60 protein-coding genes and 2 tRNA genes (2 of these 62 running past the window's edge) are annotated in these 57,671 nt (G+C 39.2%); 28 read left to right on the top strand and 34 right to left on the bottom strand.

Annotated elements, in window-relative coordinates; genetic code table 11:
- The 9 genes from P0Y49_22175 to P0Y49_22135 all read right to left on the bottom strand — a co-directional run.
- Nucleotides 1-319, bottom strand: the start of a protein-coding gene (locus P0Y49_22175; protein WEK19483.1) for a TonB family protein. Its footprint begins 332 nt before the window's first position; only the first 319 of its 651 coding nucleotides appear in the window; it begins with the start codon at nt 317-319; its stop codon lies off the left edge, out of view.
- Nucleotides 320-370: 51 nt separating this feature from the next.
- The gene (rbfA, locus tag P0Y49_22170; protein WEK19482.1) at nt 371-748 is read right to left on the bottom strand and encodes a 30S ribosome-binding factor RbfA; all 378 of its coding nucleotides are present in this window, start codon (nt 746-748) and stop codon (nt 371-373) included.
- 18 nt (nt 749-766) lie between these two features.
- A complete protein-coding gene (gene hflX / locus P0Y49_22165) occupies nt 767-1,957 on the bottom strand; it encodes a GTPase HflX (protein WEK19481.1) in 1,191 nt (396 codons plus the stop codon).
- 23 nt (nt 1,958-1,980) lie between these two features.
- Nucleotides 1,981-2,772 (bottom strand): indole-3-glycerol phosphate synthase TrpC, encoded by a 792-nt coding sequence (trpC, locus tag P0Y49_22160; protein ID WEK19480.1) that lies wholly within the window; start codon nt 2,770-2,772, stop codon nt 1,981-1,983.
- A gap of 2 nt (nt 2,773-2,774) precedes the next feature.
- Nucleotides 2,775-3,359: an aminodeoxychorismate/anthranilate synthase component II gene (locus P0Y49_22155; GenBank protein ID WEK19479.1), complete on the bottom strand. Its 585-nt coding sequence runs from the start codon at nt 3,357-3,359 to the stop codon at nt 2,775-2,777.
- Nucleotides 3,360-3,363: 4 nt separating this feature from the next.
- On the bottom strand, nt 3,364-4,770 hold the full coding sequence (locus P0Y49_22150) for an anthranilate synthase component I family protein (GenBank protein ID WEK19478.1): 1,407 nt from the start codon (nt 4,768-4,770) through the stop codon (nt 3,364-3,366).
- 299 nt (nt 4,771-5,069) lie between these two features.
- The gene (locus tag P0Y49_22145) at nt 5,070-5,513 is read right to left on the bottom strand and encodes a cytochrome B (protein WEK19477.1); all 444 of its coding nucleotides are present in this window, start codon (nt 5,511-5,513) and stop codon (nt 5,070-5,072) included.
- A 119-nt stretch (nt 5,514-5,632) separates the two neighbouring features.
- Nucleotides 5,633-5,777, bottom strand: a tRNA-Asp gene (locus P0Y49_22140).
- Between the two features lie 75 nt (nt 5,778-5,852).
- Nucleotides 5,853-5,960 (bottom strand) — tRNA-Asp (locus tag P0Y49_22135).
- A gap of 152 nt (nt 5,961-6,112) precedes the next feature.
- Here P0Y49_22135 and P0Y49_22130 point away from each other — a divergent pair.
- Nucleotides 6,113-6,586 (top strand): Lrp/AsnC ligand binding domain-containing protein, encoded by a 474-nt coding sequence (locus tag P0Y49_22130; protein ID WEK19476.1) that lies wholly within the window; start codon nt 6,113-6,115, stop codon nt 6,584-6,586.
- A gap of 251 nt (nt 6,587-6,837) precedes the next feature.
- On the opposite strand, the gene P0Y49_22125 is transcribed toward P0Y49_22130, so the two are convergent.
- The 3 genes from P0Y49_22125 to panC all read right to left on the bottom strand — a co-directional run bounded on the left by P0Y49_22125 (nt 6,838) and on the right by panC (nt 9,307).
- Nucleotides 6,838-7,977 carry an acyl-CoA dehydrogenase gene (locus tag P0Y49_22125; protein ID WEK19475.1) on the bottom strand — a complete coding sequence of 380 codons (1,140 nt, stop codon included), beginning with the start codon at nt 7,975-7,977 and terminating at the stop codon, nt 6,838-6,840.
- Between the two features lie 95 nt (nt 7,978-8,072).
- Nucleotides 8,073-8,423: an aspartate 1-decarboxylase gene (locus P0Y49_22120; GenBank protein WEK19474.1), complete on the bottom strand. Its 351-nt coding sequence runs from the start codon at nt 8,421-8,423 to the stop codon at nt 8,073-8,075.
- Nucleotides 8,424-8,467: 44 nt separating this feature from the next.
- The gene (gene panC, locus P0Y49_22115; GenBank protein ID WEK19473.1) at nt 8,468-9,307 is read right to left on the bottom strand and encodes a pantoate--beta-alanine ligase; all 840 of its coding nucleotides are present in this window, start codon (nt 9,305-9,307) and stop codon (nt 8,468-8,470) included.
- Nucleotides 9,308-9,459: 152 nt separating this feature from the next.
- Between panC and P0Y49_22110 the strand changes: the two genes are divergently transcribed.
- The 3 genes from P0Y49_22110 (at nt 9,460) to glmS (ending at nt 13,683) form a co-directional block, all read left to right on the top strand.
- The gene (locus tag P0Y49_22110; protein ID WEK19472.1) at nt 9,460-10,284 is read left to right on the top strand and encodes a glycogen/starch synthase; all 825 of its coding nucleotides are present in this window, start codon (nt 9,460-9,462) and stop codon (nt 10,282-10,284) included.
- 23 nt (nt 10,285-10,307) lie between these two features.
- Nucleotides 10,308-11,771 carry a DUF4270 domain-containing protein gene (locus tag P0Y49_22105; protein WEK19471.1) on the top strand — a complete coding sequence of 488 codons (1,464 nt, stop codon included), beginning with the start codon at nt 10,308-10,310 and terminating at the stop codon, nt 11,769-11,771.
- A gap of 73 nt (nt 11,772-11,844) precedes the next feature.
- Nucleotides 11,845-13,683 (top strand): glutamine--fructose-6-phosphate transaminase (isomerizing), encoded by a 1,839-nt coding sequence (gene glmS, locus P0Y49_22100; protein ID WEK19470.1) that lies wholly within the window; start codon nt 11,845-11,847, stop codon nt 13,681-13,683.
- A 54-nt stretch (nt 13,684-13,737) separates the two neighbouring features.
- On the opposite strand, the gene P0Y49_22095 is transcribed toward glmS, so the two are convergent.
- Both P0Y49_22095 and mutY read right to left on the bottom strand, forming a co-directional pair.
- A complete protein-coding gene (locus P0Y49_22095) occupies nt 13,738-14,166 on the bottom strand; it encodes a single-stranded DNA-binding protein (GenBank protein ID WEK19469.1) in 429 nt (142 codons plus the stop codon).
- 3 nt (nt 14,167-14,169) lie between these two features.
- Nucleotides 14,170-15,231 (bottom strand): A/G-specific adenine glycosylase, encoded by a 1,062-nt coding sequence (gene mutY / locus P0Y49_22090; GenBank protein ID WEK19468.1) that lies wholly within the window; start codon nt 15,229-15,231, stop codon nt 14,170-14,172.
- A gap of 171 nt (nt 15,232-15,402) precedes the next feature.
- Here mutY and P0Y49_22085 point away from each other — a divergent pair, with 171 nt between their 5' ends.
- The 7 genes from P0Y49_22085 (at nt 15,403) to P0Y49_22055 (ending at nt 21,753) form a co-directional block, all read left to right on the top strand.
- On the top strand, nt 15,403-15,705 hold the full coding sequence (locus tag P0Y49_22085; protein ID WEK19467.1) for an integration host factor subunit beta: 303 nt from the start codon (nt 15,403-15,405) through the stop codon (nt 15,703-15,705).
- Between the two features lie 5 nt (nt 15,706-15,710).
- Nucleotides 15,711-16,580: a hypothetical protein gene (locus P0Y49_22080; GenBank protein ID WEK19466.1), complete on the top strand. Its 870-nt coding sequence runs from the start codon at nt 15,711-15,713 to the stop codon at nt 16,578-16,580.
- Nucleotides 16,581-16,615: 35 nt separating this feature from the next.
- Nucleotides 16,616-16,705, top strand: coding sequence for an AURKAIP1/COX24 domain-containing protein (locus P0Y49_22075; GenBank protein WEK19465.1), 90 nt, complete (start codon nt 16,616-16,618; stop codon nt 16,703-16,705).
- Between the two features lie 126 nt (nt 16,706-16,831).
- Nucleotides 16,832-18,382 (top strand): Rne/Rng family ribonuclease, encoded by a 1,551-nt coding sequence (locus P0Y49_22070; GenBank protein WEK19464.1) that lies wholly within the window; start codon nt 16,832-16,834, stop codon nt 18,380-18,382.
- Nucleotides 18,383-18,533: 151 nt separating this feature from the next.
- Nucleotides 18,534-19,910 carry a DNA repair protein RadA gene (gene radA / locus P0Y49_22065; protein WEK19463.1) on the top strand — a complete coding sequence of 459 codons (1,377 nt, stop codon included), beginning with the start codon at nt 18,534-18,536 and terminating at the stop codon, nt 19,908-19,910.
- A 320-nt stretch (nt 19,911-20,230) separates the two neighbouring features.
- On the top strand, nt 20,231-20,788 hold the full coding sequence (locus tag P0Y49_22060; protein WEK19462.1) for a LemA family protein: 558 nt from the start codon (nt 20,231-20,233) through the stop codon (nt 20,786-20,788).
- On the top strand, nt 20,788-21,753 hold the full coding sequence (locus P0Y49_22055; GenBank protein WEK19461.1) for a DUF3137 domain-containing protein: 966 nt from the start codon (nt 20,788-20,790) through the stop codon (nt 21,751-21,753). Before P0Y49_22060 ends, P0Y49_22055 begins: the two co-directional genes overlap by 1 nt.
- 56 nt (nt 21,754-21,809) lie before the next feature.
- On the opposite strand, the gene carB is transcribed toward P0Y49_22055, so the two are convergent.
- Together carB and P0Y49_22045 are read right to left on the bottom strand one after the other, a co-directional pair.
- Nucleotides 21,810-24,626: a carbamoyl-phosphate synthase large subunit gene (gene carB, locus P0Y49_22050; protein ID WEK19460.1), complete on the bottom strand. Its 2,817-nt coding sequence runs from the start codon at nt 24,624-24,626 to the stop codon at nt 21,810-21,812.
- A 212-nt stretch (nt 24,627-24,838) separates the two neighbouring features.
- The gene (locus P0Y49_22045; GenBank protein ID WEK19459.1) at nt 24,839-25,177 is read right to left on the bottom strand and encodes a carboxypeptidase-like regulatory domain-containing protein; all 339 of its coding nucleotides are present in this window, start codon (nt 25,175-25,177) and stop codon (nt 24,839-24,841) included.
- A gap of 119 nt (nt 25,178-25,296) precedes the next feature.
- On the opposite strand from P0Y49_22045, the gene pnuC reads away from it, so the two are divergent.
- From pnuC to P0Y49_22020, 5 genes are all read left to right on the top strand, one after another.
- Complete coding sequence (gene pnuC, locus P0Y49_22040) at nt 25,297-25,911, top strand: nicotinamide riboside transporter PnuC (GenBank protein ID WEK19458.1); 615 nt, start codon at nt 25,297-25,299, stop codon at nt 25,909-25,911.
- Complete coding sequence (locus P0Y49_22035) at nt 25,895-26,425, top strand: ATP-binding protein (GenBank protein ID WEK19457.1); 531 nt, start codon at nt 25,895-25,897, stop codon at nt 26,423-26,425. Before pnuC ends, P0Y49_22035 begins: the two co-directional genes overlap by 17 nt.
- A 253-nt stretch (nt 26,426-26,678) precedes the next feature.
- On the top strand, nt 26,679-29,129 hold the full coding sequence (locus P0Y49_22030) for a TonB-dependent receptor (GenBank protein ID WEK21824.1): 2,451 nt from the start codon (nt 26,679-26,681) through the stop codon (nt 29,127-29,129).
- 18 nt (nt 29,130-29,147) lie between these two features.
- Nucleotides 29,148-29,780 (top strand): thiamine phosphate synthase, encoded by a 633-nt coding sequence (locus P0Y49_22025; GenBank protein WEK19456.1) that lies wholly within the window; start codon nt 29,148-29,150, stop codon nt 29,778-29,780.
- 67 nt (nt 29,781-29,847) lie between these two features.
- Nucleotides 29,848-31,125: an MFS transporter gene (locus P0Y49_22020; protein ID WEK19455.1), complete on the top strand. Its 1,278-nt coding sequence runs from the start codon at nt 29,848-29,850 to the stop codon at nt 31,123-31,125.
- Here P0Y49_22020 and P0Y49_22015 read toward each other — a convergent pair.
- From P0Y49_22015 to nagA, 4 genes are all read right to left on the bottom strand, one after another.
- The gene (locus tag P0Y49_22015; protein WEK19454.1) at nt 31,122-32,873 is read right to left on the bottom strand and encodes an ABC transporter ATP-binding protein; all 1,752 of its coding nucleotides are present in this window, start codon (nt 32,871-32,873) and stop codon (nt 31,122-31,124) included. The genes P0Y49_22020 and P0Y49_22015 overlap by 4 nt on opposite strands.
- A 94-nt stretch (nt 32,874-32,967) precedes the next feature.
- Complete coding sequence (gene frr / locus P0Y49_22010) at nt 32,968-33,531, bottom strand: ribosome recycling factor (GenBank protein WEK19453.1); 564 nt, start codon at nt 33,529-33,531, stop codon at nt 32,968-32,970.
- A 40-nt stretch (nt 33,532-33,571) separates the two neighbouring features.
- Nucleotides 33,572-34,279 (bottom strand): UMP kinase, encoded by a 708-nt coding sequence (pyrH, locus tag P0Y49_22005; protein ID WEK19452.1) that lies wholly within the window; start codon nt 34,277-34,279, stop codon nt 33,572-33,574.
- Between the two features lie 38 nt (nt 34,280-34,317).
- On the bottom strand, nt 34,318-35,424 hold the full coding sequence (gene nagA / locus P0Y49_22000) for an N-acetylglucosamine-6-phosphate deacetylase (GenBank protein WEK19451.1): 1,107 nt from the start codon (nt 35,422-35,424) through the stop codon (nt 34,318-34,320).
- A 117-nt stretch (nt 35,425-35,541) separates the two neighbouring features.
- Between nagA and P0Y49_21995 the strand changes: the two genes are divergently transcribed.
- Nucleotides 35,542-36,036, top strand: a complete 495-nt coding sequence (locus P0Y49_21995) for an ORF6N domain-containing protein (protein WEK19450.1) — start codon at nt 35,542-35,544, stop codon at nt 36,034-36,036.
- 99 nt (nt 36,037-36,135) lie between these two features.
- Here the strand turns inward: P0Y49_21995 and ltrA are convergent, their stop codons facing one another.
- The 8 genes from ltrA to P0Y49_21955 form a co-directional block, all read right to left on the bottom strand.
- On the bottom strand, nt 36,136-37,410 hold the full coding sequence (ltrA, locus tag P0Y49_21990; GenBank protein WEK19449.1) for a group II intron reverse transcriptase/maturase: 1,275 nt from the start codon (nt 37,408-37,410) through the stop codon (nt 36,136-36,138).
- A gap of 633 nt (nt 37,411-38,043) precedes the next feature.
- On the bottom strand, nt 38,044-38,883 hold the full coding sequence (tsf, locus tag P0Y49_21985; GenBank protein WEK19448.1) for a translation elongation factor Ts: 840 nt from the start codon (nt 38,881-38,883) through the stop codon (nt 38,044-38,046).
- Between the two features lie 98 nt (nt 38,884-38,981).
- On the bottom strand, nt 38,982-39,806 hold the full coding sequence (gene rpsB, locus P0Y49_21980) for a 30S ribosomal protein S2 (GenBank protein ID WEK19447.1): 825 nt from the start codon (nt 39,804-39,806) through the stop codon (nt 38,982-38,984).
- A gap of 18 nt (nt 39,807-39,824) precedes the next feature.
- Nucleotides 39,825-40,211, bottom strand: a complete 387-nt coding sequence (gene rpsI / locus P0Y49_21975; protein ID WEK19446.1) for a 30S ribosomal protein S9 — start codon at nt 40,209-40,211, stop codon at nt 39,825-39,827.
- Between the two features lie 11 nt (nt 40,212-40,222).
- Entirely contained in the window at nt 40,223-40,666 is a 444-nt protein-coding gene (gene rplM / locus P0Y49_21970; protein ID WEK19445.1) for a 50S ribosomal protein L13, read from the bottom strand.
- A gap of 169 nt (nt 40,667-40,835) precedes the next feature.
- Nucleotides 40,836-41,054, bottom strand: a complete 219-nt coding sequence (locus P0Y49_21965; protein WEK19444.1) for a hypothetical protein — start codon at nt 41,052-41,054, stop codon at nt 40,836-40,838.
- A 3-nt stretch (nt 41,055-41,057) separates the two neighbouring features.
- Nucleotides 41,058-42,347: a hypothetical protein gene (locus P0Y49_21960; protein ID WEK19443.1), complete on the bottom strand. Its 1,290-nt coding sequence runs from the start codon at nt 42,345-42,347 to the stop codon at nt 41,058-41,060.
- A gap of 583 nt (nt 42,348-42,930) precedes the next feature.
- On the bottom strand, nt 42,931-43,218 hold the full coding sequence (locus P0Y49_21955) for a hypothetical protein (GenBank protein WEK19442.1): 288 nt from the start codon (nt 43,216-43,218) through the stop codon (nt 42,931-42,933).
- 603 nt (nt 43,219-43,821) lie between these two features.
- Between P0Y49_21955 and P0Y49_21950 the strand changes: the two genes are divergently transcribed.
- The 3 genes from P0Y49_21950 to P0Y49_21940 are packed head-to-tail and all read left to right on the top strand — an operon-like array spanning nt 43,822 to nt 46,163.
- Nucleotides 43,822-44,028 (top strand): YtxH domain-containing protein, encoded by a 207-nt coding sequence (locus P0Y49_21950; GenBank protein ID WEK19441.1) that lies wholly within the window; start codon nt 43,822-43,824, stop codon nt 44,026-44,028.
- 9 nt (nt 44,029-44,037) lie between these two features.
- The gene (locus P0Y49_21945) at nt 44,038-45,435 is read left to right on the top strand and encodes an MBL fold metallo-hydrolase (protein ID WEK19440.1); all 1,398 of its coding nucleotides are present in this window, start codon (nt 44,038-44,040) and stop codon (nt 45,433-45,435) included.
- A 26-nt stretch (nt 45,436-45,461) separates the two neighbouring features.
- Entirely contained in the window at nt 45,462-46,163 is a 702-nt protein-coding gene (locus P0Y49_21940; GenBank protein ID WEK19439.1) for a class I SAM-dependent methyltransferase, read from the top strand.
- Nucleotides 46,164-46,175: 12 nt separating this feature from the next.
- Here P0Y49_21940 and pepT read toward each other — a convergent pair whose 3' ends face one another.
- On the bottom strand, nt 46,176-47,429 hold the full coding sequence (gene pepT / locus P0Y49_21935) for a peptidase T (GenBank protein ID WEK19438.1): 1,254 nt from the start codon (nt 47,427-47,429) through the stop codon (nt 46,176-46,178).
- 67 nt (nt 47,430-47,496) lie between these two features.
- Between pepT and P0Y49_21930 the strand changes: the two genes are divergently transcribed.
- Nucleotides 47,497-48,201 carry an outer membrane beta-barrel protein gene (locus P0Y49_21930; GenBank protein WEK19437.1) on the top strand — a complete coding sequence of 235 codons (705 nt, stop codon included), beginning with the start codon at nt 47,497-47,499 and terminating at the stop codon, nt 48,199-48,201.
- A 7-nt stretch (nt 48,202-48,208) separates the two neighbouring features.
- Nucleotides 48,209-48,826 (top strand): rhomboid family intramembrane serine protease, encoded by a 618-nt coding sequence (locus tag P0Y49_21925; GenBank protein ID WEK19436.1) that lies wholly within the window; start codon nt 48,209-48,211, stop codon nt 48,824-48,826.
- Here P0Y49_21925 and P0Y49_21920 read toward each other — a convergent pair.
- Nucleotides 48,823-49,791, bottom strand: coding sequence for a hypothetical protein (locus tag P0Y49_21920; protein WEK19435.1), 969 nt, complete (start codon nt 49,789-49,791; stop codon nt 48,823-48,825). The genes P0Y49_21925 and P0Y49_21920 overlap by 4 nt on opposite strands.
- An 88-nt stretch (nt 49,792-49,879) precedes the next feature.
- On the opposite strand from P0Y49_21920, the gene P0Y49_21915 reads away from it, so the two are divergent.
- Nucleotides 49,880-50,920 carry a dipeptide epimerase gene (locus tag P0Y49_21915; GenBank protein ID WEK19434.1) on the top strand — a complete coding sequence of 347 codons (1,041 nt, stop codon included), beginning with the start codon at nt 49,880-49,882 and terminating at the stop codon, nt 50,918-50,920.
- Here the strand turns inward: P0Y49_21915 and P0Y49_21910 are convergent.
- Complete coding sequence (locus P0Y49_21910; protein ID WEK19433.1) at nt 50,904-51,095, bottom strand: DUF6358 family protein; 192 nt, start codon at nt 51,093-51,095, stop codon at nt 50,904-50,906. The two genes, P0Y49_21915 and P0Y49_21910, sit on opposite strands and share 17 nt — an antisense overlap.
- A 2-nt stretch (nt 51,096-51,097) precedes the next feature.
- Nucleotides 51,098-51,415: a rhodanese-like domain-containing protein gene (locus tag P0Y49_21905; protein WEK21823.1), complete on the bottom strand. Its 318-nt coding sequence runs from the start codon at nt 51,413-51,415 to the stop codon at nt 51,098-51,100.
- Between the two features lie 171 nt (nt 51,416-51,586).
- Between P0Y49_21905 and P0Y49_21900 the strand changes: the two genes are divergently transcribed.
- Nucleotides 51,587-52,708 carry a DUF4407 domain-containing protein gene (locus tag P0Y49_21900; GenBank protein WEK19432.1) on the top strand — a complete coding sequence of 374 codons (1,122 nt, stop codon included), beginning with the start codon at nt 51,587-51,589 and terminating at the stop codon, nt 52,706-52,708.
- A 39-nt stretch (nt 52,709-52,747) separates the two neighbouring features.
- Complete coding sequence (locus tag P0Y49_21895) at nt 52,748-53,704, top strand: M20/M25/M40 family metallo-hydrolase (GenBank protein ID WEK19431.1); 957 nt, start codon at nt 52,748-52,750, stop codon at nt 53,702-53,704.
- Here P0Y49_21895 and P0Y49_21890 read toward each other — a convergent pair.
- Together P0Y49_21890 and P0Y49_21885 are read right to left on the bottom strand one after the other, a co-directional pair.
- Nucleotides 53,701-54,195 carry a GNAT family N-acetyltransferase gene (locus tag P0Y49_21890; protein ID WEK19430.1) on the bottom strand — a complete coding sequence of 165 codons (495 nt, stop codon included), beginning with the start codon at nt 54,193-54,195 and terminating at the stop codon, nt 53,701-53,703. The genes P0Y49_21895 and P0Y49_21890 overlap by 4 nt on opposite strands.
- Complete coding sequence (locus tag P0Y49_21885) at nt 54,192-54,755, bottom strand: thiamine pyrophosphokinase (GenBank protein ID WEK19429.1); 564 nt, start codon at nt 54,753-54,755, stop codon at nt 54,192-54,194. Before P0Y49_21885 ends, P0Y49_21890 begins: the two co-directional genes overlap by 4 nt.
- A gap of 120 nt (nt 54,756-54,875) precedes the next feature.
- Here P0Y49_21885 and P0Y49_21880 point away from each other — a divergent pair, with 120 nt between their 5' ends.
- The 3 genes from P0Y49_21880 to P0Y49_21870 form a co-directional block, all read left to right on the top strand.
- Nucleotides 54,876-55,529, top strand: a complete 654-nt coding sequence (locus P0Y49_21880) for an MgtC/SapB family protein (protein ID WEK19428.1) — start codon at nt 54,876-54,878, stop codon at nt 55,527-55,529.
- 15 nt (nt 55,530-55,544) lie between these two features.
- A complete protein-coding gene (locus tag P0Y49_21875) occupies nt 55,545-56,756 on the top strand; it encodes a DUF2252 family protein (protein WEK19427.1) in 1,212 nt (403 codons plus the stop codon).
- Between the two features lie 131 nt (nt 56,757-56,887).
- Nucleotides 56,888-57,671 carry the 5' end (the start) of a TonB-dependent receptor gene (locus tag P0Y49_21870; GenBank protein ID WEK19426.1) on the top strand. 1,994 nt of this gene lie beyond the right edge of the window, so the window shows 784 of its 2,778 coding nt (coding positions 1-784); the start codon lies at nt 56,888-56,890; its stop codon lies beyond the right edge, outside the window.

Below are 57,671 nucleotides of genomic sequence, written 5' to 3'. Positions count from 1 at the left end.
ACTTTATTGGTGCAATAAGAGATACTGTTGTATCATGATCTGCAGGCACAATCCATTTGCCACTGCTCATTCTGATCAGCCGCAATGCTTCATCATCCAGATCCGTACCTATGCCTGAACTAATTTTCGAATAATAGACCTCACCACGCTTATTTAGCTTGAAGCTAATGATTACTGTACCTTGAATGCAATGATGAAGGGAATAGCGAGGGTAGATGTTATTGGCCGTAACAAAGTTTTCAAGCCCGCCTTTTATTACAGGCTGGGCTTTTAAGGTAAATGCCGATAGCATAAAAAATGCTAAAAGAATCTTTGTCATACACTAATTTACGCTTTTTAAATCAAAGCAATTTAAAAGAGTGCGATTAAATTATTCCTCCTCTTTTCCGCTTTCTTTACGATCTTTAGAGATTTTATCGAACAGCTTATCCATGTGCTCCACATACTCATTGGTATCATCTACAAAAAAAGTAAGCGTTGGAATAACACGGGCCTGATGGCGAATCCTTGCGCCTAGCTTATACCTGATCTCTCCGGCGTGCGAATTGACTTCGGCTACGGATAAGCTGGTATTATTTGTATTCAAAAAACTCAAATAAACCTTCGCAACAGCAAGATCCGGAGACACCCGTACCTTAGTTATTGTAACCAATGTATTTGGCAAATATGCCGCTCCTTCATGCTGAAAAATTGCAGCTAACTCTTCTTGTATAATCCCGGCAAATTTCTGTTGACGTTTACTTTCCATAACGGTTCCTTTCTTCAATTAATATAACAACTTATCATAAGGATAACGTTGTGTATGCAATACAACAACCTTATCATATAATAACTGTTTAAACTCCTCTAAATTCTCTTTGTGCAGGGCAGAAATAAATATCGAAGGTGAATTCTCTGCCCCCATCCAGCTCTTTTTAAAATCTTCAAGCGTAAGTACAATCGGCTCCTCATGCTCATGATCAGGCTTAGGGCTTACATAGGCATCAATTTTATTAAACACCATGATAGTCTCCTTATCCCTTGCACCCAGATCTTTCAATGTTTCATTTACGACATTGATCTGATCTTCGAAGTTGGCGTGCGAAACATCTACCACATGAATTAAAATATCTGCTTCCCGTACCTCATCCAGAGTTGATTTGAAACACTCCACAAGGTGGTGTGGCAACTTCCTGATAAATCCAACGGTATCAGACAATAAGAAAGGCAGGTTTTCAATCACCACTTTGCGCACTGTGGTATCCAGCGTAGCAAAAAGCTTATTCTCGGCAAACACCTCTGATTTGGAAAGCATGTTCATGATGGTCGATTTACCCACATTGGTATAACCTACCAAAGCAACACGAATCAATTCTGTGCGATTTTTACGCTGTGTTTCGTTTTGTTTATCGATTGACTTTAAGCGACTTTTTAAAAGTGCAATCTTTTCAAGAATCATCCTTCTATCACTCTCAATCTGCGTCTCACCCGGTCCACGCATACCAATACCACCCTTTTGGCGCTCAAGGTGAGTCCATAGCCGGGTTAAACGAGGCAATAAGTATTGCAATTGAGCCAATTCTACCTGAGTCTTCGCTTGCGCGGTTTGTGCCCTCCCCGCAAAAATGTCCAAAATAAGGTTACTACGGTCCAATACTTTAACCTGTAACTCCCTTTCAATATTTCTAAGTTGCGATGGCGAAAGTTCATCATCAAACACAACCATATCAATCTCCTCAGACTTTACATAAGCCTGTATTTCGGCAAGTTTACCGGTACCAACAAAAGTTGCACGGTCTGGCTTCAGCATTTTCTGGGTAAATTCATGCTCCACCAATCCACCTGCTGTATCTACCAAAAAGGCCAGCTCATCCAAGAATTCCCGGGTTTCTTCAGGCCTTTCACCTGGTCTGATCACTCCTACAAGTACTGCTCGTTCCTGCTTAAGTGCTGTATCGTAATATTTCTGTTTTCCCATTGTAAAGTACAAAGATACAAAAGTTATACTGAGATCAGCTGCTGTGTGAAGTCTTGCATAGCCAAGCCGGGATTACTTGTTTTCATAAAATTCTCTCCAATCAGGAAACCATGGAAACCTGCGGCCTTTAACTCCTTAATGGTTTGCGGAGAACTTATGGCACTTTCAGAGATCTTCAAAAACTCATCCGGTATCTGATTTACCAAATCGAAAGAGGTTTGAATATTTACGGTGAAATCTGCAAGATTACGGTTATTCACCCCAATAGCATCCAAATCTTTACAAATACTACGCTGTAACTCCTCTTTATTGTGTACTTCAAGCAACACATTTAAACCAAGACTCTTAGCCAACGCAGATAGATTCTTAATCTCCGCAGGAGTTAAAATCGCGGCAATCAATAAAATCAGATCCGCACCTAAAGCTTTTGCCTCTAAAATCTGGTACTCATCAATCATAAAATCCTTTCTCAGGACCGGAATTTCGTTGACTGCCCTTGCAGCAAGCAGATCATTGGTATGTCCTCCAAAAAAATCCACATCTGTAAGCACGGAAAGCGCTGATGCGCCAGCAGCTGTGTAAGCTTGTGTAACCTCTTCAACAGTTACCCGATCGTTAATGATGCCTTTAGATGGTGAACGTCGCTTGAACTCAGCAATGATACCGGTCCGGTTTTCATCCAGTAAAAAATCCTTAAACACATACGGATTGCGGTTAAAATACAAGCCGGCTTCCAGTTGTTTAACAGAAACAGCCTGCTTAGCCGCAGCTACCTCTTCCTTTTTACGCAATACAATTTTATCTAAAATAGTCATATCTAACTTTCTAACCAGTTTTTCATCATTTGTTTTCCATATTCTGTCAGCACGCTTTCAGGATGGAACTGAACACCGCGCACATCCAAATCCTTGTGACGCAAAGCCATAATCTCAGCATCGGCATCTGTTGCTGTTACAATAAGGCAATCAGGTAAACCTTCATTGCTCACTACCCAGGAGTGGTAACGACCTACATTTATGGTTTCCGGACAATTCTTAAATAGCAACTCTGTTTTATCCAATACCGTGATTGGTGTCGCAATTCCATGCATTGGCCTTCCTAAATTTAACAAACTTCCTCCAAAAGCCTGCGCAATAGCTTGCTGTCCCAGGCAAACGCCAAAAATACTTTTGGTTGCAGCATAAGTCTTGATTACATCAAGCAACAAACCGGCTTCTTCAGGTATACCAGGGCCTGGGGATAGAATAATTTTATCGAACTGATTCACATCAGCCAAATCAAATTTATCATTCCTCCACACTTCCACATCTCTGTCCAATTCATTTACAAGGTGTACTAAATTATAAGTAAAGGAGTCGTAGTTATCAATAACCAATACCTTTTTTTGTATGCTCTTATCCATTTTCTTAAATATCTGTAGCCATTTGTATTGCTTTGCGCAGGGCTGCAATTTTATTATTTACTTCATTCAATTCATTTACGGCAATAGAATCGGCTACAATGCCAGCCCCTGCCCTATAGTGTAATTGATTATTTTTGCTCATAAACGTTCTGATCATAATGGCATGGTTAAACTGGTCGTTAAAGCCCATATAACCAATTGCACCAGCATAAAAGTTACGCCCCAAGCCTTCATACTCATCAATCAGCTGCATAGCCCGATATTTGGGCGCGCCGCTAAGTGTCCCTGCCGGATAAGTATCCGCAACAACCTTAAATGCTGAAACATCAGGCTGAAGATGACCACTTACTTTGGACACCAGGTGGATCAGGTGAGAATAGTACTGTACCTCCTTAAATGATTTCACCTCGACACCACTGCAATGCCTGCTCAGATCATTCCTTGCCAAATCTACCAGCATTACATGCTCAGCACTCTCTTTAGGATCCTGCTCCAGCTTTTTAGCCAACTCTGCATCCTCCTCGTCATTCCCTGTACGTTTAAAGGTACCCGCAATCGGAAAAATATTAGCAGTATTATCTTTTATCGTGATCTGTGCCTCCGGTGAAGAACCAAAGAGCTTAAAACTGCCATAATCAAAATAGAACAGATAAGGCGATGGATTGATAGACCTTAAGCAACGGTAAACATTAAATTCATCTCCCAAAAAACCTTGGTTATAAGCCCTTGAAGGTACAATCTGGAACACATCCCCACGTAAAATGTGTTTCTTCATTTTCTCCACCATCTCCATAAACCCCTCATTGCTCAGGTTTGATCGTTCTTCGCCATCTACCTTAAAGCTATATTCAGGGAAATTCTTATTTTGAATGATGTATTCAATCTTTTCCAGATCGTCATTATCATCCCCGTTAAAAGTATTTTTAAACAAGGTAATCTCATTTTTGAAATGATCAATAGCGATGATATACCTGTAAATATGATACTGCATTACGGGAATTTTCTGATCTGTTGGTGTAGCAGCACTAAACTTAATATCTTCAAAATGTTGCACTGCATTCCAGGTAAAATATCCAAAGAGCCCGCTCGAAATGTATCTTGTATCTTCAACTACCGTCGGTGTAAATTCTGCCTTAAAGGCATCAATTTCTTCGGCCAGTACAAAATCCTTTTTTTCTGCTTTCCGACCGTCCGGAAAATAAGTAGACAATACACCATCTTGTAACAGAATACCAGCTACCGGCTCGGCGCAAACATAACTCACCGAATTGGAACGACTATGATAGTCCGAACTTTCCAGCAAGATGGTATTTGGAAACACATCTCTTAAGCGCAAATATATGCTCACTGGAGTGGTAGTATCTGCCAGTCTTTTCTTGTAAGCTGTGTTAATTATATAATTAGTCTTCATGTTAACTAGTTTCTTAATATTCTTTTAACGTTCAATTTTTTAGCCTCATTGGCTTCTTTTTTAGCTTCTTTTCGTTTTCAGATTCTTTATGGCAAAAAATTTAAAACACAAAAAACCCGACGTGTGGTCTACGTCGGGTTTTTAATGTGGTTTGGTTTAGGTTGATAAACTATAAGGTACACAAAGCTACGACTAGACTCTTTTGGGGAGTGCTACGCCATTGCCATGTATGTATATTGTTAATCATATGTCACAAAAATATAAATAAATCTTACAAAGCAAAATTAAAATTGTAATTTTTATGAAACACCAAAGAATGAACGACTCGGATCTGCCTTAACCATCGCTACAATTGCAGCTATAATAATGATCAATGCAAGGCCAAAATAAAGCGCAACAGAACGATGTTTCACCGCTGCATCTGTGCCTTTCTTAGATCTCGCATTTCCTACCGTGATTAGAACAATGGCAAAAATCATCATTCCTATATGTTCCATTTTCCAATAACGACCTATTGCGACAGAACTATCTACTTTATACCAATCATGCATAAAATAGAGGATTAAGCCCATTAAAAGTTGAATGTGTGCAGATATTAAAGTGAAAAGGTTTACTTTTCTATTTCCTTCAGTATATGGTTTTTTGCCAAGCCACCCAGACAACGCCTGAATAATTGCCACTACCAATAAAATTAAAACCAGGTAACGCCAACCTGAATGTGCGCTTTTTAAAATCTGATACATAATATTTTTTCTTTCAAACTTAACCAATTCCTTCCTGATTAGGATAAAAAGAGCAAAAAAAAAGAGTAATCTCATCCAAGATTACTCGTTTTTAACTAACTTATTATTCATAAAAAAACTGGCTGTTGGGGAAGGAGTCGAACCTTCAAGGGGTAGTTAGCTACAGTTCAAAAATTAATTTGTGGTCAACCCATAAACTGCGTTTATCCATTTATCCCCGCCACCGAGACAAGAAGGTGTGTCTGCCAATTTCACCACCCAACATCATTTTAAAGTACTAAAATTAATTAAGTAGTAAGATTTTGGTTTAGGTTGATTTTTGATCTTACTACTTAATTGCTGTAGGGGAAGGAGTCGAACCTTCAAGGAGTAGTTAGCCCTTACGGGTTTTCCATATTCTCCACCACCGAGACAAGGAGGTGCGTCTGCCAATTTCACCACCCTACAGAGTATAAGCAAATGTTAAAGAACTATTTTTTGTTACTTGCTTGATACAAATGTAACAACAACCCAAATACGTTGCAAATATTTTAATCATCTAATTTTATTTTTATCATATTTATAATTATGTTTGATTATCGTTAACAAATATCAAAATCATGCTTAAAAAAGAAAGCCAAAATTTAGAAATTGATAACCTGGATATCGACATCTTAAAACAATTGATGCACGATGCAACTAAGCCCTATACAGAAATTGCGAAAGACCTGATCGTTTCGGGTGGCACCATACATGTGAGAATGAAAAAACTGCAGGAAATGGGTATCATTAAAGGCTCGCATTTAATTATAGATCCGCAAAAAGCAGGTTATGACGTTACGGCATTTTTAGGTATCTACTTAGAAAAAGGGATTCAGTATAAGGATGCCGTAGCGCAGTTGAGCAAAATCAAAGAAGTAGTTGAACTACATTATACAACCGGAGCGTATAGCATGTTTGCCAAGATCATATGTAGGGACACAAGCCATCTTAGGCATGTACTGAATGAAGAAATACAGGCCGTACCTGGGATTCAACGCACAGAGACACTGATTTCACTGGAAGAGAGCATTAGAAGACAGATTGAACTTTAGTACCTAACAGCCATTTATTTTTACGCTATACTTCAATGCCATATTAACCAATAATTAACGGATACTGAACGACTTAATCCGTTCAGTATCCGTCCAGTATCCGTTCAATACCCATCCATATACCGTTAAAGTTACGTTACCTATAAGGAGACTGACTTTTCCTTATTGTATATAAACCCAACTTTTGGCAATAAATCGGTATAACAAAAAAGGCCCATTAGGGCCTTCTAAACAATCTCATGTATATAATATTACCTGATGATCTCCCTGGAGATTACCATCTTTTGAATCTCTGAAGTTCCTTCGTAAATCTGGGTAATTTTTGCATCGCGCATCAAACGCTCAACATGATATTCTTTTACAAATCCATAGCCACCATGTATTTGCACAGCCTCAACAGTTACATCCATTGCAACTTTAGACGCATATAACTTTGCCATTGAACCTGCCAGTGTATAGGACTGCCCCTGGTCTTTTAACCAGGCCGCCTTATAAACCAATAAACGTGCCGCTTCAATTTGAGTAGCCATATCAGCCAATTTAAAAGCGATCGCCTGATGCTCTGCAATTGGTTTACCGAAGGCTTTACGCTGTTGTGCATAAGCAAGCGCAAGTTCATATGCTCCGGCGGCTATTCCCAATGCCTGTGCAGCGATACCAATCCGACCACCTTCGAGCGTTTTCATGGCAAATTTAAAGCCGAAACCATCCTCTCCAATCCTATTCTCTTTAGGCACTTTAACATCATTAAACATTAATGAATGTGTATCAGAACCACGAATACCCATTTTATTCTCTTTCGGCCCTACTGTAAACCCTTCCATCCCTTTTTCAACGATAAAAGCATTGATACCTTTATGACGTAGTGACTTGTCGGTTTGCGCAATAACTAAATAGGTTGAAGCCGTGTGACCATTGGTAATCCAGTTCTTTGTTCCATTTAAGAGGTAATAGTCGCCCTTATCCTCCGCAGTAGTTTGCTGAGAAGTTGCATCAGACCCAGCTTCCGGCTCCGATAAGCAGAAAGCACCAATCTTTTCTCCGGCAGCTAAAGGCTTTAAATATTTTTCTTTTTGAAAATCAGAACCGTAAGATTCCAGTCCGTAGCACACCAGCGAATTGTTAACAGAAACAACCACTGAAGCAGAAGCGTCTATTTTAGACAGCTCTTCCATAACCAGGACATAAGACAGTGCATCGAGACCACTGCCATTATATTTTTCTGATACCATCATCCCCAGAAAGCCCAGTTCGCCAAGCTTTTTCACCTGTTCTTCAGGAAATTTCTGATGCTCATCTCTTTCGATAACCCCAGGTTTTAATTCAGTCTGCGCAAAATCCCTTGCAGCCTGCTGGATCATCAATTGTTCTTCACTTAATTGAAATAGCATAATAATATTGTAAAATAATAAGTTATGCCAAATTTAAATATTCTATGCCAGATTACTATGGCTGCATAACATTTTTTTACTTTTCTTAATACAAACTACTTCAAAAGGTGATTGTTATCATCCGGGAATACAAGGATTGGGTGGTACTTCTTCGCTTCATCTATCGGCAAAGATCCGTAAGACATAATGATCAGGATGTCGCCAACCTGAACTTTTCTTGCAGTAGCCCCATTTAAACAAATGGTACCACTACCCCGCGCGCCTTTAATCACATAGGTTTCAAAACGCTCGCCATTATTGTTATTTACTATCTGTACTTTCTCATTTGGAATGATATGGGCCGCATCCATCAAGTCTTCGTCAATGGTAATACTACCCACATAGTTTAGTTCCGCCTGTGTTACTCTAACACGGTGAATTTTCGATTTTAATATCTCGATAATCATGATGCAAAGTTAACTAATTTTATGGATGGGAGGTTTTTTCTATTTCAATTCAGTATCATATTATCAATCAGGCGGGTCTCTCCAACCTTGGCAGCAACCAGCGCTACAATATTATGATGCTTTTTGTCTTCTTCAGGTAACAATGTGTCTCCATTGGCAATAGTAAAATAATCAAGTTCCACCCCCGGTGTTTCATTAATCAATTTCTTTGCCTCTTCCAGCAACGCAGGAATGCTTTTGTTGGAAAAATTATCCTGCACATAGAGCAGGGCCTTGCTTAGTACGAGGGCATTTTCCCTATCTGCAAAAGAAAGATGGATATTTCTTGAGCTCATTGCCAAACCATCATCTTCTCTGATAATAGGACAGGAAACAATCTGAACCGGCATATTAAACACAGCTACCATGTTTTTAATCATCAGCACCTGCTGGAAATCTTTCTGCCCAAAGAAGGCAACATCAGGGTTTACCGCATCAAATAGCTTTTTAACAATTTGAGTTACCCCCTGATAATGTCCTTTTCTGAATTCTCCCTCTAAAAGAAACTCCGCCGGTCCAAGATCTATATGCCATGTTTCGGGCTGAGGGTACATTTCGGTAACCGAAGGCATAAACACGACATTACAACCTGCTTCCTGTAGCATTTTCATGTCATGCTCCAGGGGACGTGGGTACTTTTCCAGGTCTTTAGGATCGGTAAATTGGGTGGGATTTACAAAAATACTGCAAACCACGACATCAGCTTGCTGCTGCGCTATTTTTATCAGCGATACGTGTCCTTTATGCAACGCACCCATTGTTGGCACCAATGCAATTTTCTGTTGAGCCAACTTAATTGGTTCAAGCAGCGACTTTAATGCCGCTATAGTATTTATTACTTTCAAACTAGCAGGTAAAATTTCAAGTGGCAAAGTTGGTTATTTATCCATTCCCAACAAAACATCTTGCGTATATTATTGATAAATGTTATTATTTTGCTTACCTTTGCCCCTTGATAATCTTTTCTTTAACATAAATTTTTATTTAGAATATGGAGATGGCAAAAACGAAGCTACTGATTGTTACACACGAGATGTCGCCTTTCCTTGAACTCACAAAGATTTCTGAAATTACCCGTCAATTACCACAGGCAATGCAGGATAAAGGATTTGAAATCCGCATTTTGATGCCGAGGTTTGGGAATATTAATGAAAGAAGGAACAGATTGCATGAGGTGATACGTCTTTCAGGAATGAACATCATTATTGATGACAATGACAATCCCTTAATCATTAAGGTGGCTTCCATCCCAGCTGCACGTATGCAGGTATACTTCCTTGACAACGAGGATTATTTTCAGCGCAAATATGTATTCAGGGATAAAGAAAACAAATTTTATGCTGATAATGACGAAAGAACAATCTTCTTTTGCAAAGGCGCGCTCGAAACAGTTAAAAAATTAGGCTGGGCTCCCGATATTGTTCACTGCCATGGCTGGATGACTTCATTGGTGCCTGCGTATATAAAAACAACTTACAAAAACGATCCTACTTTTAAAAATTCTAAGGTGGTTTACTCTATTTATGAGAACTGCTTTACTGAAACTTTAAATGTAGACATGCATAAAAAAGCGATCATGAATTCGATGACCGCTGATGATACAAAAATGTTTGAGAACGCAGATTGCGATGTTCTGCACATGGGGGCTATAACTTACTCTGATGCAGTGGTATTAGCAGACGACAACATCCATAGCAATGTGTTAAAATTTGTTAAAGATTCTAATAAGCCAACTTTAGCTTATAATTTAACAGAAAATTTTGAAAACTTCTATTCTTTGTATGAGGAGATTTCAAATGAAGAATTGGCTTCACTAGCATAAACTCAGGTATTATTAAATTAAATATGAAATTTACAAAACAAGACTTATTAACCCTGTTGATAGGTCTTTTTCTTTTTGCTTCCTGTAAAAATTCCAATACCATAGGTTTGGACCTGGATTCTAATTCTCAAATTAAAGGTGTACTGATGGATTCTGCTACAGTTACATCGCAAACTTTAAGAGATACTGTAACATCAGGAGTATCATTAGTCAGATACCCTCTGGGTGCCATGGCTGATGCTGTATTTGGTACATCTTCAGCAGGCCTGGCAATGGCCATTGGCTTGCCAAATATGGATTATAGTGGTTATAAGTTTGGCACAAATCCTACGATAGACTCAGCAGTACTGGTTTTACCTTTTACGCAGATTTATGGGGATACAACTACATCAGTATACACCGTAACGGTAAATCAGCTTACAAACGATTTATCAAAAGAGAAGGCATACCCAACTAATGCAAACTGGCCTTTTAACGCCACTGTTCTTGGAACTTTTAGTGGTAAAATCAAACCAACCACAAGGACATCTATTACAGATATTGTCACTGGTGGCCCAGATACTTTAAAGTCTGTTGTTCCACAGATGAGGATTAAGCTGACAAATAGTTTTATTCAACAGCAAATCTTGAATCAAGACTCCGTTACTTTATCCAAACCGAACAATTTCTTTAGTTCTTTTAAAGGCTTGAAGCTTACTGCGACATCAACCAACAAAGGGGGAATCATGTTTTTCAATTTTTCCGGAACAGATGGCAAACTAGAGATTTATTATAAAAGAAAAAATGCAACGACTCCAACTAATATAGATACAGTAGCCGTTAATTTCCCAATAGGAGGTGGTATAAGCCCTGTAACAGCAACTGTTAATCATAATTACACAGGAACAGACATCAACACCCAACTTACTGTAACAAAGCCTACCACTCCTTATACCGTAACGTATTTACAAGCGCTGGCTGGCTTAAGAAATAAAATTTCTTTCCCGTATCTAAAGAATTTCGTTGCCAATACAAAAAAAACAGAGAATGGTGGTAATGCCAATACGAAGGTTATTGTAAACAAAGCCGAGCTGGTAATTGACCTGGCTGACAACCAAACTGACATTATTCCTTTTAGTGCTGCACAGCGTCTTTCTCTTTATAGGTATGACATTGCCGGGCAAAGAGTAAATGTTCCAGATAATGACAATAGTGTACAAGGCTCATACACTGGAGATCCTAGAGCACTTGGAAGTGACATATTGTTTGGTGGCTATTTCGATTCAGTTAGAAAAAGATATGTTTTTTCGATTACCGCATACATTCAAGACCTTCTGGATGGCAAGCCGGATTACGGAACATTTTTGGCGCCAAGTTCGCTTACTGAGTTCAACATCAGTCCTTCGGTAACTTCTGCAGCACGTTCAATTATTAGTAAACACAAAAATACCCCTGTAGCAGGAGACAAAACACTAAAATTAAATATTTACTATACTCAGATAAATTAAATTCAACTGAATTTGTAATCAAATCCCCCGAGAATTAATTATTTTCGGGGGATTTATTTTTTAAACCTAATATATGTGTGGAATAGTTGGTTACATAGGTCATAGGGAAGCCTGGCCTATAGTTCTTAAAGGACTAAAAAGATTAGAATATCGCGGCTATGATAGCGCCGGTATTGCCTTAATTAATGATTCAGGGTTAAATATTTATAAAAAAGCAGGTAAAGTTCAAGAACTTGAAAACTTTGCTAAGGGTAAGAACCTATCTGGAACAATAGGAATTGGACATACCAGATGGGCAACACACGGGGCTCCTTCTGACAGGAATTCACACCCTCATACTTCTAACAATGGCAAACTTACAATCATCCATAATGGGATTATAGAAAATTATGCTACCCTGAAAGAAGAATTGCTGACCAGAGGTCATGAATTTAAGAGTGACACCGATACAGAAGTATTGATTCATTTGATTGAGGAGGTTTATAAGAACGACAATATTGATTTACTGGAAGCAGTTAGATTGGCGTTGAACGGGGTTACTGGTGCTTATGCCATCGTAGTCATGGACGAGGACCAACCGGGACAACTGATTGCGGCCAGAAAAGGCAGTCCAATGGTAATTGGGGTAGGTGATGGTGAATATTTTATCGCTTCTGATGCCACTCCTATCGTAGAATACACCAAGAATGTAATTTATTTGAACGATAACGAAATTGCTTTTTTAAAGCGTGATGAATTATTGATCAAACGTTTGGATAATGTAGTTCAGACTCCCTATATCCAGGAGCTGGAGCTTAAACTGGAAATGCTTGAAAAAAGTGGATACGAGCATTTCATGTTGAAGGAAATATTTGAGCAGGCGCGTTCTATCAGGGACTGTATGCGTGGCAGGATCTATCCTGATGAAGGAAAAGTACAACTAGGTGGAATAAAAGAATATGCTGACAAGCTAAAAAACATAGACCGGATCATTATTGTGGCCTGTGGTACATCCTGGCACGCCGGTCTGGTTGGCGAGTATCTAATTGAGGAATATGCCCGTATTCCGGTTGAAGTTGAATATGCATCTGAGTTCCGATATAGAAATCCGATCATCACGGAAAAAGATGTCGTGATCGCTATTTCGCAATCTGGAGAAACAGCTGATACGATGGCTGCGATTGAGATGGCAAAAGAAAAAGGAGCAACTATTTTTGGTGTTTGTAATGTGGTTGGAGCATCTATTCCAAGGTTAACCCATGCAGGTGTTTATACACATGCCGGGCCGGAAATTGGTGTAGCTTCTACAAAAGCCTTTACAGCTCAGGTTACCGTGCTTACCTTAATGGCCTTCTATATGGCACAGCAAAAGGGAACATTAACGCACTCTAAATTAGTTGAACTGCTTACAGAATTGGATTGCATCCCTGACAAGATCCAGGCGGCACTTGAATCTAACGACATGATCAAGGAGATTGCCAGGAAATTTAAAGATTCCAGAAACTGTTTATTCCTTGGAAGAGGAAGCGGATTCCCTGTAGCCCTGGAGGGCGCTTTAAAGCTCAAGGAGATCTCATATATTCATGCGGAAGGTTATCCTGCTGCCGAGATGAAACATGGCCCTATCGCCTTAATTGACGAAGAAATGCCTGTTGTCGTAATTGCCACTAAAAACTCTTCATATGAAAAGGTAATCAGCAACATCCAGGAGGTAAAAGCAAGAAAAGGAATTGTGCTGGCAATTGTTACGCAAGGGGATGTCGAAGTTCGTAAAATGGTCGATTACTGCATAGAAATACCGGATTCAAGTGAGGCATTTTTACCTTTACTGGCTACGATACCTTTACAGCTCCTATCGTACCATATTGCTGTATTGAGAGGATGCAATGTCGATCAGCCAAGAAACCTGGCTAAATCGGTTACTGTAGAATAATATTTGTTTTAAGGCTGTATCAGATTTAGATTGATACAGCCTTTATCATTTCAGTCAAAATGGCAAATCTCCAGATGGATCTGTTAGATTTGTATACTCACTTTCACTTTTTGGTGTTGCTCCTTCGTTACTCACCGGCGTTTGTTCAAAGTCGCTTTTCCTACCCAGGATTGTAAAATTCTCTGCAACTACTTCCGTTACATATTTCTTAACCTTTTCTCTATCTTCAAAAGAGCGTGTACGCAATTTCCCTTCAATATATACCAGCTTGCCTTTCTGCAAATACTTAGAAGCCACCTCTGCCAATCCCCTCCACAAAACAATATTATGCCACTCTGTTTGCTCTATTCTTTTGCCATCTTTGTTATAGGTTTCTGATGTTGCCAGCGGAAAACTAGCTACAGTTACACCTCCTTCTAAATGTCTTACCTCAGGATCTTTGCCTAAATGTCCGACTAAAATAACTTTGTTAATACCTGACATGAATTATAGTTTTTCTAAGTAATTAAAATGCATATTCATAAAATTAGTAATGACTTTAGGCTGCGGTAATTCGTCAAACTCCCTCAATGTGACCCATTTTATTTCGGCATCCTGATTAAAGTTAATGATATAATTATCTAATCCAAAAAATTGAACATATATAGTTTGGTGTGTTAATAAATGTTTTTGCTGGCCTAAAGCAGTAACACTACACCCCTTTCCAAAGATTCTTACCAGGTGTTCAAAAAAGCATTGTTGATCTTCCTGGTAATTTTTATCGGTTTCGATCAGTGGAAAATCATACAGTTCCTGCCATATATCACCGCCATTACGCTTTTTTACCAGAATGTTTTCATCAGACTGGCATATTAGATAATTAAAATATCGGGTACGTTTTTTTAGCTTATTAAGTTTAACGGGTAGTATGCTCACAAGATCTTGCGCGCGGGCTGAACAACTGGATTGAACGGGGCAAATGCTACAATTTGGCGATTTGGGTTTGCATTGCAATGCGCCAAACTCCATAATTGCCTGATTGTATATGGAAGCTTCCTGATCTACAATCAGCGATTGCGCCAGGTCTAAAAATTGTTTCTTACCGCTACTGCTATTTATAGGTTCTGCAATACCAAAATAACGGGACAATACCCTAAATACATTTCCATCCAATACCGCTTTTGATTCATTAGCAGAAAATGAGGCAATGGCTGCCGCTGTATACTCACCTATCCCCTTAAGTTTAATCAATTCGTCGTATTTAGTTGGAAATTTTCCATCATGAAAATCCCTTACCTGTTTCGCGGTAAAAAGCATATTTCTTCCTCTTGAATAATAACCAAGTCCCTGCCACAGCTTAAGTATTTGCGTTTCCGAGGCCGCTGCGAAATCCAAAACTGTAGGATAATTTTCCAAAAAACGGTTAAAATATGGCAACCCCTGCTCTACGCGGGTTTGCTGCAAAATAACTTCAGATAACCAGATAATGTATGCATCTTTGGTATCCCGCCAAGGGAGCGCCCGTTTATAATTTAAATACCAGGTTACGATTTCAGATTGAAAACTCATGTGGGTAAAAATACGACGTAATTATTTGATTTTAGCAAAACTTGCAATCCAGTGATGGAGAACCTGACAAATAAATCATCTTTTATTTTCCTATCTCATTAAAAAGCAATACTTTTGCAGCCCAAAACATTTATAAAATACAACACACAGTAAATTAATAAAACAAAAAATATGACTAAGGCAGATATTATTTCAGAAATATCAACGAAAACAGGAATTGAAAAGGTAGATGTACAAGAAACCGTTGAGGCATTTTTCAAGGTCATCAAAAACAGTATGATCGGTGGCGAAAATGTATACGTGAGAGGTTTTGGTAGCTTTGTTGTAAAAAAGAGAGCCCAAAAAACTGCAAGAAATATTTCAAAAAATACAGCTATTATCATCCCTGAGCACTTTGTACCAAGTTTTAAACCAGCAAAAGTTTTTGTTGACAAAGTGAAAAGTAACTCAAAAAAACTTAGCGTAGAAGCTTAATAGCCATGATAAAAAGTATCCGTTCAAAACAAATTATTCTAATAGGCGCTATCGTTTTGCTTGTGGCATTTTTGTTTACGAGGGATATTAAAGGTTTGGTAAAACCTAAAGAAGATACCACTGCTGCTGTTCCTGCAGGTGGACAAATGCCCACCAAAGAAGCAGCAGCAATCAATTTAAATGAGGTTTCAACTACAGGTAAAAATTTGCTGAATGCCAGTCTTGCTGCTGAGATCACCTCATTGGAAAACACCTTTAAATCCGCTCCTGAGAGCAATAAAGTTCCTTCAGCGAAATTATTGGCCCAAAAATGGGATGATGTGGAACAATCAGTTCCCAGCGCATTATATTTAGAAATTGTTGCCACAAAAGAACCTTCTTTAAACAACTGGCTAGTAACAGGCGAAAGATTTTTAAAAGCCTTTGATAACACCCGCGATAGCTTATTAATGCCTGCATTATTGCAAAAAGCCAACACGGCTTATACAAATGCAGTAGCAATAGACTCGACCAGTGCTGATGCCAAAACAGGCTTAGGTATTACCATCGTTGATGGTATGGGTATGCCGATGCAAGGTATTGCCATGTTAATGGATGTAGTGAAGAAGGACCCTAAGAATTTAAAAGCAAATATGAGCTTAGGTACATTCGCTATAAAATCTGGTCAGTTTGATAAAGCTATTACAAGATTTAACAATATTATTGCCATTAAGCCTACCCCAGATGCCTATTTTTATCTGGCGACAGCTTATGAAAATCTTGGGAAAAATGATGAGGCGATTGATGCTTATTTAAAAAGCAAAAAGCTAGCAGCCAATGCCACTTTATCTAAATTTATTGATGAAAAAGTGATTGCATTGAAGAGTAAAAAATAATAAACAGATTCAAAAAATATTTAAAATTTAAGATTATGCCAAGCGGTAAAAAAAGAAAAAGACATAAAATGGCTACGCACAAACGCAAAAAACGTTTAAGAAAAAACAGACATAAGAAAAAATAATTTTTCTTAATGTTATTGCTCAACAACTAAGGCTAGGATTTGATCGTAGCCTTTAGTTGTTGGTGGCAATGTTTTTTTTATTGTCCATGTGTTAATAAGGCAGCAATGCTTTAAAATCTGTAGCTTTTGGTAAAGGAACTAATTATAGATTCATCTCCTTCGGGAGTAACCATAGCTTTAATTGAAGATAAACAACTTGTAGAACTTCATAAGGAGCAGATCAATAACAACTATGCTGTTGGCGACATTTATTTAGGCCGCATAAAGAAAATTATGCCGGGTCTAAATGCTGCGTTCGTTGATGTTGGTTATGAGAAAGATGCATTTTTGCATTATTTCGATCTTGGTCCACAAGTACAATCTTTAATAAAGCTTACTAAAATTAAGCGTAATGGCTCTGTTAATGGCACACTATTAGATAACTTCAAATTAGAGGCGGACATTAACAAAGCAGGTAAAATATCAGAGGTAGTCAGTAAAAACCTCGTTTTACCTGTACAAATCGCGAAAGAACCAATCTCAACAAAAGGACCCCGTTTAAGTTCTGATCTTTCTATTGCAGGAAGATATATTGTATTGGTACCCTTCTCTAATGTAATTTCGATTTCCAAAAAAATTAAGAGCAATACCGAACGTAATCGTTTAAAAAAGATTATTGAAAGTATTAAACCTAAAAACTTTGGCGTAATCATTAGAACCGTTTCGGAAGGAAAAGGCGTTGCCGAGCTTCAGAAAGACCTTCTGGATTCTGTTGCAAAGTGGGAAAACTTTATTAAAAAGCTCCCGGATGCTGAACCATCTAAACGTGTTTGGGGTGAAATGGACCGTACATCCACACTGATCCGCGATATTTTAAGTACAGACTTTACAAATGTTTATGTAAACGACAATAATCTTTTCGAAGACATCCGCTCATATGTACATGAGATTTCTCCGGAAATGGAAAAGATAGTCAAAGTATATAAACACAAGGAGCCTATATTTGAGCATTTCGGTATCGAGAAGCAAATTAAAAATGCTTTTGGAAAAACGGTAAATCTGGCTGGTGGAGCATACCTGGTGGTAGAGCATACCGAGGCCTTGCACGTTATTGACGTGAACAGTGGTAATAGAACTGCGAGTAAAGAAAATCAGGAAGAGAATGCACTCCAGGTAAACAAAGAGGCGGCTAAAGAAATTGCCCGCCAATTGCGTTTGCGCGATATGGGAGGTATTGTTGTGATTGATTTTATTGATATGCATAAGCCCGCGAACAGAAAAATATTGTTTGATCATTTAAGGGATCTGATGATGCTGGACCGCGCGAAGCATACCATACTTCCGCCAAGTAAATTTGGCCTTGTTCAAATCACTCGTCAGCGTGTTAGACCGGAGATGAACATTGTAACAAGCGAGAAATGCCCTACCTGCGACGGTACGGGAGAAATTAAGGCAAGTATTGTTTTAATGGATGACATTGAAAATAATCTGACCTATATTTTGCAGGAGCAAAACGAAAAAAATATTACGCTTTGTGTACACCCGTACATTGAAGCTTACATTAAAAAAGGATTGATTTCTTTACAGTGGAAATGGTTCTTTAAATTTGGACAACGGATAAAAATCAAAGCAGTTCCGTCGTATCACCTTACTGAATTCCATTTTATTTCTTCAAAAGACGAAGAGATTAAATTATAATAACAGCCGCGGTTGTTTGGACAGGCCTAATTTCATTACAGAGATTAGGCCTGTTTTATTTTACTGCTGCTTGTTTATGGAATTTAGCCTAAATTCGTAAACCGTAGCGGACGGCAAAACGTCCATACATCAATCATTAATATTAAATCAGTTGGCTAAAACAAGATCAGCATATTTTTGCCAGAGTTGCGGATATGAATCTGCAAAGTGGCTGGGTAAATGCCCATCCTGCAACGAATGGAATACTTTTGTTGAAGAAGTAATTGAAAAATCAACAGCTAAGGTTCCTACATGGAAAAACAGCTCGGAAACGCAGCGAGTAAGCAAGCCAAACAAAGTTGACGATATTCAATCCATAAGCGAAGAGCGAACTCTTACTGGAGACAAAGAGCTTGACCGGGTTTTAGGTGGAGGACTTGTTGCCGGATCTGTTACTTTAATCGGCGGAGAACCTGGGATCGGTAAATCTACGTTAATGCTACAGCTCGCCCTAAACATTTCTGGTAAGAAGATTTTATACATTTCGGGTGAAGAGAGCGAGCAACAGATTAAAATGAGGGCAGAGCGCATTACCGACAAACCTAAAGCTGATTGCTATATTTTAACAGAAACCTCTACTCAGAATATATTTAAGCAAATTGAAATACTTGGCCCCGATATCATTATCGTAGACTCTATTCAAACCTTGCATTCTGCCCATATAGAATCAACGCCCGGCAGTGTATCACAAGTTAGAGAATGTACGGCTGAATTATTGCGTTTTGCAAAAGAAACAGACACCCCGGTATTCCTGATCGGTCATATCACCAAGGACGGAACGATTGCAGGCCCAAAGATCCTTGAACACATGGTAGACACCGTTTTGCAATTTGAAGGCGACAGACATCATGTATACCGGATATTACGCTCCATAAAAAACAGATTTGGAGCTGCTGCCGAACTAGGTATTTATGCCATGCACAGCAGTGGTTTAAGGCAGGTTTCTAACCCTTCAGAAATTTTACTCTCACAACGCGATGAAGAATTGAGCGGAATAGCCATTTCGGCCACATTAGAAGGCGCCAGGCCAATGTTAATTGAAACACAGGCATTGGTAAGCGCAGCAGCATACGGAACGCCTCAGCGCTCTTCAAATGGCTTTGACACGAAGAGAATGAACATGTTGCTTGCTGTGCTGGAAAAAAGATGCGGCTTTAGGCTAAGCACCAGGGATGTTTTCTTAAATATTGCTGGTGGCATTAAAGTGGAGGATCCGGCAATTGATCTCGCCATTCTGGTGGCAATTATCTCCTCGCATGAGGATATCTTTATTTCATCCAAAATATGTTTTGCAGCCGAAGTAGGGTTATCTGGTGAAATAAGGGCTGTAAACAGAATTGAACAACGCATCTCAGAGGCAGAGAAGCTAGGTTTTGAGCGAATCTTTATTTCCAATTACAACATGAAGGGACTAATGGTAGACCGTTATAAAATTGAGCTTAGCGCAGTGAGTAAAATAGAGGATGTCTTTTCTTTACTATTCGGATAAAAAAACGAGTAAAATCGGGGAAGCAAAACCCCGACTTTACACACAATGCGCATTAATTTACGCAGACGATCTTATTTCGAAATAAAGCAAACATATATATTTAATTGTAAAACAGACATTTAAGACAACAAACAACACCTTTTTAAAAATGGCCTATTAATTGTCTTTATCTACGCGTTACCGTTCATTATATGAATTTTAACAAAACAATAGGGATGATTATCCTCGTTATCGTTAGGTAACGAGGATTTTTTTTGTCTTAAACGCTTAGAACTCTGTATTTGATTTTTTTATATATTTATAAAAACTCAAACACTGATATGATAGTAGCTTTAATTGTTCTGATTGTAATTGCGCTGGTAGGGATTGGTTTATACAACTCACTTATCGGAAAGAAAAACCAAGTCAACAATGCCTTCTCGGCAATTGATGTCATGCTAAAAAAACGTTTTGATCTTTTACCCAATTTGATCGAAACGGTAAAACAATATATGAATTATGAAGAAGGGCTACTGGGAAAAATTGTCGAATTGCGAAGTAAAGCCGTAACTGGAAATATCAGCAATGAAGAAAAACTGGAAATAGACCGACAGTTAAGCACCAGTATGAAGGGTTTAATGGTTAACGTTGAGAACTACCCGGATTTAAAAGCCAATCATAGCTTTATTAACCTTCAAACTACCTGGACAGAAAGTGAAGAGCAGATAGCCGCAGCCAGAAGAACTTACAATGCTTCGGTTACGGATTATAATAATGCCATCATGATGTTTCCGGGAAGCATAGTTGCCGGTATCATGAATTATCAGGCTATAGACGTGCTTACCAACACAGAAGAAGAACGTAAAAACATCAGTGCTAAAGAACTTTTCAATAGCTAATGGATATCGATATTCTAAACCAACAAACCCTACAAAGCACACTAGCTGATTTAGAGAATCAACGAAAAGAAGTTTCTGCACTAAAAGTAAAAAGCTATCTGTGTATAGGCCTTGGCGTTTTAACAATAATAGGCGGAATTACTTCCTCTGTTTTTTCTGTAGCCGGGCTTACCATTGGGACAATAATGCTCATTACAGGCTTTGTTTTGATTAGTAAAACCAATACAAAGTTTTACCAATATCGGCATAACTTTAAGCAGGGTGTAATTCCATTAGTGCTCAAAACCATAGACGAAAGTCTGGAAATGAATTATAGAAGTGGGTTGTCAGAAAATGAATTTATTTATTCCCAGCTTTTCAGCAAAGAACCAGACCGTTATAGGAGTGAAGACCAAATTTCCGGAAGAGCCGGAAAAACGGCATTTTCATTTTCCGAACTTCACGCCGAGTATAAAACCGTTACACAGACAAAAAATGGCCGGCAGGAACATTGGCATACCATATTAAAAGGGATTGTTTTTTATGCTGATTTTAACAAGAATTTTAATGGAGTAACTGTAGTAAGACCCAAAGATATGGGAACGGCATTAGGCGCCTGGATATCAAAAGCAATGCCCATATTCAATTCTTCAGATAAAACGCTGGTACAGCTGGAAAATCCTGAATTTGAGAGTGAGTTTGTCACCTACTCTACAGATCAGGTCGAAGCCCGATACATTTTAACGCCGGCATTGATGCAACGCCTGTGTGAACTAAACAATCGCTGCAGCTACACCATTTCACTTTCATTTATTGGTTCCTGCGTTTTTATCGCATTCCCCCTAAACAAGGACTATTTTGAACCTCCCGTACATAAAAGCCTGCTCACCTCAAATTCCCTAAATGAGGATACCGAAGTTATCAGATTTATGTATGGGATCATTAAAGATCTGGATCTAAATACGCGAATTTGGACAAAACGTTAAATTGATTCCATATAAAACGTAAAAGGGCCATATCTTGCGATACAGCCCTTTACGTTTTATTTAGATAAATACATTGATTTATCTTTAATCAGCTTTCTGAAATAAGGATCCTCGGTATCTTTAATGAATCTGATCGCCTCACCTGTCGACTTCATTTCCGGACCTAATTCTTTAGTTACCTCAGGGAATTTATAGAAAGAGAATACCGGCTCTTTGATCGCATAGCCTTCAAGCTTACGCTCAATAGTAAAATCTTTCAGTTTATTCACACCAAGCATCACTTTAGCAGCAATGTTAATGTAAGGAACATCATAAGCCTTAGCAATGAAAGGAACAGTCCTTGATGCTCTTGGATTCGCCTCAATTACATATACTTTCTCATCTTTAACTGCAAACTGAATGTTTAACAATCCAATTACATTTAATGCTCTTGCAATCTTCTTAGAGTAAGTCTCCATGTCGTTCATTACCTTTTCAGACAAGCTAAATGGAGGTAATACTGCACTTGAGTCTCCGGAGTGAATACCAGCAGGCTCAATGTGCTCCATTAAACCAACGATGTGAACATCTTCACCGTCGCAGATAGAGTCTGATTCAGTCTCTTCTGCCCTGTCAAGGAAATGATCAATCAGTACACGGTTACCAGGCAAGTCTCCCAGTAATTTCACAACTGCTTTTTCAAGATCCTCATCGTTAATCACGATACTCATTCCTTGTCCACCCAATACATAACTAGGTCTAACCAATACCGGGTAACCCACTTCATTTGCTACAACAATTGCTTCCTCAGCATTTTCCGCAACACCATATTTAGGATAAGGAATTTCCAGTTCTTTTAACAGATCAGAGAAGCGCCCCCTGTCTTCAGCCACATCCATATCATTATATGAAGTACCGATGATATTGATACCATTCTCATGAAGCTTTTCAGCCATTTTTAAGGCCGTCTGACCACCCAACTGAACAATTACACCTACTGGTTTCTCTAGCTCAATTATTTCGCGCACATGCTCCCAAAACACAGGCTCGAAGTATAGCTTATCAGCCATGTTAAAGTCTGTAGATACCGTTTCTGGATTACAGTTGATCATGATGGCCTCAAAACCAGTCTCTTTAGCAGCAAGTAAACCATGTACACAAGAGTAGTCAAATTCAATCCCTTGACCAATACGGTTAGGACCAGAACCCAAAACGATTATTTTCTTTTTATCTGATGGCTGAGATTCATTCTCCTCCTCAAAAGTTGAGTAGTAGTAAGGGGTTTGTGCAGCAAACTCAGCCGCACAGGTATCTACCATTTTGTAGACACGTTTTATTCCAAGCGACTTTCTGCGTTCATACACTTCGTCTTCTGTTACATTTCCAAGCAGGTAAGAGATCTGAATATCAGAGAAGCCTTTTTGTTTTAATGTAAAGAAGAAATCTTTAGGAATATTATTTAGTGAATAACGCTTCAATTCTGTTTCCAGCTGAACCAGCTCATGTATTTGTGATAAGAACCATTTATCGATACGTGTAACTTTACGGATCGATTCAAGTGGTACGCCCATGCTCATTGCATCTTTGATCAGGAATAAACGGTTCCAGCTTGGGTGCTCAAGGCCGTGCATGATCTCGTCGATATTGCGGCTATGTTTACCATCAGCACCTAAACCTGATCTGCCTATTTCCAAACTCTGACAAGCTTTCTGCAATGCTTCTATAAAAGTACGTCCGATTGCCATCACTTCACCTACAGATTTCATCTGTAAGCCCAATTCCTTATTTGCACCTTTAAATTTATCGAAGTTCCAGCGAGGAACTTTTACGATAACATAATCAAGTGTAGGCTCAAAATATGCAGATGTAGTTTTTGTAATTTGGTTTTCAAGCTCATCCAGGTTATAACCGATAGCCAGTTTAGCCGCGATTTTAGCAATTGGATAGCCCGTAGCCTTACTCGCCAGTGCCGATGAACGGGATACCCTTGGGTTGATCTCGATTGCGATAATTTCATCGTTATCAGGATTTACAGAAAACTGTACGTTACAACCACCAGCGAAGTTTCCTATTGCACGCATCATTTTGATCGCCTGGTTACGCATGTCCTGATAGCAACGATCCGATAATGTCATTGCAGGAGCCACAGTGATAGAATCACCTGTGTGGATACCCATTGGATCGAAGTTCTCAATAGAACAGATGATGATCACATTGTCATTACTGTCTCTTAACAACTCCAATTCGTATTCTTTCCAACCTAAAACAGCTTGTTCTACCAAAACCTCATGGGTTGGAGAAGCCTCAAGTCCACGTTTTAAAGCCTGGTCAAAATCTTCTTTCCTGTGCACGAAACCGCCACCAAAACCACCCAATGTATAAGAAGGGCGGATTACCAATGGATAACCGATTTCCTGAGCAGCTTCTTTACCTTCAAGGAAAGAGTTGGCAATTTTTGAAGTAGCTACCCCTACACCTATATCAACCATTAACTGGCGGAAGGCTTCACGGTTTTCAGTTTTCTCAATTGCAGCAACATCTACACCAATTACCCTAACCCCATATTTCTCCCAAATTCCGCGTTCAGATGCTTCGATACAAAGATTTAATGCGGTTTGTCCACCCATGGTAGGCAATACAGCATCAATTTTACGTTCTTGCAAGATCTGCTCAATTGAATCTACAGTTAAAGGCCAAAGGTAAACATTGTCCCCAATCACCTTGTCGGTCATGATTGTTGCAGGATTAGAATTGATGATTGAAACTTCAATCCCCTCTTCTTTTAAAGATAAGGCGGCTTGAGATCCCGAATAATCAAATTCGCAAGCTTGACCAATGATAATAGGTCCAGATCCGATAATTAGTACTGAGCGTATGGAGGTGTCTTTAGGCATAAGGCTTTGAAAAGTCTAATGTAAAATATGGTAAAAAATGCAATTTAGGGACTGGAACAGTCGAGAGATTTCCCTTAGATAGAATCTAAAGCTCCGACTCTTCTGTCGGGATGCAAAGATACAGTTTTACGCATTAAAAATCAGCTATTTTTTTAAAAAGCCTCATAAATAAAAAAGGAGACCTAAATCCGCTCCTCATAACGTGTTAAAGCTTATTCTTGCTTTAATTTTAGCAAACCAATATCAGTGGTTACACTGTCTATTACAGGCACATTTACAATGGAGGTGTCTTTATATGGAGATTTAGCTTTTACCTGAATGGTATAAGTCCCTACTTTTACTGAAGGAAATGCGAAATTACCATTGTTAACTTCAGCCCTTAGTGTATCCTTTCCCAATACCGCTAACACCTGCGAAGCAGCATCTGCAGGAGCAATACGACCTCTGATCATACCCGATTTTAGGTAAGTAAAGGCCAACAAGCCAAACAATAGTCCCATTATCATTAAAAAACCTAATCTTTTCATCATCATATGCCTAAGTATCTTCATTTTCTTATTAACGCTAATTACATACAAATAGTTCATTCTTATTGTTTCCAACAAATACTACGCCGTTAACCTTCTACTGCGGGATTTTTTTATGTAAATACGTTTAGTACTTTTGGGCGATGATTGAAATACTCAAAGACAGCTTCACTCAACTTTTTATTCAAACAGATCCGTTAGAATGGTTTGGTGTATTTACCGGAATCTTATGTGTATGGCTTGCCGCCAAGAATAATATTTACAACTGGCCGATCGCCATCATCAGTGTGGTCATTTATATCTTTATTTTCTTCGAATCAAAACTATATGCGGACATGGGCCTGCAGTTTTACTTCTTTATCATGAACGTTTATGGCTGGTATTACTGGAGTAAAAACAGGAACAACCCCGAAGCATCAAGGCCAGTAGCAAACATAAACAAAAAAGAAATACTACTTTCCATCATAGGAGTTATCGCTTTCACCATACTCCTTGGGCAGTTACTTTATAAGAACACTGATGCAGCATTTCCTTATATTGATAGTTTTTGCACCGCCTGTAGCCTGGTAGCACAGATCTTCCTGGCACGAAAAGTTATTCAAAACTGGATGATATGGATTTTTGTTGATATCATTTATGTAGGCATGTACATTTCAAAAGACCTGTATGCAACCGCGGTAATGTACGCGTTGTATGTTTATATTGCATCTGTTGGTTATTTAGATTGGAGAAAGATTTACCGTGAACAAGCAAATTAAAAGAATAGCCATTGTTGGTCCCGAGAGTACCGGCAAATCGACTATAACAGCACAACTGGCAATGCATTACCGTACTTTATGGGTACCCGAATATGCCCGGTATTATTGCGCCGCTTTAACTGCCCCTTGCAACCTACAGGATGAAATCAATATGTTTCATGGACAGGTAGCACTTGAAGAATCCATAACTGCCATTGCACAAAAGGACGTTATTTTCTGTGATACCACCTTCTTAACGGTAAAGATATGGAGTGATGAGGTATTTGGAGAAACCCCTGGATTGGTGTTAAATGCCTTGCCCAATTACCATTACGACCTGTATCTGTTAATGGATATTGATTTACCATGGCAGGAAGACCCATTGCGTGATTTTCCTCATAAACGTGAATACTTTATGGAAGTCTGGCACAAGGAGCTTAAGGCCTTAAATGCAAATTATACTGTTATTAATGGCGAGGAAACCAGGCTAAACAATGCAATTACTGCTATTGATCACTTTTTAGACCATCACTAACAAAACCCCCTTTCTTGGTTTTGACAAAATAAGCAAGTACATTTGCCTCATCAAAAGGGGGTGCCTTGTTTTGCAAAAACACAAAAACAGGCTGAGAGCATACCCATTATATCTGTACACAGATATATGCACCTGATCCGGATAATGCCGGCGGAGGGATTGGAGTTATGGAGTTTAACTGGGCTGTAAGTACCCCTTACTTGCAGTGGTTTAACTAAAAAATTAAAAATTGAAAACACTAAAGATTGCCGTGATGGCGATGCTGCTGTTGCCCGTTCTGGCAAAAGCTCAATTCAGTATTTCGGGAACTGTATCCGAAAAATCAAACAAAACATTACCCGGAGCATCAGTAAGACTTAAAAATAAGGCTACAGGAACTACCACTGATGTGCAAGGAAAATACCGCTTTAGCAATCTAAAAGCAGGAAGTTATACCCTTAGCACGAGCTATATTGGCTACCAAACCGTAGAGAAAACCGTAACCCTTAACAACGATGAGGTTGTAGATTTTACATTAGCTCCAAGTGCATTTCTAGCCGATGAGGTAATCGTAAGGGCTACACGTGCCAATGAGAAGTCAGCCACCACTTACAAGAATATCGACAAAGCAGAAATTGAGCGAAACAACTTTGGACAAGACCTTCCATTCATCTTAAACAACACACCTGGCGTTGTCGTTACTTCTGATGCCGGCGCTGGCGTAGGTTATACAGGAATAAGGATCAGAGGAAGTGACGCCAGTCGCGTTAATGTTACCATAAACGGCATTCCCTACAACGACAGTGAAAGTCAGGGGATATATTGGGTAAACATGCCGGACTTTGCTTCTTCTGTAGACAACATCCAGATCCAGCGTGGTGTAGGTACGTCTACGAATGGGGCTGGTGCCTTCGGTGGAAGTTTAAACATACAAACCTCTGCACCTGCACAGAATGCTTATGCAGAACTAAACAATACATTTGGTTCTTTTAACACTTTAAAAAACACGGTTAAAATTGGTACCGGATTAATTGATCAAAAATGGAGCTTTGATGGACGCTTATCGAGAATAACATCGGATGGCTTTGTTGATCGTGCCGCTGCCAATCTTAAGTCTTATTTCTTGTCCGGCGCTTATTATGGCAAAACTGACCTGTTGCGGATAAACGTATTTTCGGGTACAGAAAAGACCTATCAAGCCTGGAATGGAGTTCCTGAAGCAAAATTACGCGGAGATCTGGAAGGCTTAAAAGAGCATTATGAGAATAATGTAGGCTATCTATACAATACAAAAGCCGACTCGTTAAACCTGTTTAACTCAGACAACAGAAAGTATAACCAGTTCACCTATAAGGATCAGAACGACAATTATGCGCAAAATCATTACCAGGCATTGTATGCAAAACAATTCAGCGACAAGTTTTCATTCAATGGAGCTTTGCATTATACTGATGGCAAAGGTTATTACGAAGAGTATAAAAATGATCAAAAGTTCAAGAAATACGGCTTACCTGTTGTAAATGTAGGTGGTGTTAATGTTAGTAAAACAGACTTAATTCGTCGCCGTTGGCTAGACAACGATTTCTATGGCTTAACCTATGCATTTAATTACATTCCTCAATCTGATTTAAACTTTACACTTGGCGGGGCCTATAATCAATACAGAGGCAAACATTTTGGAGAGATTATCTGGGCACAATATGCTTCAACTTCAACCAATGATTACCACTATTATGATGGCAGAGGCAACAAAGATGATTTTAACACCTACGCCAAGGTCAATTACAGTCCACTAACTCAATTAAGCCTATTTGCAGATCTACAATACAGAAACGTTAAGTACGACATCACCGGAATGGATAAAAACCGCAATCCGCTTGATTTCCATAACAATTATAACTTTTTCAATCCTAAGTTTGGCGCAACTTATTTCTTAGGCGAACAAAGTAACCTATATGCATCATTTAGTGTGGCCAATAAAGAGCCAAACCGCGATGATTTTACCAATCTAAAAATTGGGTTACCGGTACCAAAACCGGAACGTTTAAATAATGTTGAAGCTGGGTATCGCGTTAAAACTAATGATTTCAATGCCGGCATTAATGTATACGGCATGTTCTATAAAGATCAATTGATTTTTACCGGGGAAGTTAATGATGGTGGCGATCCTTACCGCCAGAATGTAGACAAAAGCTCACGTATGGGCCTTGAACTAGATGCTTCTTACATCATCAGTCCTAAATTTGCCATCAATGCAAATGCTGCATTAAGCAGGAATAAAATCAAAAACTATATTGATTACGTATCTGAGTACGATGATAATTTTGATTTAATCAAAGTTCAGGCGACCACTTATGCCAACCCTGACATTTCTTTCTCGCCAAACACCGTGCTTTTCGGCGAGCTGGTTTACAAACCACTGGTAGGTTTTGCGGTGGCTTTGCAAAGCAAATATGTAAGTAAACAATACATGGACAACACCCAAAATGAAGGCCGTAAATTAAATGCTTACTGGGTAAACAATGCCAGATTGGGTTATGATTTCAGCTTAAAAGGTATTAAAAACATCAATATCGGTCTATTAGCCAATAACATTCTGAATAAAAAATACGAAAGCAACGGCTATACTTACAGCTCAATTTATCCATGGGGAACGGTTACCGAAAACTTTTACTTCCCACAGGCAGGAACTAATTTCCTACTTTCGCTAAATTTGAAATTTTAAATCCAACAGCAGTCCATCATGAAAAAGTTTATTGAAAAACTCCATTTTATTACGCACGATATCCAAAAGCTAAGCCATATCGAACAGGCACAAATTGCCTGCTCTGCCGGAGCAAAATGGATACAATACCGCTGCCTAACCAAAAATGATGATGAATTGCTTCAGGATATTCATGCCATTGCAGAAATCTGTGACGATTGGGGAGCTACCCTGATCGTCACAGATCATATACATTTAAACGGCAAAGCCGACATTCAGGGTTTTCATATCGAAGATTTTGATGCCGACTTTGTAAAACTACGTGAGCAACTGGGCGAAGCAGTAACCATTGGTGGTTCTGCCACTACGCTGCAAGGCTTAATCAGACTGGCTGCTGAAGGTGCAGATTACGCAGGTTTTGGCCCATTTTATACCACAACCACCAAGCCCAATAATTCCCCATTACTGGGTGTATCGGGTTACCAAAATGCAATGGCAGAATTAAAAAAGCTGAATATCGACCTACCCGTGCTTGCTGTTGGCGGTATTACCATCAGCGACATAGATCCTTTAATGAATACCGGGATTTTCGGGATCGCTGCTTCCGCTGCCATAAATCAGGCCGAAGATATGCGTACAGCTTATCTTGACTTTTATGACAAGATCATGTAGATACTTTTTTAAATAAATGTATGTTATTGCAGGTTGATGGCATACATTTGTTTAAAATACTTTTCTGTTGGAAGACCATATACCACCTATAGAGAAACCCGATCCTTTCGCAGCTTTGCGTTACAGAGAATTCCGATCATACCTTGGAATGCGTTTCTTCTTTACTTTTGCTTATCAGATGCAAGCCGTAATTATTGGCTTTCACATCTATTACCTCACCAAAGACCCACTTGCACTTGGATTAATTGGCCTCTGCGAAGCCATACCAGCCATTGGTATTTCCCTATACGGCGGCTATATAGCCGACAAGTCTGAAAAAAGAGGATTGCTCTTTAAAATATTTACCGGTGTATTCTTGTGTTCAGTGGTGATGATGGTGGTTACCACTAAGCAAATGCATGTTTATATACCAACCAGCTATATTGTGCCAATTATGTATTGCATGATCTTCGGGATTGGCATAGCCCGCGGTTTTTTTAGTCCAACCTCTTTCTCGATAATGGCGTCGATTGTTCCTAAAAAACTATACCCAAATTCAAGTACCTGGACCAGCTCCAGTTGGCAATTGGCCTCTATTTTGGCCCCTGCAGCTGGCGGATTAATTTATGCCTTTTACGGCATTACCATAACTTACATCATCATCATTACATTTATAGCAATTGCGTTTATCTGCATTTTCTTTTTAAAACAGCATAAGCCCACCTATATCCCTAAAGAAAGTATTGTAAAGAGTCTTACTGAAGGCGTGCAATTCGTATTTAAAAACAAAATGATGTTATGGGCAATGAGCTTAGACCTATTTTCCGTCTTTTTTGGCGGCGCTGTGTCCCTCCTACCTGTATTTGCCGAAGACATACTTAAAGTCGGCTCAGAAGGCTTAGGATTTATGCGTGCGGCAGCATCAATCGGCGCTGTGATTACCATGTTGGTGATGACTCGCTTTTCGCCGATGAACAAACCATGGCGTAACCTGCTGATTGCTGTTACTGGATTTGGCACCAGCATTATCTGCTACGGTCTATCCAAAAACTTTTACCTTACCCTCATGTTCCTGTTTATGGAAGGTGCATTTGATAGTATCAGCGTCGTGATACGGTCTACCATTATGCAGCTGCTAACCCCAGATGAAATGCGAGGCCGGGTATCTGCTGTAAATAGTATGTTTATTGGTTCATCCAATGAGATTGGAGCCTTCGAATCGGGCTTAACCGCAAAGCTGATGCGTACCGTACCTGCAGTAGTATTTGGAGGCAGCATGACCATCTTTATTGCCGGCGTTACCTATCTAAAAACAAAAGGCTTAATAAAATTAAGCCTTAATGAGATAAACGAACAAAAGGTTTAAACCGTTGTCAGGCGCTCACCGATCTGTTGTCTCCACATGGCATAATACAAGCCATTTAACAACAATAGATCTTCGTGCCTACCCTGTTCAATAATGTGGCCCTTTTCCAGTACAAAAATCCGGTCGGCATGTTTAATCGTCGATAACCTGTGCGCAATTAATATCGTGATGTGATTGGTTTGCTCCGAAATATCACGAATGGTAGCAGTGATTTCCTCTTCTGTTAAAGAATCCAAAGAAGATGTCGCTTCATCAAACACCAAAATATCCGGCTTACGCAAAAGTGCTCTCGCTATCGATAAACGTTGCTTTTCACCTCCCGATACTTTTACTCCACCCTCACCAATTACGGTATCCAGGCCGTTATCTGCTCTTGCCAATAGATTATTACAAGCGGCCTGTTGCAATACCCGCATACATTCTTCATCTGTAGCGCCCGGTCTTACAAACTGTAAATTTTCTCTGATTGTTCCAGAGAACAATTGTGTATCCTGAGTTACAAAACCTATTTTCTCCCTTAATAAATCAAGGTCAATCTGTCTGCTTGAAGTATCATTGTAAAGCACATCACCCTCCATAGGCTGATAAAGTCCAACCAACAGTTTAACCAACGTTGTTTTTCCAGAACCCGAAGGGCCTACAAAAGCAATAGTCTCCCCATTATGGGTACTAAAGTTGATGTCGGTTAATGCATTGAACTTACCTGTTAAGTGTTTAAAATTAACATTCTCAAAAGCCAATTTGGTAATCTTTTCCAGCTTAACCGGATTAAGCGGCTTCTGATCAATTGGTGTGCTTAAAATCCGCTTAAAATTGCCCAAAGAAACCTCGGCCTCCCGCCATGAGAGAATTACATTACCAAGTTCCTGCAATGGACCAAAAAGGAAGAATGAATAAAACAGGAAAGAAAAATACTGTCCTGGAGAAATGGTCTTTTCAAAAATAAGGATCAGTAAAACCACAACCATACTGCTTCGTACAAAATTAACCGTAGTACCCTGTACAAAGCTCATACTCCGCACATACTTTACCTTTCTAAGCTCAAGACCAAGTATTTTATACGTTGTTTTATTTAAACGCTCTATTTCCTGATTAGCTAATCCTAAGCTTTTAACCAGTTCAATGTTTCTTAATGATTCTGTGGTGGAACCCGCCAAAGCAGTTGTTTCAGCCACAATACTTTTTTGTATAGTTTTAATTTTACGACTCAAGAACCAGCTCACAAAACTAATGATTGGGATTGCAGAGAAGTAAATTAAGGTAACTTTATAACTCACCGAAACTGAGTAAACGATTACAAAAATCATTCCTATCAGGCTGACAAATAAAATGCTGATAAAAGAAGTGATGAACTTTTCCGAATCCAGACGTACCTTCTGTAGTATACCCAGAGTCTCACCACTACGTTGATCTTCAAAGACCTGATAAGGTAGTTCCAACGAGTGTTTTAAACCATCTGCATACATTTCTGCTCCTACCTTCTGAACAATGATGCTGGTAAAATAATCCTGAAAGTTCTTGGCAATCCTGGATACCATGGCTGCACCAACCCCCAAACCAACAAACCCAAGTACTCCCCAGATGAACTCGCTTCTTCCCAACACATCTTTCTTTTCGATAAAACGGTCTACAATTCTACCTGTAATGTAAGGATCTAATAAAGAGAATCCTATATTAATAGCAGCCAATACAAGGGCTAAAACCACTATCCATTTATAGTTCTTCAGATATTCAAGCAGTAAATTCATCGATAAGTTTTGTTTTGAGGGATCAAAAATAAAAAAAGGGAATGAAGCAGTATCCTCATTCCCTTTAATTTACAAGTAGATTATAATCCGACTTCTAAACGGTCATGATATCTTTCTCTTTCGCTTCTGTATGTTTATCAACTTTAACGATATAAGCATCAGTTATCTTCTGAACTTCTCCTTCACCGGTTTTAATTTCGTCATCAGAAATGCTTTCGCCTTTCAATTTTTTGATTTTTTCGTTGGCATCTTTACGGATGTTACGAATGGTTATTTTACCCCGCTCAGCTTCCTCTTTTACCTTTTTAACCAATTCTTTTCTGCGTTCTTCAGTCAATGGAGGAACTACCAGGCGAATTACTACACCATCATTCTGAGGGTTAATTCCAATATTGGCCTCCATAATAGCGCGTTCTATTGGCACTAACATATTCTTTTCCCAAGGCTGAACAAGCAAAGTACGTGCATCTGGCGTATTGATACTTGCTACCTGAGATAAAGCCGTAGCACTACCATAATAATCTACAAATATGCCGTCTAACATACCTGCAGAAGCTTTTCCTGCACGGATTTTAGTCAATTCAGCTTCACAATGGTCAATAGCCTTGTCCATGTTTGTCTGGGCATCTTGTAATTGTTTCTTTATGAGGTCATTCATGTTTTGTAAAATTTAACCAAAAATATAAAATTTATTAGTATCAGTTCTTAACTAACGTACCGATGCCATCGCCATTGGCGATTTTCATAAAATTACCTGTTTTATTCATATCAAAAACGATAATCGGTAATTTGTTCTCTTCGCAAAGTGTAAAAGCCGTCATATCCATCACATTCAATCCTTTAGCGTAAACTTCTTTAAAGGAAATTTCAGAATACTTGGTGGCATTAGGGTCCTTTTCCGGATCAGCAGTATAAATTCCGTCAACACGTGTTCCTTTCAATACCACATCTGCCTTTATCTCGATAGCGCGTAATGCTGCTGCCGAATCTGTCGTGAAATAAGGGTTACCTGTACCGGCGCCAAAAATCACCACACGCCCCTTTTCAAGGTGACGTACCGCTCTTCTGCGGATAAAAGGTTCGCAGATTTGCTCCATTTTAATCGCAGTAAGTAAACGCGTTTTCAAGCCTACTTTTTCTAAAGCATCTTGCAAGGCCATACTGTTGATTACAGTTGCCAACATCCCCATATAATCGGCTTGTGCACGGTCCATACCGGACTTTTCGGCACTTAAACCTCTAAAAATATTCCCACCTCCAATAACGATTGCTATTTCAAGACCTTGAGCATGAACTGCCTTAATGTCTTCAGCATATTGCCTTACCACCTCATTATCAATACCATACTGCTTTTCGCCCATTAGCGATTCGCCACTTAATTTTAACAGGATCCGTTTATATTTCATGGCTCCAAAAATAACTAATTGTTTTAATTAATGAGGGATCAAATGTGTAAACCGCCCACAAAAACTTTACTCAGCTTAAGTTCAGGCGTCAATAATAGCAAATCAGCATCATTACCAACGTTTAATGAGCCTATTTTATCTGCAAGTCCAATCAGCTTTGCAGGATAGGATGAAGCCATATTTAAGGCATCATGTAAAGGGATATCACAATGTTGTACACAGTTCTCAACAGCCTGTAACATGGTAATGTTTGATCCCGAAAGCGTACCATCAGGTGTAATAAATTTATCTCCCGAAAGCTGATGCTGATAAGGACCAATGTTACATTCCGTCACAGCATCAGTAATTAAAAACAGTCGGTCTTTCATCAGCTTATGGCTCATCTTCACCATTTCAAAATCCACATGGTTTCCATCGGCGATGATACTTGCCATTGCAGCAGGATGATTAAATACCGCTACAGGCAAATTAGGAGCCCTGTGATGAATTGCGGGCATGGCATTAAACAAATGTGTAGTCGTTTTAAATCCTTTGTTATACGCAGCCGTAGCTTGTTCAAAACTCGCATCACTATGTCCTAATGACAAAAGCACATCATTGTCCAGTAAATAATTGATCACTGCATCATCCTGAAGTTCAGCCGCCAGTGTCATCATCTTTACAGTGCCATCTGCATGGTCCAGCAGACGCTTCACTTCATCAAGCTCCGCTTTATGGATGTAAGCTTCAATATGTGCACCCCTACGCTTAGGATTAAGGTAAGGCCCTTCTAGATGCAAGCCCAAAAAGCCTTTGGCTTGTGAGCGGTAAGCCTTTGCAGCATCCAAGGCCTGATAAACAATTTCCATGGTGTTGGTAGCTACGCAGGCCAAAAAACCTGTGGTTCCCTTGCGGATCAGGTCATCATCCATCTGCTGTAATGTTTCCGCTGTGGGATAAGCAGAGAAAAGCTGTCCGCCACTACCATAGATCTGAAGTTCTACAAAAGAAGGACTAAGGAAATCACCCCTGGCATCAATTTGTGTATATCCGGCAGGAACTTCTTCATTAGAAACACGGCTAATTTTTCCTTTTTCAATTAGCACAGATTGGTCTGTCAGCAGCACACCGGATTTAAAGAGCTTACAATTGGTTATTGCGATCATACGATTGTATTGTGTTAAGCCAAATATACTGATTTAGCCTATGGTGATGAAAAACCCGCACTATAGCCGTTAAAAAATAACCAAACCAATGCTGTAGTCATACCCGATGAAGCGGTAATGAACAAGATCTATGTGATCCGGGATCAGAAAGTGATGTTGGATAGGGATCTTGCTGAACTCTATGGAGTTGAAACCAAGGTATTAAAACAGGCAGTAAGACGTAATATTACACGTTTTCCACAAGACTTTATGTTTGAGATGAACAAAGAAGAGCTGGAGAATTGGAGGTCACAGTTTGTGACCTCCAAAGAAGATCGACAAGGATTACGCTATATGCCTTTTTGTTTTACCGAACAGGGCGTTGCCATGTTGTCAAGCGTGCTAAACAGTGAGCGGGCAATCCATGTAAACATTCAGATCATTCGTATCTATACCCGCATTCGTGAAATGGTACTGCTCCATAAAGACGTATCATTGCTGGTGGAACAGGTAGAAAAGAAGCTCCTTAAACAGGATCAGAAAATAGAAATACTGTTTACTTATCTAAGTAAATTCATTGAAAAAGAGGATAAACCAAGACCAGAAATAGGCTTTAAACGAAAAGGGAAATAATCCCCTTCACACTCTCAGCAATTAGGTAGGAAGATAGCTATTATTTAGCTATCTGTCCTCCTACACCACCGTACGTGCCGTTCGGCATACGGCGGTTTGTTAGAATAATTTCTTCTGGTATTCAGTTTTCCAGTAATAGTAGTTGGTAAAGCCCGTATACTTTAGCTTTGTAAAGTATGCATTGTCTAGCACCCGACATAGTATTGGGCTGTGAGCAATTCTGCAATAAGATTTTCGACTGTTTGCCCATTCATAAGCTTTGTCCCTTGAAATACCCAACTTAATTAGGTTCCCAATACGGATATATACTTTCTTCCACTGTTTCCAAATGATCATTCTTAACCTTACACGGACCATTTCGTCTAATCTAAGTAACTGATTTTTGGCTTTGGCTATAGAAAAGTAATTTACCCAGCCCCGTATGACCTTTTCTAGTCTATAAATTCGTTCACTAGTAGCAATCGAATGGTTCCGTTGGGTTTGTTCCCTTATCTTCTGTTTTATCGTTTTCAGAGATTTGGACGCAACCCGGATCTGCCATCCTTGTTTGGAGCCATAAAAGGAAAAGCCTAAAAGCGTGCTACCAGATGGTCGGCTTACTTTGCTCTTCTCCCGGTTGACCTTGAGTTTCAACTTATCTTCCAAATAGCCTGTCATAACCGCCATAACACGGAAGGCCGATTTTCTGCTCCGCACATAAATACTACAGTCATCTGCGTAACGTACAAAACGGTGGCCCCGGTCTTCCAGAATTTGATCTAGCTCATTCAGAATAATGTTTGATAATAAAGGGCTCAAAGGACTACCTTGCGGCGTACCCTCTCTTCTGGGGCTAACCAGTCCATTATCCATCATACCGCCACTTAGGTAAGCACGAATAAGCTTTAAGGTCCCCCTATCCTTGATCTTAACCCATAACAGGCTCATAAGCTTGTCGTGGTTGACCGTATCAAAGAACTTTTCCAAGTCCACTTCTACAACCCAGGTATAACCCGCATTGAGGTTTACCTGCCCCTGAAATACCGCCTGATGTGCACTGCGACCCGGGCGAAACCCATAACTGTTTGCTGAAAAATCGCCCTCGTACTTAGGACTCAACCATTGAGAGATCGCCTGTTGCAACAGCCTGTCGATTACCGTTGGGATGCCCAAAATTCTCGTTCCACCGCCCGTTTTGGGTATTTCTACCTTAAGTACAGATTGTGGTCGATAATTACCCGCTAAAATATCACTCTTTAATGCTTGCCAGTGGATATTGAGGTAGTCACGAAGTTCATCGGTCTGCATACCATCAATACCCCCAGCACCCTTATTGGTAGTAACCTGCCGAAAGGCTTTTTGTACATTTCGGATGTCTAATATTTCTTCAAGCATACTACTAAAAAAAAACTAATTCCAGGCATTGTGCTCATTAGTTGCATAGCTAGACTCAACTCCTCCTGCGTTTTACTTTCAGCTTCCGGCCTATACTCCCGCAGGCAGTTCTCTTACGTGTTTCAGTTGTGAACGTTTCGCCATAAACGTTTTGATTCCTTTGCCATTCTAACATTCAGTCCTTCCTGTTTAAAAAAAAAACAGTACTACGACTTCTGCTGACTTCTGCCTATCCCAAGTAACCATTGTTATTCTGATTATTGTTTCTTCGCCGGTACTCGCGCATACCTTTGACAGTCTATAGACAGATCTCCCGGGGTAAGGCGGTCAACTTTCTATGGATGTGACCTCTGTATTTACGTGTTGATGTTCTGTGCAGCATAGGGCTTCTGTTTGTTTTGCAACATCACCCACATCAACCCGCCTTATATACAGTTTCTGTACGTAGGCCCCCATATTTGCCACCAGCTTCCTTCAGATTCGCAGTCACCCGCGACACCCTTGCTATTGGCTAACCCTTCCTACTGCAAAGTGGGCTCGGGACTTACACCCTAGAGTTGATCGCCATGCCCGGCGCACAAAAAAAGAGCCTCCTGAAAACAGAAGGCTCTTCTAAAAAAAATTAATTAAGTATTAAGCTCCTAATTGTACGCGTTTGAATGCAACAACAGTTAAACCGTTAGAAACATCATTTAAGAATTTACGTACATCTTTAGACGAATCTTTAACAAACTCCTGGTTTAATAAAGTACTGTCTTTGTAGAATTTATTCAATTTACCAGCAGCAATTTTCTCAACCATTTCTTCTGGTTTACCTTCAGCGCGGATTTGTTCTTTAGCGATTTCAGTTTCACGCTCAATAGTTGTAGCGTCAACATCACCTTTATCTAAAGCAACCGGGCTCATTGCAGCGATTTGCATAGCAACGTCTTTACCAGCTTCTTCAACACCTTCACCAGCTTGGTTTAAAGCAACCAAAACACCTAAACGGTAGTTACCGTGGATATAAGGAACAACTTTTTCACCTGTAACAGTTTCGAATTTAGAGATACCGATTTTCTCACCGATTTTACCAGTGTTCTCAACGATGATATCAGAAACTTTTTGTCCGTCAATTTCAAGAGCTAAAAGTTCTTCTAATGAAGCAGGATTGCTATCGATAGCTAAATCAGTAAATTTGTTAGCCAAAGCAACGAAATCAGCATTTTTAGCCACAAAGTCAGTCTCGCAGTTTAATTCAACCACTACACCACGTTTGCCATCAGCAGTAGCCTTAGCAATAACAACACCCTCGTTAGAATCACGATCCTGACGAGAAGCCGCTACTTTAGCACCTTTTTTACGTAAATAATCAACCGCAGCTTCGAAATCACCATTAGCTTCGATTAACGCTTTTTTGCAGTCCATCATACCAGCACCAGTTTGTTGGCGCAATTTGTTTACATCAGCTGCAGAAATTTGTACTGTAGACATTTTATTTCCTTTTTAAGTTTTTATCAAAAAATTATGGGTTGTGCACGACTTGTTGTAGTATAAACTGCAACGCACCATACACAACCCAATTATATTATTTAAGCTTCTTCGCTTGTACCTTCTTCAGAATCAGCTTCAACTTTCTTTCTTCTGGCACCAGGTGCAGCAGCTTCCGGAGCATCAGCAGCAGCTTTAGCAGCTACAGCTTCTTTCTCAGTTTCCTCGTCTTTTTCACGTTTACGCTCATCTAAACCTTCTTCAATTGCTTTGATGATTACATCAGTAATTAAAGAGATAGATTTAGTAGCATCATCATTCGCAGGAATTGGGAAATCGATGTTTGAAGGATCAGAGTTGGTATCAACCATTGCAAAAGTTGGAATGTTTAATTTCAACGCTTCGCTAACAGCGATGTGCTCTTTTTTAACGTCAATTAAGAAGATAGCAGCTGGTAAACGGTTTAAATCCGCGATACCACCTAATAAGCTTTCTAATTTGATACGCTCACGTTGGATCATTAAACGCTCTTTCTTAGAAAGAATCGAATAAGTACCGTCTTTAGTCATTTTATCGATGGTAACCATCTTTTTGATTGACTTGCGAACAGTAGCAAAGTTAGTTAACATACCACCTAACCAACGCTCAGTTACGTAAGGCATGTTTACTTTTTTTGCTTGATCAGCAACGATTTCTTTAGCTTGTTTCTTAGTAGCTACGAAAAGAATCTTACGACCAGATTTAACGATCTGTTTGATTGCTGAAGCAGCTTCTTCAGTTTTAGTTAAAGTTTTATTTAAATCTATAATGTGGATACCATTGCGCTCCATGAAAATGTATGGGGCCATTTTTGGGTTCCATTTACGGGTAAGGTGACCAAAGTGTACACCTGCATCCAGTAAGTCTTGATATGTAGTTCTTGCCATTGTTTTGTCTCCTTAAGATTAACGTTTACTGAATTGGAATTTCTTACGTGCTTTCTTGCGTCCTGGTTTCTTACGTTCAACCATACGCATATCACGGGTCATTAACCCTTTAGCGCGTAATGCTGGTTTTTTCTCAGCATCTAATTCAACAATAGCTTTAGCAATAGCTAAACGAACAGCTTCTGCCTGACCTTTTACGCCACCACCGGCAACATTTACAGTTACATCATACTGACCAACTAGTTCAGAAACTGTGAACGATTGGTTAACGATGTATTGTAAAGGCAATGTTGGGAAATATTCTTTATGATCTTTACCGTTTACGGTAATTGTGCCGTTGCCTTCTTTTAAATAGATACGAGCAACTGCAGTTTTTCTTCTTCCTGAAGTGTTAGTAACTGACATTTCTTCTTTAATTAAAGTTTAATGGTTTTTGGTGATTGCGCTGCATGAGGATGTTCTGCACCTGCATAAACAAAAAGATTGGTGTAAAGTTTAGCACCAAGTTTTGTTTTAGGTAACATACCACGAACGGCTTTCTCGATAACACGCTTAGGATGTTTCGCCATTAACTCTTTCGGAGAAATGAAACGCTGACCACCTGGATAACCAGTGTAAGAGATATAAACTTTATCATTCAGTTTATTTCCGGTCAACTTGATCTTGTCTGCATTGATAACGATAACGTTATCACCGCAGTCTACGTGTGGGGTATACTCAGGCTTGTTTTTACCACGGATGATCATAGCAATCTTCGATGACAAGCGCCCCAAAATCTCGCCTTCAGCATCCACAACAACCCACTGTTTGTTAACAGTTTTTGCATTGGCAGAGACAGTTTTGTAACTTAACGTATTCACTTGCTTGTATTTAATTTGTTTAACAATTATTTATTCCCTCTAATTTTAGGGACTGCAAAGATAGATAGAAATATTTAATTGCCAAACAGTTGAAGAGATATTTATTTTGATAACTAAAATGGCCAGATGGGATCATCTGGCCATTAATCGTTTTTGAGAAGAGAAAATTCTACATTTCTTCTTTTGCTTCAAAATTCTTTTTGGCAACCTCAAATTGTTCCTTTATCACTGTTATTATCCTATCTGATACTACTTCCGAGATTTCTTCTGAAGTCATATCACCACGGATTTGATCCTTTTCCAATGGCTGTTTTCTAAAACTGGAGAGTACATCTTTTACATTGAATCTTGCCTGTGATAAATCTGGATTGAAAAATGTAATGCTCATATTTTATTTATTAAAGTAGTTTTCAAAAAAATGCTTGTTCAATTCTGGATTAAAATAATGTTTTCTTTTGATCCAGACAAATCCATCACCCTTTGAAATAATGGCAACATCTACAGGGCCACCAACACTTTCTTCTGCAAAGGTAATTCTTCTTTTTAAATATGTCAAATATATCAAGCTCTCAGCCATTTCTGCCAAATCTTCTTTTGAAAGACTACAGACTGCATTCATCAAGGGTACAATATATTTTTCTGTCTTAATTAGACTATTCATTTGTGCAAATTCTGACTGTAAAACATCTGTATTCAACGCTTCAACCTGAGCCTTCAACTGGGGATTACTATCCCCTATCGTTTGCAATATCACTTCGTTATATTTTTTAAAAATAGATGAAAAATTTTGCAGGTAGGTACTATCCAGCTCAGGATCTATACCACTCAAAATAGTATCAATAACATCTTGTTGTGCAAATGGGCGAATTGCTCCATCATTTTTAGTTGTGATACATGCGACACTATCTTCATCAACATAATATCTAATTTTATTATCTACTACAAAAGAGATATTAATTGGTATCAATTGTGGATAGATCTCATCTTCTCCAAAACCGGAAAAAATTAAACCAGTATAACTTGTTGTTGTTTCTTTAGCTTTCAGAACTGCATAAACTGCAGCATTTATCACCTCAATAATAGTATCAGTAATCACGAAACCATTTTGCTTTAACGTACTATCAACGAGTCCATCAAGAGTATTCTTCGAATGCGCTTTAAAGGCATCAAAATCATAGTCAATAAATTCCGGACAAATATCTACTGCATTAAAATAATCAGAAAGTTCTATTAAATTTTCTTCTACTAATGCTAAAAATCTAACTTTATTTTCATCTGTAGGTTGTTCAAGTAAAATCTGATTTTTACTAGCAACAGCACTGATCGCATCCCCTACAATGATTTCCGCAAAATCTTTCAAAAAGACCTGTTGTGTTACAGGTGTAGTAAAAAAATCTTTTGACCTTAAATAGTTAAGAAAATCCTCCTGATAAGCTTTAACAGTGGCGCAAGATTTATCTCCAAGTTGTTTTCTATACATCTTTATAATCGTTTCCCAAGGAGTTGACATAAAAGAAGCCGAATTGTATATCATAACGCCAATTGGATGATATTTCGATAATGTGAATACCTTATTAGCTTTATTAAATATTTTTCTGCCTTTTACCCCGCTAATAGTTACTGCACTATCCGCTGCTAGTGCTACAGCTTGTTTATTTAGTATTCCAACTACGGCTGTCATAATCTTACATCTATAAATGGCGAAAACTCAAAGATAATATTTTTATTAAAACAACACAGAGTTTATCTTTATATAATTTTTTAGCGCTATAATTATACAACGAGGGTTAAAATGGAGTTTTTTTCGGGAAAGCTTTCCTCTGGTTTATTAAACACAATATTAAAAAAGTAAGTAAATAAGGTTGCACATAAATAATTGAATACAGAGTTTTCATATATTTCTTCCTTTTGTCATCGAAATGTTTTTATTTTTTCACCCAAAAACTTTTCTACAACATTCGCCGTTATAGTTGCAGTTTGTTTGGTTTAGGTTGGTCTGTGGTGGATCAACCATCTTTATAGCAGGGACGTTTCGAAAGATCGTCCCTGTTTCCTTTTATATCCTCTTACCTACCCTTCCTGGATCTCAGTCTTACTGGTTAGTCATTAATTACAAAAGCTAAAATACACCTCTTATAGGATTGAACTCAAACAGGTAAAAGCAGTATGATACCAGTCCAATACCAGTCGAATAGCAGACCAATAGCAGACGCGATATCACACTGTCTAACAAAAACTCACCATTAATAACCCCACACTTTGTGCTACGAATTCCAAACATCCTGACTTATCCTGCCATTATGCAAAATACTAGCAGCCAGAATCACTCTATGAAGGTTTTCGTAGAAACTGATCAAATTGGCTCGCTCCTTAACATCTAAGGTAGAAAAGGGGTTAACGAAACTCTGTTTCAGAATTTGCCATAATAAGTCCTGACTTTCATCAAGATCATACGCTTCGAAAAAAAGTTCTATTGTATCAAGAGCCAATGCTTTTAGCTCTTTTTCGGTGCCCTTTGGCCTACTTTGGAAGTATTCATCATTGTTAATCATATCCTCATTTTTTTAGTTTAAACCTTAAAATGAGTCTCAATCGAAATTTAGGGAAGCCTCAGTGGGTGTTCGTCTATTTATAAAATAAAACGAAAGTGCAACTATAGCAAGTTCTAAATACCGGACAGCAAGGCTTTCTGACGGCCCAGGAAAGCGGATTTACAATAGAACCCATGACGCCATAGTGCACCTTCAAAAGTACAACAAATATTGTCATGGGCATTAATCTATTGTCTCTGTCCTTGCATTTGTCAGAAATTTTGCTGTCGAGACTCTTAAATTAATACCTCATTTAAGAAGTAATGATATGTTGTTATATTTCTTTATTTCATTGGCTGTCTTTAATCAGTTTTAGGTATACCGCTTCCAAAAAGAAAGATTCTTAGCTACCGCTGACTTCTCCCTTAATTTAATTAAAAGTGCTCAGACAAACCACACATTATTATAAAAATTAATTTAATATTTTATTTGAACATGCGCCGGCCTTCAAAAATTCCGTCCGATTAAGAACTATTCTGCCTCATTTTTGTTTATCTTACACGGACATGTTAGGCAACACAATAGCCTAATAGCTGATCAACAATCAAAAAAGGAGAAATTACAATGACTAAAGAAACTAAAATAATCGCAGGGGTATTGGCCGGGGCTGCTTTAGGCGCTGCAATCGCTTTAATCTTATCAACAGATAAAGGTGAAGATGTAAAAGATAAAATATCGGATTGGTTTTGTGACATTTTAGATGCTTCTAAAGAAAAACTGGCTGATGTAACAGATCACGTAAAAGACACTATTTCAAAAGTAAGAGCCTAATTTAACTGAATGAAGATTGCATTTCATGGGGCAGCGCGTGCTGTAACGGGTAGTAAACACCTGGTCACTTTAAATAACGGAACTAAAATATTATTGGACTGCGGCCTTTTTCAGGGTATGGGCGATATAACCGAACAGCTAAATGAATCTTTCGGATTTAACCCGGCTAAAGTTACTTACCTCATTTTGTCGCACGCACATATAGACCATTGCGGACTGCTACCTCGTTTGGTAGCCGAAGGTTTTAGTGGCACCATTTATTGCACATCTGCTACAAAAGACCTGGCCGCAATCCTAATGCTCGATTCGGCAAAGATCCAGATGCAGGATGCAGAGTACGCAAACAAAAAAAACAGGCACCCGGAAAACCCGGTAGTACCACTGTATACAGACAAGGATGTCCACCAAACTATTAGCCAGTTCAAAACCATACCTTACAATCAGGATTTTGACATCGATTCCAATGTTATGGTTAGGCTTACCGATGCTGGCCACATTGTAGGTAGTGCAGCTGTACATTTACGGATCAACGAAGACGATAAAGAAACCCGCATTACTTTTAGTGGAGATGTAGGCCGTTATGGTGACTTGCTGTTAAAAAGTCCTCATACCTTTCCACAGGCCGACTACATCCTTATAGAATCTACTTATGGCGATTCCTTGCATACCGAGGTTGCCCCTATCGAAAACCTATTGTTGGAGATCATTACGCAGACTTGCTTAGAAAAGAAAGGCAAAATTGTCATCCCGGCATTTAGCGTTGGTCGCACGCAGGAGTTACTATATGCCCTAAACTCGCTCGAATTAAAAGGTCAACTACCCAATATCCCTTATTATGTGGATAGCCCGCTTTCTATGGAGGCAACTCAAGTACTAAAAAACCACCCAGAGGTATACAACAATGGAGTTAAAGAGGTGCTGAAGGTAGACCATGACATCTTCGACTTTAAAGGCTTAAGATTTATTGAAAGCGTAGAGGAGTCCAAAGCGCTAAATGACGATCCGCAGCCTTGTGTGATTATATCTTCATCCGGCATGGCCGAGGGTGGACGAGTAAGACATCACATTAAAAACAATATCAGTGATCAAAAAAACACCATTCTAATGGTGGGATATGCCAGTCCCGGCTCCCTTGCCGGCCGCTTAATGGCCGGACAAAAAAGAGTTTGGCTGTTTGGACAGGATTATGATGTAATTGCTGAGGTTAGATCTATTAAATCCATGAGCGCACATGGCGATTATGAAGATTTATTAAAGTTTCTTTCCGTGCAGAACCCGGCAAAGGTTAAACAGTTATTTCTGGTTCACGGTGAGTACGATGTGCAGCTGAAATTTGCTGAAAGGGTACGCAATGCAGGTTTTAAAAACGTTTCTATTCCGGAATATCATCAAGAGTTTGAGTTGTAAAGCAATCTCTTTTCTATCTTTGTGGCATGGATGTTTTTGGAGAAGCTTTAAAAGATCAGTTTATAAAACCACCGGCAGAAACCTTATGGGTGCATAATTCTTATGACGAACCGGAGGAAATGCCAGTTGACATTTACTTCAGAGACGAGCAGGAAATGCCTGATCTTGAGCTTAAGGCACTGGATCTTTGCAAAGGCAAAGTGCTGGATGTAGGTGCCGGCGTAGGCAGCCATGCTTTAGTGCTCCAAAAAAGAGGATTTGATATTACAGGTATGGACATCTCCGCAGCAGCGGTAACCATAATGAAACAACGTGGGCTGAAACAAGCCATGGAAGGAAATATCCTGGCTTATAAAATTCCTGAGGGGGATAAGAAATATGACACCCTTTTGTTTATGATGAACGGGATCGGCCTTACAGGATCGCTTCCCGGACTGAAAGCCTTTTTAAAACATGTCAAAAGCTTAATCAATAAAGATGGTCAGTTGGTTTTCGATAGTTCCGACCTGTCGTATTTGTATCTGGAAATCCCATTTCCTGAAAACGGATACTTTGGCGAAGTCAGCTTTAGGTATGAATACAAAAGTGTAAAAGGCAATTGGTTTAAGTGGATCTATGTAGATCAGAAGACACTTATTGATATTGCCAAACAAACAGGGTGGCATACTGAGATCATCTTCGAAGACGATTCAGATCAATATTTGGCAAGACTAACGCTTGCCAAATAATAATCCTATATTTTACGCTTTCTCTTCCCAGATGGCAGCGATATTCACGATCGTTTCGACCGCTTTTTCCATATCCTGTACAGATGCCCACTCTTGCTTACCGTGGAAAGCATGCTCTCCGGCAAAGATGTTGGGACAAGGCAAGCCCATAAATGACAGACGAGATCCATCGGTACCTCCTCTGATGCTTTGTTGCTTAGGTGTAATTCCTGCACGTTTTATAGCTTCAATACCGATCTCTATAATTTGAGGATGCTTATCCAACACCTGTTTCATATTACGGTATTGTTGGGTGATCTTCAATTCGTAAGAAGCATTAGGAAAATCTTCTATAATATTTTGCACGGTAGCATCCAACAATTCGCCATTGGCGGCCAATTCTTCATCATTAAATGCACGAAGGATAAAACGGGCCTCGGCCTGCTCTACATTTCCACCGATAGTTACCGGGTGAATAAAACCTTCTTTTAATTCTGTTGATTCGGGCGAAAGACAGTCTGCAGGCAACGAACTGATCACGTCTGATAATATCTTAATCGCACTTTCCATTTTACCTTTAGCAAAACCAGGGTGTGCACTTACACCTTTAATGGTCAATACTGCACCATCTGCCGAGAAAGTTTCATCTTCAATAGACCCTAATGTTTCACCATCAATGGTATAACCAAAATCAGCACCTAACTTTTCCAGATCCACTTTATCTACACCACGACCAATTTCCTCATCCGGAGTAAATAAGATTTTGATTGTTCCATGCTTAAATTCAGGATTCTGCATTAAAAACGCTGCCGCTTCCATAATCTCGGCCAATCCCGCTTTATTATCAGCGCCAAGCAAAGTTGTACCACTTGCAGTGATGATATCATTTCCAATCTGGTCTTTCAGATCGTGGTGTTCTTTCATTTTTAAGACTACAGAATTGTCATCCGGCAGCACTAAATCCTGTCCCTGGTAGTTCTCATGAATAATCGGCTTTACATTATAGCCACTACAATCAGGAGAAGTATCCATGTGCGAGCAGAAACAAATTACCGGAACTTTCTTATCTGTATTGGCGGGAATGGTTGCATATACGTAACCGTACTCATCTAAATGTGCATCAGCAACGCCAATTTCAAGCAATTCAGCAACCAGAACCTTACCTAAATTCTTTTGCTTTTCTGTTGAAGGAACAGTTGGGGATTGTGGATCTGATTGTGTATCGATCTGCACGTATTTTATGAACCTGTTTTGAAGGGATTTGTTTTTATTTATATATTTTAGCATACTCTTATAAAACTACAAAGTTATATAAAGATTATAGTTTTGCCTACATACTTAAACCAAGAACCGTTTGAAACCAATTTTAACATCGTTAATGGCACTCTTACTTTGTTTAAATGCCAACGCACAATCCAATTTTTATAAAATGACAATAGGCGCCGGGGCCGGGGCTACACAATCTTTCGCAGATTTAGCCAAGCATGACTATGGTTTTGCCGGCTATGGCGCATTTGATTATCTCTTCACTCCTTTTGTGAGCCTTGGGTTAGAGGGACAAATGGGTGAGATCAATGGTGGAGATGTTAACACCGACCCCAATAACCGCCAGTTTATAAACAGCTATAAAGCCTTTGCAATTAATGGGAAGATCTCTCTTGGCGCATTGATTAACTACCAGCGTAACAGTTTCGCCAATGCTATAAAAGGCCTTTATGTTGGTGCGGGCGCAGGGGTAGTGATGAACAAGATGCGTTTTGTGGTTAGAGAAAAACCGGATGGCTCAGGATATATCTTTCCAGGAAAGGATAGTTCCAACGACCTGTTGATTCCGCTAAACGTGGGTATCGCCTTTAACTTTATGGATAGGTATGGATATTCCAAATATGGCATCAATTTTAATTATCAGACCAATATTACGTTGGGCGAAGGTTTGGATGGATATGATGACTCTCCTTTAAAATTTAAAAGCGGTAACCCCGATATTTATACCTACTTTTCGATCGGCCTGAAGTACCATTTCGGATCTGTAGGACTTTCTACAAAAACACTATATTAATAATAGAATGGAATACTTAAATCATACCCCCGTTGCTTCTATCATCTTCCTGCTAACCCTTGTAACCAGTATTTATGCGTTTAGCAACCATGATTTGTACGGCAAATTTATGCTGCACCCCTATAGTGTTTCGAGAAAATATAAAGTGTATACTTTAATTACCAGCGGACTAATCCATGCTGATTGGATGCATCTGATTTTTAACATGATGACTTTTTACTTCTTTGCTTTTCAATTGGAAGCAATGATAGGATCATGGCAATTTGCAACCATATATATTTGCGGACTGATATTTAGCGATATCCCTTCAGTTATTAAACACAAAAACGACATGTGGTACAATAGTCTGGGAGCTTCGGGTGCCATCAGTGCGGTATTGTTTAGCTTTATTCTATTTCAGCCTTTCTCTTCGATGATCATATTCCCGATACCAATACCTATCTGGGCAATTATTTTTGGGCCATTATACCTGGTTTACTGTGTTTATGCCTCCAATCACTCCAGAGACAACATTAATCACGATGCACACTTTTTTGGCGCACTAACGGGCCTAATTGTTACGGTGCTTATTGTTCCGGGAGCAATCCCACATTTCCTGAATCAGTTACTCGCTAAGATCGGTTAATGTGTTTCCGGCAATGATGCAGGATCGAAATAACTCATTGGCTTAGTAGGATCTTTAATGATTTCGAACAGGGTATGCCCCCATGGTTTCCAAAAATCCTGTAATACCTGTGCATAGGTTTTGTGCTGCCAGTGATCAAACAGAGGCTTATTTAAAGTGCCTCTAAGCGGCATTGCATCCATATATATTGCTCCTTCTACAGGCATAACAGCATATTCGGGCAGACGGTTAAACAAGTATGCAGAATAATAGAACCTTGCACATAGCTCTTCAAACTGAGGTGCAGACAAAGGGGCATTTCCGATTTGATCTAACAACTCCTGATGGTATTTTTTATTGGTACCATTGTCCTGCAAGCAGGCAATGATGCCAAAATCTTTAAGTTTTAAAGAGAAAGTAAGGGTATTGATCTCATCTCTGAAGCTAAAAGGGGTGTCCTTATCTTCGAGCGGAACAACAACAATAGACCAGGGTGTAAAATTTTCGAACACCACCTCCCGGTAAATACGCTGGATCATGGTATTGAGGTTGCCAAACTTGTGCATTAGCCCTTGCGACATGTTTACTCCATCATCACTTAATTGTTGTAAACGAACAGCAGCATTCATTTCTATATAAATAAGGCTGTACATAAACTTACCTATCCATTTAAAAAGATCCACTTCATCCAACTGAGATACGCCAGCATAACCTTTGGCAAAGGCATTAGCAATTTTATCTTCCAGAGGTTGGATAAACTGAGTAAAAACCTCGGTACTACAAGGAACCTTTAAAGTATTATATGACCTTACACTTTCATCAAGCAGCTTAATCTGCTCTTCGCCACTAAAGTTAGCCACTTTCAGTAACCATGCAGGCAATACATTGATTTCTTCAATCGGCGATGTAAAGATATCACCACTTAAAAAGCAGTTTTTATACTTAAAATCGAAGTTTTTAAAGGGTTGGTATATTGTGTTATTCATACTGGGCACAATATTAGGTATATTATTTATACATTCGCCTTCACGCTACTTTTTATAACTTTTAAATTACTAAAAAGCTTTTCTAACCATGAAGATCGCTTACAACGCCTATAACCTGGAATTAAAACACACCTTTTCTATTTCAAAATTTTCCCGTACAAGTACGCCAGTGATGCTGATCAGGCTGAGCTACGAAAACATTGAGGGTTATGGCGAGGCATCTATGGTCCCTTATATGGGTGAGAATGTAGAAACGGCCCTTGCCTTTTTAAAAAAGGTAGACTGGAACCGTTTTGTTCATCCATTTAACTTTGAAGAGGTCCTTAATTATCTGGACAGCATTGAGAAGGGGCATCCGGCCATTAAAGCAGCCATTGATATTGCCTTGAATGACATCAATGGAAAACTACTCAATAAGCCTTGTTATGAGATTTACGGTGCTGACCCATCAAAAATGCCTATAACATCTTATACGATTGGGATTGATACCGCCGAAGTGATTAAGGAAAAAGTAGCTGACGCCAATGGATTTAAAGTTTTAAAGATTAAACTTGGTAGAGACAATGATAAGGAGCTGATCAACACTATAAGAAGTGTAAGCGATCTTCCCTTGTATGTAGATGCCAATCAGGGCTGGACAAACAGGAAACACGCGATAGAAATGATCTACTGGTTACATGATCAAGGGGTTCAACTGATAGAGCAACCCATGGATAAAGCCGATCTTGAGGGCAATGCATGGCTTACCGAACGTAGTCCCATCCCAATCTTAGCGGATGAAGCAGTACAACGATTGTCTGATTTGGAAGGCTTAAGGGGGGCTTATCATGGTATCAACATCAAGTTGATGAAGAGTGGGGGCATCTACGAAGGTCATCAGATGATCCTTAAAGCCAAATCTATGGGTATGAAAGTGCTGATTGGCTGCATGAGCGAAACTTCTTGTGCTACGCAGGCAGGCATGGCCTTAGCACCGCTGTGCGACTGGGCAGACCTGGATGGTCCATGGCTAACTAAAAACAATCCTTTTACCGCGCCTAAAATGATTGAGGGGAAATACCAGCTAAATCAGCTGCCAGGGCTAGGGCTGGAAGGGATAAACCCTTCTTTATTTACTTCCGGTTTTTAAAACTACTACGCATTTCCTTTACCAGCTGTAGCTTTAAGTAAAGAAAAAACGCTCCTGTAATTACAAATAAGCCAATTACTAAATATTTAGTGTTGTTATAACCCCAAACGATCCCAAAAATGGAAAGTATAATACCCAGGTTATAAAAAACGTTTAATGCGATCTTCTTTCCCATGTTTAGTAAACAGGCATATTAGGATCAAACGCTTCTTGCCATGCAAGGATACCGCCTTTTAAATTATAAAGGTTGGTTAAACCCAATTGATGCTCCAATTGCATTACTGCTGCTGCACTTCTTTTGCCGCTTCTGCAATGGATAATTACCGGTTTATCTTGTGCTATTTGATCTGCTTCGATTAAAATACCACCCAAAGGAATGTTCAGGCCATTAAGGTTTGAGGTTTCATATTCAAATGTTTCCCTTACATCAATCAATTGAAAATCTTCTTTATTGTCGATCTTTTCCTTAAGCTCTTGAACGGTTATTTCTTTTATCATGTTATTCAATTTTTTCAAAGATAATTAAATCGGTGGTCATCCTGAAATAAATGGCTGCGCTATATCGAATATGAAAATCCACTAACAATACGTCACTAATTTCTGTAACAACTTAATAACCCGGGCGTTTAATAGTGAAGTCTTTGTTAACTTTGTTTTTTTTACATCATGAATTCGATATCCCGCTTCTTTTGGTTCTGCTCCGGTGCACATATTTCCACCCTGGAAAAGCACCCTACAGAACACAACAAATATATAGGCATTGGTGCCACTATATTCTTTACCGGACTGTTTGCCGCCCTATCGGGTGGGTACGCCATGTACTTTGTTTTTAAAGGAGATACCGCAGCTGTCTTTTTTGCCGTGTTTTTTGGCTTAATATGGGGCTTAGCCATTTTTAACATGGATAGATATATTGTATCCAGCATCAATAAAAGCGCTAGTTCAAATAAACAGATCCTACAAGCTACCCCACGTATTTTACTCGCCATTATGATCGGGATTGTGATTTCGCGCCCACTGGAACTTAAAATTTTCGACAAAGAAATTAAAGAACGCTTAAAAGTAAGCTACCTGAACAACCAACGCTCGCAGATTGACACGCTGAATGCCGCATTTGAAAACAAATACGCTATAGAGCTAGGCAAACTCAATGATGCTAAAGCACACAGAGACTCGACTGCTAATGGCATAAAAACCGACAGGCAGAAACTTAACTTTGAAATATTTGGCAATAAAACGACCGAAACATCGGGTGTGATGGGCTATGGCCCTTATGCCAAAAGAAAAGAAGCAGAATTAAAAGAGCGGGAAAAAGAGCTGGACACTTTAACGGCTGACGTACGTGCGCTGGAAAAGTTTGTGGATAGTCGCAAGCAATTTGACGGCTTGATGACCGAGAAATTATATACGGGGAAACAGCTGGACAGCCTAACCAGTATTGCAGGATTTGCTGACCGAAACTGGGCATTGGGCCAACTTAGCTTTAACCGCGATGGAACGAGAGACCTAAGTACTTATCTCGCCGTAACGTTTATTGGGCTACTGTTTATTTTCTTTGAATGTTTACCGGTTTTCGTAAAACTGATGAGCAGCAAAGGCCCGTATGACAGATCTGTAGAGAATTTAGAGCTTACACAGGTTTACCAATCCGACAAGGATAGGGAATTTGAAACCGAGGTTATCGATGAAGTACAAGACACGCGAGTCTCAACAGAAACTGAAAAACGTAAAGAAATTATAAAAGGGCAAGCCTACCATGACCTTAAAAATCATAATTGGGAGAGCTAGTTGCCCGATTAAAACAACATAACAAAACTGAATTAAACAATGAAGAAAACCTTTTATACCTTATTAGTACTACTATTTACCCAGTTAGCCTGGGCACAAAACATCAACAAAATCATCAGCAAGGAATACGTAGACAGACTAATAAAAACGCTTAGCAGTGACGAAATGGAGGGCAGAGCAACTTTTAGCCCCGGTATCGATAAAGCTGCCAGGTTTATTGAGTCGGAGTTTAAAAGTATTGGACTCTTGCCAATGGAAGGTGAAAGTGGTTTCAGGCAGACCTTCGAAATAGATGGTAAGCCTCTATTTAACGTTGTGGGAATAATTCCGGGCAAGTCTAAAGTCAAAGAACTGGTTGTGTTTTCGGGCCATTATGATCACCTTGGCATTATAAAACCAAAGGGGGATGAGCAAGACAGTATAGCTAACGGTGCAGACGATGATGCTTCGGGCATTACAGCAATGATTGCGCTGGCAAAGTATTATAAAAAGCTAAACAATAATGAGCGGACTTTAATTTTTGTAGCCTTTACAGGGGAAGAACTAGGTGGCTTTGGCTCTAAATATTTCTCAAAAAAATTAAACCCAGACGATGTCGTTGCCATGTTTAATATAGAAATGATTGGAAAGGAAAGCAAGTTTGGTAAAAATACTGCTTTTATTACCGGCTATGATAAGTCTGATTTTGGTCCAATCCTTCAGAAAAATCTAGTTGGAACACCTTTTACTTTCCATCCCGATCCTTACACAAGACAAAATCTGTTTTATAGGAGTGATAATGCAACATTGGCTGCACTGGGTGTTCCGGCGCATACGATCAGTACCGATCAGATAGACACAGACAAGTTATATCATACGGTTAAAGATGAATACAGCACACTAGACACGGATAATATCCTGGCAACTATAAAAGCTATTGCCCTTAGCGCCATAAGCATTGTAAAGGGCACAGACACACCAACCAGAATCCCAAGATTAGTAGAACAGCACGATTAAATGGCCATTTCCATTACATAATCATTCATAAAGAAACCGTTGCCAATATCAAGGTCCATTGTTTCTTTTACAGTAAAGCCTGCCCGAATATAAAATTGGGTGGCTTTATTGTCTCTGTTTACGTTTAGCTCCAGCGATTTCCCTCCAGCCTTTCTTACCATATTTACGACTTCATTAATAAGTAGCTTACCAATGCCTTTACCATGAGCGTCGGGCAACACATATAATTTGTGCAGTTTATAGATATGATTAGCGGAGTCGTGAATAGAAAAACAGGCAAAGCCAAGGTCTTTGTCATTCTCTTCTGCAATTAAAAAGGTATAGCCTTTTTGTAATTGCGAGAGCAGCTCTCCCCTGTTATACATCTTTTCGAGCATGTATTTAATCTGCTCGGTTGAAATAATATGGCCATAAGCAGCAGGCCAGGTTTTGTCTGCAAGCTGCTGGATACTTTCAATATCCTCTTCTTTCCCATTTCTTAAAAGAATCATAACACTTCGCTTATAAATAAGTATTCTGTTGTAAAATTAAACGCTACAAAGCCATCATTTATGACGACAAAGTCACCATTTTCTTCTTGTTTAAGGTTACTGGTTTCAAAATAAGACATCACTTCGATTTTAAAGATGCTTCCTTTTGGCTTCCACACTTTAAATCCGGATTTTATGGCATACGACTTTTCCGTTTCTGTAAATACCACAATATTGATTTCGGAAATATAACTCCCCAGTTCCCTTAAATTACTTTTTGTATCAATCATATTCACCGCCTGATATTGCTCAGCAATCAGAAAGTCTAAAACAGCATCCAACTCCTCTGTTTTAACTTCAATCACTCTTGTGTTTTCCTGAAAAGCATGAGTGCCCGAAGCATTTACTACCGCATCAACCTTTAGGCCCATACTGATCGCCTTTTCGTAAACCGCATCGTTAACGATCAAAGTAGGGCTCCATTCTAACAATTGCCCCAGATACTCTTCATTAAAAGCACCTAATTGATGAATGTAAAGTGCCGGCTCTTGTTTCTCTCTGATGATATGATGTGATGACATATAGCAAATATATAAAAACAAAACAGACCTATTGCGCCTCTGTTTACAAGCAAGGACAATTAGACCAGCAGCGCACTGAATAACAAACAATTACAAGCCAAAAACGTTATACATTCTACGATGCATCAGACTATATTATCTGCTCAACTTTATCATGATGAAATATTAAAAATATTTCTGTCGGTTGTGTGTGGAAGTATATTGGGTTTTGAAAGAGAAGTCAGGGGCAAATCTGCAGGATTCCGAACCTTGGCATTGATTTGCTTTGGCTCAACCATATTTACCATTTGTTCTTATCTTTTAGGTGTGGAAGATAACCGCGACCGGATTGCAGCCAATATCATTACCGGCATAGGTTTTTTAGGCGCCGGTGTAATATTCAGAAACAACATTAGTGTTTCTGGAATTACAACTGCTGCTTCGATTTGGATTGCTGCTGCCATAGGTATGCTGATTGGCATTGGAGAATATGCCCTTGCCGGCATTTCTGTTGTACTTGCCTTATTTATCCTATATGCAATGGACTACATACAATTCTGGATAGACGATCGCTTTCAGCATCGCGATTACCGTATTGTTTTTAAGGATAAAAATGATTGTGCTGCAGTTCAAGAGCAGCTTAAAGTTTTAAATCTCCGTTACAATAGCCTAAGGCTATCCCGTACCAGCCAACACATCATCATGGAAGTTCGGGTAAGTGGGAAAAAAGATAAACTAGAAGGATTTAATAGTTGGTTACTAGATCAACGAAAGATCGATTCTTTTGACTGGTAATTTATACAAAGTATTATGGATACAATTATTGAAAGAATTGCAAAATTCAATGCGCCCTTACTTCCTGACATGGTTCAGTTAAAGTATAAAGCGATGAAAGAAAATGCCTTCCGCTTTTTGAGAGGGACTTGTCATATTTTTTACGAAGATCTCTCCCATGCCAAAGGCTTCCCTTCATCTCCATTAGCCTGGATATGCGGTGATTTACACCTTGAAAATTTTGGCAGTTTTAAAGGGAATAACCGTATGGTTTATTTTGATCTGAATGATTTTGATGAATCCATGCTAGCCCCATTAAATTGGGAATTGGCAAGGGTCCTGACCAGTATTTATGTGGCCTTCGATACCTTGAAATTAAAAAAACCAGTTGCGGATGAAATGGTTACTTTGTTTTTAAATAAATATACAGAGATCCTGAGAGGTGGAAAAGCCCATTATATCGACCCCAGAACAGCAAAGGGAGTTGTCCGCTATTTCCTAAACAATGTTAAAAAAAGAAAGGAAAGGGACCTGATCAAAAAGATAACTGATCCGGATCGTAAAAAGTTGACTATAAAAATCGACAACACGCTTCATTTTAAATTAGACCCTAAACTAAAAGAAGCACTCATAACACACGTATCTACCTGGTTAAAAAACACAAAGGATTGGCCAAATAACTATGCTGTTAAAGACGCTGCATTTCGCGTTGCTGGCACAGGAAGTATTGGATTAAAGCGGTATATGTTCCTATTACAAGGGATCAAAGCTAAGGACAAGTATCTGTTGATCGAACTTAAACAGGGAACTACATCATCCCTTGCACCATATAACAAAACTCCTCAACCCATCTGGGATTCTGAAGCCAGTCGAATGATCACCAGCAAGTATCGGATGCAAAATGTATCAACAGCCTTGTTAAGTACAACCCTTTTTAAAAAGGATGCTTACATATTACAGGAAATGCAACCTTATGCCGATAAGATACATTTTGAACTTCTTGCAAATCATCTTAAAGATTTGAAAATGGTATTAACAGATATGGCCATCTTAACCGCTTCCGCGCAATTACGCAGCAGTGGTATCAAAGGATCTGCAATTAATGATGAGCTCACAGCTTTTGCTGCCCACAATGAATGGCATAAACCTTTAATCACCTACGCAAAAAATTATGCCAATAAGGTGAAGGCTGATTATAATGAATATCTATCCGGCTATAAAGAGCTAGCCACAAAACCAACATCGTAAACAATTAATAATCAAACCTTAACATTAAACCATGAGTTGTTAATTTTAGATTATCATTTAATTAAGCTTACTAAAACCTATACTTTAAGAAGTATTTAATCTTCTCTTTTGCATTACATTCTCAAATACACATGCAACGGAGTATCTATATTATTTGCTTTCTTTTAGTCCTTGGTTTTGAAGCAACTGCGCAATATGGCGGTTACACCATTCGAGGGTTTGTTACCGATCTGCAAACCAAAACCCCACTAACAGGGGCCAGTATTTTTAACAAAAAACTATCCAGAGGAAGCAATGTTGCGCTTGATGGATCATACAGCTTAAAAAATATCCCTGCGGGTACTTATACCTTACATTGTAGCTTTATAGGCTATACTGCTAAGGATACCACCATTACTGTAAATGGGAATCTGCATATTGACTTTCGTTTAAATGAATCTTACGCTGCATTAAATGTGATTCAGATTTCGGGCAAACGCAATGCTGAATCTGAAGCATCAGCTAAAAAATCCGAGCAGCTATCAACAAACGTTGTTAACATCATATCTGCACAAGCAATTCAGTTGTCTCCTGATATTACAGTAGCAAACGTCTTGCAACGCGTTTCGGGAGTATCTGTTGAAAGAAGTGGAAGTGGCGATGGCCGTTATGCCATTATCCGTGGTATGGATCAACGTTACAACTACACCCTCATTAATGGAATTAAAATCCCAAGCCCCGACAATAGGTATCGCTATGTACCACTTGATATTTTCCCGGCAGACCTGGTTGAGCGCATTGAAGTACACAAAACCTTAACCCCCGATATGGAAGGCGACGCTATAGGTGGTACGGTTAACATGGTCATGAAAAATGCTCCGGATAGGCTTTACATTAATGGCAGTATGTCCACAGGAACCAGTCAAACTTTGTTAG

The organism is Candidatus Pedobacter colombiensis (assembly GCA_029202485.1).
GTDB lineage: Bacteria > Bacteroidota > Bacteroidia > Sphingobacteriales > Sphingobacteriaceae > Pedobacter > Pedobacter colombiensis.
The sequence above is the reverse complement of the archived record's forward strand: the minus strand, read 5'-3'. Positions and strand labels throughout refer to the sequence as shown.

What these genes read in the sequence shown, in the direction of transcription:
- rbfA (WEK19482.1), bottom strand. Translation starts at nt 748, where the DNA reads ATGGAAAGTAAACGTCAACAGAAATTTGCCGGGATTATACAAGAAGAG.
- hflX (WEK19481.1), bottom strand. Translation starts at nt 1,957, where the DNA reads ATGGGAAAACAGAAATATTACGATACAGCACTTAAGCAGGAACGAGCA.
- trpC (WEK19480.1), bottom strand. Translation starts at nt 2,772, where the DNA reads ATGACTATTTTAGATAAAATTGTATTGCGTAAAAAGGAAGAGGTAGCT.
- P0Y49_22155 (WEK19479.1), bottom strand. Translation starts at nt 3,359, where the DNA reads ATGGATAAGAGCATACAAAAAAAGGTATTGGTTATTGATAACTACGAC.
- P0Y49_22150 (WEK19478.1), bottom strand. Translation starts at nt 4,770, where the DNA reads ATGAAGACTAATTATATAATTAACACAGCTTACAAGAAAAGACTGGCA.
- P0Y49_22145 (WEK19477.1), bottom strand. Translation starts at nt 5,513, where the DNA reads ATGTATCAGATTTTAAAAAGCGCACATTCAGGTTGGCGTTACCTGGTT.
- P0Y49_22130 (WEK19476.1), top strand. Translation starts at nt 6,113, where the DNA reads ATGCTTAAAAAAGAAAGCCAAAATTTAGAAATTGATAACCTGGATATC.
- P0Y49_22125 (WEK19475.1), bottom strand. Translation starts at nt 7,977, where the DNA reads ATGCTATTTCAATTAAGTGAAGAACAATTGATGATCCAGCAGGCTGCA.
- P0Y49_22120 (WEK19474.1), bottom strand. Translation starts at nt 8,423, where the DNA reads ATGATTATCGAGATATTAAAATCGAAAATTCACCGTGTTAGAGTAACA.
- P0Y49_22110 (WEK19472.1), top strand. Translation starts at nt 9,460, where the DNA reads ATGGCAAAAACGAAGCTACTGATTGTTACACACGAGATGTCGCCTTTC.
- P0Y49_22105 (WEK19471.1), top strand. Translation starts at nt 10,308, where the DNA reads ATGAAATTTACAAAACAAGACTTATTAACCCTGTTGATAGGTCTTTTT.
- glmS (WEK19470.1), top strand. Translation starts at nt 11,845, where the DNA reads ATGTGTGGAATAGTTGGTTACATAGGTCATAGGGAAGCCTGGCCTATA.
- P0Y49_22095 (WEK19469.1), bottom strand. Translation starts at nt 14,166, where the DNA reads ATGTCAGGTATTAACAAAGTTATTTTAGTCGGACATTTAGGCAAAGAT.
- mutY (WEK19468.1), bottom strand. Translation starts at nt 15,231, where the DNA reads ATGAGTTTTCAATCTGAAATCGTAACCTGGTATTTAAATTATAAACGG.
- P0Y49_22085 (WEK19467.1), top strand. Translation starts at nt 15,403, where the DNA reads ATGACTAAGGCAGATATTATTTCAGAAATATCAACGAAAACAGGAATT.
- P0Y49_22080 (WEK19466.1), top strand. Translation starts at nt 15,711, where the DNA reads ATGATAAAAAGTATCCGTTCAAAACAAATTATTCTAATAGGCGCTATC.
- P0Y49_22075 (WEK19465.1), top strand. Translation starts at nt 16,616, where the DNA reads ATGCCAAGCGGTAAAAAAAGAAAAAGACATAAAATGGCTACGCACAAA.
- P0Y49_22060 (WEK19462.1), top strand. Translation starts at nt 20,231, where the DNA reads ATGATAGTAGCTTTAATTGTTCTGATTGTAATTGCGCTGGTAGGGATT.
- P0Y49_22055 (WEK19461.1), top strand. Translation starts at nt 20,788, where the DNA reads ATGGATATCGATATTCTAAACCAACAAACCCTACAAAGCACACTAGCT.
- carB (WEK19460.1), bottom strand. Translation starts at nt 24,626, where the DNA reads ATGCCTAAAGACACCTCCATACGCTCAGTACTAATTATCGGATCTGGA.
- P0Y49_22045 (WEK19459.1), bottom strand. Translation starts at nt 25,177, where the DNA reads ATGAAGATACTTAGGCATATGATGATGAAAAGATTAGGTTTTTTAATG.
- pnuC (WEK19458.1), top strand. Translation starts at nt 25,297, where the DNA reads ATGATTGAAATACTCAAAGACAGCTTCACTCAACTTTTTATTCAAACA.
- P0Y49_22030 (WEK21824.1), top strand. Translation starts at nt 26,679, where the DNA reads ATGGCGATGCTGCTGTTGCCCGTTCTGGCAAAAGCTCAATTCAGTATT.
- P0Y49_22025 (WEK19456.1), top strand. Translation starts at nt 29,148, where the DNA reads ATGAAAAAGTTTATTGAAAAACTCCATTTTATTACGCACGATATCCAA.
- P0Y49_22015 (WEK19454.1), bottom strand. Translation starts at nt 32,873, where the DNA reads ATGAATTTACTGCTTGAATATCTGAAGAACTATAAATGGATAGTGGTT.
- frr (WEK19453.1), bottom strand. Translation starts at nt 33,531, where the DNA reads ATGAATGACCTCATAAAGAAACAATTACAAGATGCCCAGACAAACATG.
- pyrH (WEK19452.1), bottom strand. Translation starts at nt 34,279, where the DNA reads ATGAAATATAAACGGATCCTGTTAAAATTAAGTGGCGAATCGCTAATG.
- nagA (WEK19451.1), bottom strand. Translation starts at nt 35,424, where the DNA reads ATGATCGCAATAACCAATTGTAAGCTCTTTAAATCCGGTGTGCTGCTG.
- P0Y49_21995 (WEK19450.1), top strand. Translation starts at nt 35,542, where the DNA reads ATGAACAAGATCTATGTGATCCGGGATCAGAAAGTGATGTTGGATAGG.
- ltrA (WEK19449.1), bottom strand. Translation starts at nt 37,410, where the DNA reads ATGCTTGAAGAAATATTAGACATCCGAAATGTACAAAAAGCCTTTCGG.
- tsf (WEK19448.1), bottom strand. Translation starts at nt 38,883, where the DNA reads ATGTCTACAGTACAAATTTCTGCAGCTGATGTAAACAAATTGCGCCAA.
- rpsB (WEK19447.1), bottom strand. Translation starts at nt 39,806, where the DNA reads ATGGCAAGAACTACATATCAAGACTTACTGGATGCAGGTGTACACTTT.
- rpsI (WEK19446.1), bottom strand. Translation starts at nt 40,211, where the DNA reads ATGTCAGTTACTAACACTTCAGGAAGAAGAAAAACTGCAGTTGCTCGT.
- P0Y49_21965 (WEK19444.1), bottom strand. Translation starts at nt 41,054, where the DNA reads ATGAGCATTACATTTTTCAATCCAGATTTATCACAGGCAAGATTCAAT.
- P0Y49_21960 (WEK19443.1), bottom strand. Translation starts at nt 42,347, where the DNA reads ATGACAGCCGTAGTTGGAATACTAAATAAACAAGCTGTAGCACTAGCA.
- P0Y49_21955 (WEK19442.1), bottom strand. Translation starts at nt 43,218, where the DNA reads ATGATTAACAATGATGAATACTTCCAAAGTAGGCCAAAGGGCACCGAA.
- P0Y49_21950 (WEK19441.1), top strand. Translation starts at nt 43,822, where the DNA reads ATGACTAAAGAAACTAAAATAATCGCAGGGGTATTGGCCGGGGCTGCT.
- P0Y49_21945 (WEK19440.1), top strand. Translation starts at nt 44,038, where the DNA reads ATGAAGATTGCATTTCATGGGGCAGCGCGTGCTGTAACGGGTAGTAAA.
- P0Y49_21940 (WEK19439.1), top strand. Translation starts at nt 45,462, where the DNA reads ATGGATGTTTTTGGAGAAGCTTTAAAAGATCAGTTTATAAAACCACCG.
- pepT (WEK19438.1), bottom strand. Translation starts at nt 47,429, where the DNA reads ATGCTAAAATATATAAATAAAAACAAATCCCTTCAAAACAGGTTCATA.
- P0Y49_21925 (WEK19436.1), top strand. Translation starts at nt 48,209, where the DNA reads ATGGAATACTTAAATCATACCCCCGTTGCTTCTATCATCTTCCTGCTA.
- P0Y49_21920 (WEK19435.1), bottom strand. Translation starts at nt 49,791, where the DNA reads ATGAATAACACAATATACCAACCCTTTAAAAACTTCGATTTTAAGTAT.
- P0Y49_21915 (WEK19434.1), top strand. Translation starts at nt 49,880, where the DNA reads ATGAAGATCGCTTACAACGCCTATAACCTGGAATTAAAACACACCTTT.
- P0Y49_21910 (WEK19433.1), bottom strand. Translation starts at nt 51,095, where the DNA reads ATGGGAAAGAAGATCGCATTAAACGTTTTTTATAACCTGGGTATTATA.
- P0Y49_21900 (WEK19432.1), top strand. Translation starts at nt 51,587, where the DNA reads ATGAATTCGATATCCCGCTTCTTTTGGTTCTGCTCCGGTGCACATATT.
- P0Y49_21895 (WEK19431.1), top strand. Translation starts at nt 52,748, where the DNA reads ATGAAGAAAACCTTTTATACCTTATTAGTACTACTATTTACCCAGTTA.
- P0Y49_21890 (WEK19430.1), bottom strand. Translation starts at nt 54,195, where the DNA reads ATGATTCTTTTAAGAAATGGGAAAGAAGAGGATATTGAAAGTATCCAG.
- P0Y49_21885 (WEK19429.1), bottom strand. Translation starts at nt 54,755, where the DNA reads ATGTCATCACATCATATCATCAGAGAGAAACAAGAGCCGGCACTTTAC.
- P0Y49_21880 (WEK19428.1), top strand. Translation starts at nt 54,876, where the DNA reads ATGCATCAGACTATATTATCTGCTCAACTTTATCATGATGAAATATTA.
- P0Y49_21875 (WEK19427.1), top strand. Translation starts at nt 55,545, where the DNA reads ATGGATACAATTATTGAAAGAATTGCAAAATTCAATGCGCCCTTACTT.